Annotated in this window: 49 protein-coding genes and 8 tRNA genes (1 of these 57 running past the window's edge); 35 read left to right on the forward strand and 22 right to left on the reverse strand. The window is 42.4% G+C overall.

The window, feature by feature from the left end; genetic code table 11:
* Window positions 1–208 precede the first annotated feature (208 nt).
* Complete coding sequence (locus FTV14_RS00005) at window positions 209–790, forward strand: cold shock domain-containing protein (RefSeq protein ID WP_159124401.1); 582 nt, start codon at window positions 209–211, stop codon at window positions 788–790.
* Between the two features lie 46 nt (window positions 791–836).
* Here the strand turns inward: FTV14_RS00005 and gigC are convergent, their stop codons facing one another.
* On the reverse strand, window positions 837–1,715 hold the full coding sequence (gene gigC / locus FTV14_RS00010; protein ID WP_159124400.1) for a LysR family transcriptional regulator GigC: 879 nt from the start codon (window positions 1,713–1,715) through the stop codon (window positions 837–839).
* An 85-nt stretch (window positions 1,716–1,800) separates the two neighbouring features.
* Between gigC and FTV14_RS00015 the strand changes: the two genes are divergently transcribed.
* Window positions 1,801–2,562, forward strand: coding sequence for a ferredoxin--NADP reductase (locus FTV14_RS00015; protein ID WP_180053128.1), 762 nt, complete (start codon window positions 1,801–1,803; stop codon window positions 2,560–2,562).
* 312 nt (window positions 2,563–2,874) lie between these two features.
* On the opposite strand, the gene FTV14_RS00020 is transcribed toward FTV14_RS00015, so the two are convergent.
* Window positions 2,875–3,297 (reverse strand): hypothetical protein, encoded by a 423-nt coding sequence (locus FTV14_RS00020; protein ID WP_005237048.1) that lies wholly within the window; start codon window positions 3,295–3,297, stop codon window positions 2,875–2,877.
* A 407-nt stretch (window positions 3,298–3,704) separates the two neighbouring features.
* Here FTV14_RS00020 and FTV14_RS00025 point away from each other — a divergent pair, with 407 nt between their 5' ends.
* From FTV14_RS00025 to FTV14_RS00040, 4 genes are all read left to right on the forward strand, one after another.
* Entirely contained in the window at window positions 3,705–4,058 is a 354-nt protein-coding gene (locus FTV14_RS00025; RefSeq protein ID WP_180053129.1) for a hypothetical protein, read from the forward strand.
* 198 nt (window positions 4,059–4,256) lie between these two features.
* On the forward strand, window positions 4,257–6,092 hold the full coding sequence (locus FTV14_RS00030; protein WP_180012016.1) for a mechanosensitive ion channel: 1,836 nt from the start codon (window positions 4,257–4,259) through the stop codon (window positions 6,090–6,092).
* Window positions 6,093–6,159: 67 nt separating this feature from the next.
* Complete coding sequence (locus FTV14_RS00035) at window positions 6,160–6,327, forward strand: hypothetical protein (protein ID WP_179992650.1); 168 nt, start codon at window positions 6,160–6,162, stop codon at window positions 6,325–6,327.
* Between the two features lie 129 nt (window positions 6,328–6,456).
* Window positions 6,457–6,609 (forward strand): hypothetical protein, encoded by a 153-nt coding sequence (locus FTV14_RS00040; RefSeq protein WP_180053130.1) that lies wholly within the window; start codon window positions 6,457–6,459, stop codon window positions 6,607–6,609.
* A gap of 34 nt (window positions 6,610–6,643) precedes the next feature.
* Here the strand turns inward: FTV14_RS00040 and FTV14_RS00045 are convergent, their stop codons facing one another.
* Complete coding sequence (locus FTV14_RS00045; protein WP_180012010.1) at window positions 6,644–7,843, reverse strand: NAD(P)/FAD-dependent oxidoreductase; 1,200 nt, start codon at window positions 7,841–7,843, stop codon at window positions 6,644–6,646.
* A 188-nt stretch (window positions 7,844–8,031) separates the two neighbouring features.
* On the opposite strand from FTV14_RS00045, the gene FTV14_RS00050 reads away from it, so the two are divergent.
* A complete protein-coding gene (locus FTV14_RS00050; protein WP_004785040.1) occupies window positions 8,032–8,355 on the forward strand; it encodes a hypothetical protein in 324 nt (107 codons plus the stop codon).
* A 24-nt stretch (window positions 8,356–8,379) separates the two neighbouring features.
* Here the strand turns inward: FTV14_RS00050 and FTV14_RS00055 are convergent, their stop codons facing one another.
* Window positions 8,380–9,240, reverse strand: coding sequence for a 1-aminocyclopropane-1-carboxylate deaminase/D-cysteine desulfhydrase (locus FTV14_RS00055; protein ID WP_180012008.1), 861 nt, complete (start codon window positions 9,238–9,240; stop codon window positions 8,380–8,382).
* 178 nt (window positions 9,241–9,418) lie between these two features.
* On the opposite strand from FTV14_RS00055, the gene FTV14_RS00060 reads away from it, so the two are divergent.
* Both FTV14_RS00060 and FTV14_RS00065 read left to right on the forward strand, forming a co-directional pair.
* The gene (locus FTV14_RS00060) at window positions 9,419–9,604 is read left to right on the forward strand and encodes an NF038215 family lipoprotein (RefSeq protein ID WP_180012005.1); all 186 of its coding nucleotides are present in this window, start codon (window positions 9,419–9,421) and stop codon (window positions 9,602–9,604) included.
* Window positions 9,605–9,706: 102 nt separating this feature from the next.
* Complete coding sequence (locus FTV14_RS00065; protein ID WP_004785033.1) at window positions 9,707–10,330, forward strand: LysE family translocator; 624 nt, start codon at window positions 9,707–9,709, stop codon at window positions 10,328–10,330.
* 63 nt (window positions 10,331–10,393) lie between these two features.
* Here the strand turns inward: FTV14_RS00065 and FTV14_RS00070 are convergent, their stop codons facing one another.
* Together FTV14_RS00070 and FTV14_RS00075 are read right to left on the reverse strand one after the other, a co-directional pair.
* The gene (locus FTV14_RS00070) at window positions 10,394–11,581 is read right to left on the reverse strand and encodes an ammonium transporter (protein WP_180012003.1); all 1,188 of its coding nucleotides are present in this window, start codon (window positions 11,579–11,581) and stop codon (window positions 10,394–10,396) included.
* Between the two features lie 449 nt (window positions 11,582–12,030).
* Window positions 12,031–13,011 carry an MBL fold metallo-hydrolase gene (locus FTV14_RS00075; RefSeq protein ID WP_180012001.1) on the reverse strand — a complete coding sequence of 327 codons (981 nt, stop codon included), beginning with the start codon at window positions 13,009–13,011 and terminating at the stop codon, window positions 12,031–12,033.
* Between the two features lie 265 nt (window positions 13,012–13,276).
* On the opposite strand from FTV14_RS00075, the gene FTV14_RS16165 reads away from it, so the two are divergent.
* Window positions 13,277–13,393, forward strand: a complete 117-nt coding sequence (locus tag FTV14_RS16165) for a hypothetical protein (RefSeq protein ID WP_373683639.1) — start codon at window positions 13,277–13,279, stop codon at window positions 13,391–13,393.
* Window positions 13,394–13,458: 65 nt separating this feature from the next.
* On the opposite strand, the gene FTV14_RS00080 is transcribed toward FTV14_RS16165, so the two are convergent.
* Window positions 13,459–13,815 carry a hypothetical protein gene (locus tag FTV14_RS00080; RefSeq protein ID WP_034581100.1) on the reverse strand — a complete coding sequence of 119 codons (357 nt, stop codon included), beginning with the start codon at window positions 13,813–13,815 and terminating at the stop codon, window positions 13,459–13,461.
* 196 nt (window positions 13,816–14,011) lie between these two features.
* On the reverse strand, window positions 14,012–16,072 hold the full coding sequence (metG, locus tag FTV14_RS00085; protein ID WP_166139312.1) for a methionine--tRNA ligase: 2,061 nt from the start codon (window positions 16,070–16,072) through the stop codon (window positions 14,012–14,014).
* 314 nt (window positions 16,073–16,386) lie between these two features.
* Between metG and FTV14_RS00090 the strand changes: the two genes are divergently transcribed.
* Together FTV14_RS00090 and apbC are read left to right on the forward strand one after the other, a co-directional pair.
* Window positions 16,387–17,190, forward strand: coding sequence for a hypothetical protein (locus FTV14_RS00090; protein WP_180011998.1), 804 nt, complete (start codon window positions 16,387–16,389; stop codon window positions 17,188–17,190).
* A gap of 289 nt (window positions 17,191–17,479) precedes the next feature.
* On the forward strand, window positions 17,480–18,739 hold the full coding sequence (gene apbC, locus FTV14_RS00095; RefSeq protein WP_180011996.1) for an iron-sulfur cluster carrier protein ApbC: 1,260 nt from the start codon (window positions 17,480–17,482) through the stop codon (window positions 18,737–18,739).
* Window positions 18,740–18,779: 40 nt separating this feature from the next.
* Here apbC and FTV14_RS00100 read toward each other — a convergent pair whose 3' ends face one another.
* Genes FTV14_RS00100 through FTV14_RS00110 form a run of 3 tightly spaced genes read right to left on the reverse strand, consistent with a single transcriptional unit; the run spans window position 18,780 to window position 22,281 of the window.
* A complete protein-coding gene (locus FTV14_RS00100; RefSeq protein ID WP_166139308.1) occupies window positions 18,780–20,795 on the reverse strand; it encodes a TRAP transporter permease in 2,016 nt (671 codons plus the stop codon).
* Window positions 20,792–21,277, reverse strand: coding sequence for a DUF1850 domain-containing protein (locus FTV14_RS00105; RefSeq protein ID WP_180011994.1), 486 nt, complete (start codon window positions 21,275–21,277; stop codon window positions 20,792–20,794). The genes FTV14_RS00100 and FTV14_RS00105 overlap by 4 nt, the downstream gene beginning before the upstream one ends.
* Complete coding sequence (locus tag FTV14_RS00110) at window positions 21,277–22,281, reverse strand: TAXI family TRAP transporter solute-binding subunit (RefSeq protein WP_159124389.1); 1,005 nt, start codon at window positions 22,279–22,281, stop codon at window positions 21,277–21,279. The genes FTV14_RS00105 and FTV14_RS00110 overlap by 1 nt, the downstream gene beginning before the upstream one ends.
* 648 nt (window positions 22,282–22,929) lie before the next feature.
* On the opposite strand from FTV14_RS00110, the gene FTV14_RS00115 reads away from it, so the two are divergent.
* From FTV14_RS00115 to FTV14_RS00140, 6 genes are all read left to right on the forward strand, one after another.
* Window positions 22,930–23,523, forward strand: a complete 594-nt coding sequence (locus FTV14_RS00115; RefSeq protein WP_034701986.1) for a LysE family translocator — start codon at window positions 22,930–22,932, stop codon at window positions 23,521–23,523.
* Window positions 23,524–23,645: 122 nt separating this feature from the next.
* On the forward strand, window positions 23,646–24,215 hold the full coding sequence (gene dcd, locus FTV14_RS00120) for a dCTP deaminase (protein ID WP_004785008.1): 570 nt from the start codon (window positions 23,646–23,648) through the stop codon (window positions 24,213–24,215).
* Between the two features lie 233 nt (window positions 24,216–24,448).
* Entirely contained in the window at window positions 24,449–26,458 is a 2,010-nt protein-coding gene (locus tag FTV14_RS00125; protein WP_180011992.1) for a hypothetical protein, read from the forward strand.
* A 12-nt stretch (window positions 26,459–26,470) separates the two neighbouring features.
* Window positions 26,471–27,187 carry a hypothetical protein gene (locus FTV14_RS00130; RefSeq protein WP_166139299.1) on the forward strand — a complete coding sequence of 239 codons (717 nt, stop codon included), beginning with the start codon at window positions 26,471–26,473 and terminating at the stop codon, window positions 27,185–27,187.
* A 29-nt stretch (window positions 27,188–27,216) separates the two neighbouring features.
* Window positions 27,217–29,391, forward strand: a complete 2,175-nt coding sequence (locus FTV14_RS00135; protein WP_159123365.1) for a DUF6160 family protein — start codon at window positions 27,217–27,219, stop codon at window positions 29,389–29,391.
* Window positions 29,392–29,407: 16 nt separating this feature from the next.
* A complete protein-coding gene (locus tag FTV14_RS00140; protein WP_166139297.1) occupies window positions 29,408–30,823 on the forward strand; it encodes a hypothetical protein in 1,416 nt (471 codons plus the stop codon).
* A 57-nt stretch (window positions 30,824–30,880) separates the two neighbouring features.
* On the opposite strand, the gene FTV14_RS00145 is transcribed toward FTV14_RS00140, so the two are convergent.
* From FTV14_RS00145 to FTV14_RS00160, 4 genes are all read right to left on the reverse strand, one after another.
* Window positions 30,881–32,599 carry a proline--tRNA ligase gene (locus FTV14_RS00145; RefSeq protein ID WP_180011990.1) on the reverse strand — a complete coding sequence of 573 codons (1,719 nt, stop codon included), beginning with the start codon at window positions 32,597–32,599 and terminating at the stop codon, window positions 30,881–30,883.
* 97 nt (window positions 32,600–32,696) lie between these two features.
* Window positions 32,697–35,804 (reverse strand): efflux RND transporter permease subunit, encoded by a 3,108-nt coding sequence (locus tag FTV14_RS00150; RefSeq protein ID WP_180016892.1) that lies wholly within the window; start codon window positions 35,802–35,804, stop codon window positions 32,697–32,699.
* Window positions 35,805–35,822: 18 nt separating this feature from the next.
* Window positions 35,823–36,950 (reverse strand): efflux RND transporter periplasmic adaptor subunit, encoded by a 1,128-nt coding sequence (locus FTV14_RS00155; RefSeq protein WP_166139290.1) that lies wholly within the window; start codon window positions 36,948–36,950, stop codon window positions 35,823–35,825.
* A gap of 51 nt (window positions 36,951–37,001) precedes the next feature.
* On the reverse strand, window positions 37,002–37,646 hold the full coding sequence (locus tag FTV14_RS00160; protein WP_159123370.1) for a hypothetical protein: 645 nt from the start codon (window positions 37,644–37,646) through the stop codon (window positions 37,002–37,004).
* A gap of 283 nt (window positions 37,647–37,929) precedes the next feature.
* Here FTV14_RS00160 and pilG point away from each other — a divergent pair, with 283 nt between their 5' ends.
* From pilG to FTV14_RS00190, 6 genes are all read left to right on the forward strand, one after another.
* Window positions 37,930–38,313 carry a twitching motility response regulator PilG gene (pilG, locus tag FTV14_RS00165; protein WP_180011986.1) on the forward strand — a complete coding sequence of 128 codons (384 nt, stop codon included), beginning with the start codon at window positions 37,930–37,932 and terminating at the stop codon, window positions 38,311–38,313.
* A gap of 25 nt (window positions 38,314–38,338) precedes the next feature.
* Window positions 38,339–38,707, forward strand: a complete 369-nt coding sequence (locus FTV14_RS00170) for a response regulator (RefSeq protein WP_004784985.1) — start codon at window positions 38,339–38,341, stop codon at window positions 38,705–38,707.
* Between the two features lie 5 nt (window positions 38,708–38,712).
* The gene (locus tag FTV14_RS00175) at window positions 38,713–39,249 is read left to right on the forward strand and encodes a chemotaxis protein CheW (protein ID WP_159123371.1); all 537 of its coding nucleotides are present in this window, start codon (window positions 38,713–38,715) and stop codon (window positions 39,247–39,249) included.
* Between the two features lie 46 nt (window positions 39,250–39,295).
* Window positions 39,296–41,365, forward strand: a complete 2,070-nt coding sequence (locus FTV14_RS00180; protein WP_004784982.1) for a methyl-accepting chemotaxis protein — start codon at window positions 39,296–39,298, stop codon at window positions 41,363–41,365.
* Window positions 41,366–41,533: 168 nt separating this feature from the next.
* Window positions 41,534–46,051 carry an Hpt domain-containing protein gene (locus tag FTV14_RS00185; RefSeq protein ID WP_180011984.1) on the forward strand — a complete coding sequence of 1,506 codons (4,518 nt, stop codon included), beginning with the start codon at window positions 41,534–41,536 and terminating at the stop codon, window positions 46,049–46,051.
* Window positions 46,052–46,510, forward strand: a complete 459-nt coding sequence (locus FTV14_RS00190; protein ID WP_004784978.1) for a hypothetical protein — start codon at window positions 46,052–46,054, stop codon at window positions 46,508–46,510.
* A gap of 60 nt (window positions 46,511–46,570) precedes the next feature.
* On the opposite strand, the gene dapE is transcribed toward FTV14_RS00190, so the two are convergent.
* The 3 genes from dapE to FTV14_RS00205 all read right to left on the reverse strand — a co-directional run bounded on the left by dapE (window position 46,571) and on the right by FTV14_RS00205 (window position 48,971).
* A complete protein-coding gene (dapE, locus tag FTV14_RS00195; RefSeq protein WP_004784977.1) occupies window positions 46,571–47,707 on the reverse strand; it encodes a succinyl-diaminopimelate desuccinylase in 1,137 nt (378 codons plus the stop codon).
* A 123-nt stretch (window positions 47,708–47,830) separates the two neighbouring features.
* Window positions 47,831–47,980: an entericidin A/B family lipoprotein gene (locus FTV14_RS00200; RefSeq protein ID WP_004784975.1), complete on the reverse strand. Its 150-nt coding sequence runs from the start codon at window positions 47,978–47,980 to the stop codon at window positions 47,831–47,833.
* A 115-nt stretch (window positions 47,981–48,095) separates the two neighbouring features.
* Window positions 48,096–48,971 (reverse strand): DUF1853 family protein, encoded by an 876-nt coding sequence (locus FTV14_RS00205; RefSeq protein ID WP_004784973.1) that lies wholly within the window; start codon window positions 48,969–48,971, stop codon window positions 48,096–48,098.
* Between the two features lie 88 nt (window positions 48,972–49,059).
* Here FTV14_RS00205 and FTV14_RS00210 point away from each other — a divergent pair, with 88 nt between their 5' ends.
* The 11 genes from FTV14_RS00210 to FTV14_RS00260 all read left to right on the forward strand — a co-directional run bounded on the left by FTV14_RS00210 (window position 49,060) and on the right by FTV14_RS00260 (window position 51,923).
* On the forward strand, window positions 49,060–49,497 hold the full coding sequence (locus tag FTV14_RS00210; protein ID WP_125278257.1) for a YbaN family protein: 438 nt from the start codon (window positions 49,060–49,062) through the stop codon (window positions 49,495–49,497).
* A complete protein-coding gene (elsL, locus tag FTV14_RS00215; protein WP_159123377.1) occupies window positions 49,494–50,006 on the forward strand; it encodes a cell wall-recycling L,D-carboxypeptidase ElsL in 513 nt (170 codons plus the stop codon). Before FTV14_RS00210 ends, elsL begins: the two co-directional genes overlap by 4 nt.
* A 510-nt stretch (window positions 50,007–50,516) precedes the next feature.
* Window positions 50,517–50,592 (forward strand) — tRNA-Val (locus FTV14_RS00220).
* A 30-nt stretch (window positions 50,593–50,622) separates the two neighbouring features.
* Window positions 50,623–50,699, forward strand: a tRNA-Asp gene (locus FTV14_RS00225).
* Between the two features lie 49 nt (window positions 50,700–50,748).
* Window positions 50,749–50,825, forward strand: a tRNA-Asp gene (locus tag FTV14_RS00230).
* Window positions 50,826–50,846: 21 nt separating this feature from the next.
* Window positions 50,847–50,922 (forward strand) — tRNA-Val (locus tag FTV14_RS00235).
* Window positions 50,923–50,935: 13 nt separating this feature from the next.
* Window positions 50,936–51,012, forward strand: a tRNA-Asp gene (locus FTV14_RS00240).
* A 30-nt stretch (window positions 51,013–51,042) separates the two neighbouring features.
* Window positions 51,043–51,118, forward strand: a tRNA-Val gene (locus FTV14_RS00245).
* Window positions 51,119–51,141: 23 nt separating this feature from the next.
* Window positions 51,142–51,218 (forward strand) — tRNA-Asp (locus tag FTV14_RS00250).
* Window positions 51,219–51,315: 97 nt separating this feature from the next.
* Window positions 51,316–51,391 (forward strand) — tRNA-Val (locus FTV14_RS00255).
* Window positions 51,392–51,461: 70 nt separating this feature from the next.
* Window positions 51,462–51,923, forward strand: coding sequence for a DUF2750 domain-containing protein (locus tag FTV14_RS00260; protein WP_004784968.1), 462 nt, complete (start codon window positions 51,462–51,464; stop codon window positions 51,921–51,923).
* 17 nt (window positions 51,924–51,940) lie between these two features.
* Here FTV14_RS00260 and FTV14_RS00265 read toward each other — a convergent pair whose 3' ends face one another.
* The 4 genes from FTV14_RS00265 to yccS form a co-directional block, all read right to left on the reverse strand.
* Window positions 51,941–52,735, reverse strand: coding sequence for a YdcF family protein (locus FTV14_RS00265; RefSeq protein WP_180012021.1), 795 nt, complete (start codon window positions 52,733–52,735; stop codon window positions 51,941–51,943).
* A gap of 97 nt (window positions 52,736–52,832) precedes the next feature.
* The gene (locus FTV14_RS00270) at window positions 52,833–55,535 is read right to left on the reverse strand and encodes a sulfite reductase flavoprotein subunit alpha (protein ID WP_180011982.1); all 2,703 of its coding nucleotides are present in this window, start codon (window positions 55,533–55,535) and stop codon (window positions 52,833–52,835) included.
* A gap of 184 nt (window positions 55,536–55,719) precedes the next feature.
* Window positions 55,720–56,280 (reverse strand): YcxB family protein, encoded by a 561-nt coding sequence (locus FTV14_RS00275; RefSeq protein ID WP_004784963.1) that lies wholly within the window; start codon window positions 56,278–56,280, stop codon window positions 55,720–55,722.
* Window positions 56,281–56,365: 85 nt separating this feature from the next.
* Window positions 56,366–57,671: the 3' portion of a YccS family putative transporter gene (yccS, locus tag FTV14_RS00280; protein WP_180011980.1), read on the reverse strand. 869 nt of this gene lie beyond the right edge of the window; only the last 1,306 of its 2,175 coding nucleotides appear in the window; the start codon falls outside the window, past its right edge — the gene reads right to left on this strand; the stop codon is at window positions 56,366–56,368.

Consider the following 57,671-nt stretch of genomic DNA (forward strand, 5'->3'; position numbering starts at 1 on the left):
GAATAATTCAAGTGAATTTGTTTGAAAGAAGAACTTTAAAAGCTTTATTTTCACCCGATAAAATACCCATAAAACAAGAGGAAGCTCATTTGAGCTTCCTCTTGTGAAAAATTGTGGGACAGCAATGTCTTACGGTGCTTTTTTATTTTTAGAATTAAAAACGCTTTTTGAATACAATAGTTAAAAATATCAAACAATAGAGTGAATTATGTTTTTAGAGGGGAAGATCAAGACCTATAACGAAGAACGAGGTTTTGGTTTTATTGAGATAGCGGGTGAGTCAAAAGATTTATTCTTCCATATTAAAGACTTTCCAAATAAGAATGTGCCACCAAAAGTTGGGGAAAGGTTAAAGTTTCTCAAAGTACAGGATGCAGGCAAGTTTAAAGCAGACAATATTGTGCGTTTGGATCTCAAAACGGAAACCCCTCGACATACGCCTCAGTCACGAGCATTAGAAAATAAGCCTCGTATTACTCAACGAAAACAATCTCAAGAGAAGAAAAGTAGCTTTAGCACTTACATTGGATTTCTGATTATGATTGGCTTAGCCTATGCGGTTTATAACAAATATCAGGATTGGCAAAGCAGCAGAATACAGCCAGTAGAAGTGCAACGTATAGTTGAAGAACCACAAGTACAGCAGAATTTTAGCTGTGATGGACGACAGCATTGTAGTCAAATGAGTTCATATGAAGAAGCTTTATACTTTTTAAGAAATTGTCCAAATACCAAAATGGATGGTGATGGCGATGGGATCCCATGTGAAAGCCAATTTGGACATCGGTAAATAAAAAAAAGCGCCAAAAGGCGCTTTTTTTTATTGAAAGTGAAATTTATGCTTCACAGAATTTCATAAAGGCTTTAAGACCTGGTCCTTGATATTTTTGGCGGTGTACCAGCATAAATAAAGGACGGGTGAGTGACCAGAATGGAGTATTCAGAATGACCAGTTGACCTTTTTCCTGCAAAGGTTCAATCGCCAGCTTGGAAATACAGGACATCCCTAAACCACCTGCCACAATCTTCAGAATCGCTTCATTATGACCTAGAGTCAGACGAATATTGGCATCAGGTACATCTTTTAAAATGGCATTATCAAAGACTTCACGAGTTCCTGAACCTTCTTCACGTAAAATCCATTCAACCGATTTAAAATCTTCAGCAGTGAGCGGACGGTTTAGCTGAGCTAGAGGATGATCCGGCGCACAGCATACTGCCAGTTCATCATCGCGCCAATGAATACATTGCAGTTGTGGTAAATGGCAAGAACCTTCAATCAGGGCCAAATCTAGCTGGAACTGATTTACGGCTTCGATCATTTGACGGGTATTGCCGACCTGCAGTTGCAAGTGAGCCTGTGGCTGGATTTTCAGGAAATCCGCCATCAGATCTGGCATCAGATAGTCGGAAATGGTCAGCGTCGCACCGAGACGAAGGTCAATGCTTTGCAGTTCACCTTTGGCTGCCTGCTCGAAAGCTTCACAGCGGCCAAGGATTTCAAGAGCTTGCGGGAGAAGAAAACGACCTAAGTCATTGAGCTGTAAACGCTTACCAAGACGGTCGAATAAAGGCGCGCCAAGACCATCTTCTAAATCTGCTAAAGCCATACTCGCCGCACTTTGGGTGAGTTTGACTGCATCACTGGCTTTGGTGACGGTGCCTTCTTGAGCAACTGCTACAAAAACAGCCAACTGGCGTAAAGTCATGCGCATGAATAGAGCCTTAACATTTAAAAAATATTAATAAATTATGCTGTCATGCTACCATGAGCATAGTCTTTGATGCCACGTTTGAATCATGTCTATTGAAAAATTTAGCTTAGAAAAGATTTTATCTGTACACCGTTGGACCAATACGCTGTTTAGTTTCACCATGACCAGACCTGCACATTTCAAGTTTACGGCAGGACAGTTTGCGCGTATTGGCTTGAAAGTGGGGGATGAACTGGTCGTTCGGGCATATTCAGTCGTGTCATCGCCTTTTGATGAAACGCTGGAATTTTTTTCGATTGTGGTTCCGGAAGGGAAATTTACTTCGAATTTACAACATCTTAAAGTAGGCGATGAACTCTACTTAGAGAAAATTCCCTATGGTTATCTGACTTTGGCACGTTATCAATTGCCATTGCCACAAGATTTATGGCTGCTTGGTACCGGTACAGGTCTGGCACCATTTTTATCCATGCTGCAAGACTTTGAAACCTGGAATAAATATAAACATATTAACCTGGTTTATAGCGTCCGTACGCAAGACGAACTGGCTTATGTCGACCGTATTCAGGAAATTGCCGAGAGCTTTGGCGAAGGTTATACTGGCTTTAAATTTATTCCAATCATTACCCGCGATCCTGAAGCAGTGCTTCATCATCGTTTACCTATTTTGATTGAGAATGGGGAACTTGAACGGGCAGCAGGACTTCAGCTTAATCCTGAAACCAGTCACGTGATGCTCTGTGGTAATCCGGAAATGGTTGAAGATACCAAAGAAGCGCTAAAAGCACGTGGCCTGACTATGAACCGTCGTGGTGAAGGAAATATTGCGGTAGAGAATTATTGGTAATTTCTTTAGAGTTTCTCCCTTTCTAAAAGGGAGGTTAGGAGGGATTGAAGTTAGATTATTTGTCAGTTCTTGAATCCTCCCCAACCCCTCCTTTGCAAAGGAGGGGCTTTTACCTCTCCCTTGCGCAGCAGTGCTGCTCATCGCTTAAAAGGAAAGGGAGTTACATCCTTCTTTAAATTAGAAATGGATTAAAACTGAAAATATTTTCAAGTTAAAAAGAATCCCCCTAAATCTCCCTTTGTTAAAGGGGGACTTTTATTTTTTTAGGTACAAAAAAACCTCCGTCATGGAGGTTTTTTTCATACTGTCATATTAGTGAACAAACATATCCATAAAGTCACGGATTTCCTGAATGGCAGTATCTGTATCGGTCGTTAACCAGGTCGGCTCAAAGAAACCGGCATAATGCTCGATCCGATCCGCAGGCACAACTAGACGTACCGGGCAATCTTCTTCCAGTAGGCGCCATGGAATAATCGGAACGTCATTATCTAGCCAGGCCGCAACATTCCGTACATCAATGACCATGGCATTAATGCAGTCCGGAAAAGGCATTACCGACATTTCTTCCGTACGGCGGCGGAAATATTCCAGATCCTGCCAGCGTAGCATAAAGCTCGGTTTGCTAAATTCAATGATTCCAATCAGATGCTGATCACGAGTGTAGTGCAAAGCACATTGATGTGTGACGTCAGTGTCAAGATCAAGCGATACACTCTGTTGACGGTACGCCATAAAACTCGGGTGCATGAAAAATAAGGTGGATAATTATAACGTATTTTGCGCAAAGTAGCAGGTATATTGAAAAACGGTATTTTTACAGCATGTTTTAGCCCACTTAAATTGTGTTTAAAATCTAATAAAATCATACTGGTATATTGTTTATTTTATAGACAATTCAGTTCCTGATAAATCAGCTAAAAACTGCCAGTATCAATTGTCTCGGAAGAGAGTTTCTAACCATAAGACCATAGTATGTTCAGGCTAGAAAATGCCTTTTTTTGAAACTAATACCAAGTTCATCAGACTCATACATATAACTTACATCCATTCACTATCTCACCATCTTTTGTCACAGAAGCTGTGATAACTGCTTGTTATGATAAAAATCTACTTATGAATAAGAAAGAGTGAGAATGGTCATGGTTGATGATTTTAATAAAAAACCACCTTTGCATGATCAGGCAGCAATTACGCAGAAGAAGCGCATTCCTGTCTATATCCTGATTTTGGTCGGTATCTTTTTACTGGCAGTCCTGTTCTATATGTTTGCAGATGTGAAGCCAGATGCGCCTGCGACCCAGCCTAATACACCAGTACCAGCGACTGAAGCCCCTGCCAATAATGGTAGTCCGGCGGCTACTCCAGGCGTTGAAAGCAATGAAGCAATGGCTACTGCAGATGATGCGATGACAGAAGCAACAGCCACTGTAGGCGAAATGTCACAAGATACAGCAGAAGCTACTGCAACTGATGCTCAACAGGCTACCCAATAATTGGAATTATTAAAAAAAGCTCTGGTTCATGACTAGGGCTTTTTTGCAATAGGTGGTGATGTTTTTCAAAGTTCTGTATCTCCAGGCAAGCTAAGCACAGGAAGTTCAAGCTTTATAAGCAATCGGAAAGAGCTGAAGATTTCAAAAATAAGCTCGTGAATTCAGACAAATAGCGTAATAACAAAGAGGGCAGAAAACATGAATGATTATATGAGAGGCCCACGTGGTGGCTATGATGCCATGTACTACTGGGATCAGTTTCATCCAATTCTTAGTGCAATTGCCATATTAGTCCTAGGTTGGATTATTGCATTACTCGTCTCGGCAGGTGTTAAAAAAATCTTGCAAAAACTAGGGACCAATACACACTTAAATGCAGCGACAGGACATCGCTCTAATGTCGAGAGTATTATCGCTCGTGTTGTGTTCTGGATTATTCTGATTATTGCGGTCATCGGTGCGCTTAACGTGTTGAATCTGACAGCAGTGAGCGGACCGTTCAGTAATATGATCCAGCAGTTCTTGCTCTTTATTCCACAATTGCTGGCGGCTGTTGCTGTGGCCTTTGTTGGGTGGATTGTGGCAAATCTGGTCAAAGTCGGCTTGCAAAAAATGCTTGATCGCACCCAGCTGGATGAAAAGCTGAGTGCCGAAGTCGGTGTTAGCCCAATTAGCCAAAATATCAGTGAAATTGTTTACTGGCTGATTTTACTGCTGTTCTTGCCAATCGTCTTGTCGATTCTAGGTCTACACGGTTTACTACTACCTGTGCAGAACATGCTGACTGATGTCGTAAGTTATCTGCCTAATATCTTCATTGCTGCAGTTATTGTATTTGTCGGATACATTCTGGCAAAAATCGTTCGCGGTATAGTTGAAGGTTTGCTCAACAGCCTGAATATTCAACATCAAGCTGAAAAAGTCGGCATTTTCAAAAACTCGAATGTCGCTCAACTGATTGGTTCATTCATCTTCGCAGTTGTAATTATTACGTCATTAATCATTGCATTTGAAGCACTGGGTATCGAAGCAATTTCTCAACCAGCAACTGCAATGCTGTATGAGATCATGAATGCCATTCCAAATATCATTGCAGCCGCACTGATTCTGATTCTGGCTTATGTGGTGTCTAGACTGGTAGCACGTCTGGTGACTGAAGTCGTTGCCGGAACAGGCGTAGATGAGGTTCCAGCTAAACTGGATCTGCAACGCTTCCTAGGCAAAACCAAACTATCAAGTCTGGTGGGTTATCTGATTGTACTGTTCACCATGCTATTTGCAGTTTCCGAAGCTGCGGACCGTTTAGGCTTTGAACAGGTGAGTGGCCTGATCGCGATGTTCATCTACTTCGGTGCAAACATCCTGCTAGGTGCTGTGATCCTGGTGATTGGCTTCTGGCTGGCCAATGTAGTTGCCAATATTGTGCAACGTGGTGAATACAACAGTTCACGCTGGTTAGCGAACCTGGTTCGTGTACTGATCATGGGTCTGGTCATTGCGATGGGTCTACGTGCCATGGGCATTGCTGACTCGATCGTGAATCTGGCCTTCGGTTTAACTCTGGGTGCTGTTGCTGTGGCATTTGCCTTGGCCTTTGGTCTCGGTGGCCGTCAACCAGCAGAACGTGTACTGACTGATTTGATCGATAAAGCTAAACGAGAAGCTAAAGAGCCGAATCCTTTGAAAAATGAAACTAATATCATGACTTCAGGCTTAGGTGCTGATGTCAGTGGTACTACAGGTGCAGGCAGTTCAACTACAGGAGAAAATATTGTGCCGAATCAAGATCAATCACAAGATGACAATGCGCCGATGCGTACCAATTTATCCAATAGTACGCCAGCGACCTTGACCACTGCACCGCAGGATGATGAAGCGTCAGGTGTAGATCAGGTGACACCAGATGTCGATCAGGCTGTACCGGATTCGCTTCAAGTTGATCCAACTCATCCACCAGCCAATAATCCATTTGGTTCTACAGGTGAAGAAGAACCGGATGTCGATAGTCATCCAAAAAAAGATGACCCGAATTAACCTGTTCTATTTAAACAAAATCGGCCACGCTTGAGTGGTCGATTTTTTTAATCCTGAGGAAATCTGAATGAATGCCAAGAAACCGAATAATCTGTTAGCACCCTTAGTGATAGCAGGCATAACCATTGGCTTTTTCACGGCTGCTTATCGATTTGTCTTTGTGAAAAGCAAACAGGATGAGCAGGCTGAAAAAGAGCTGGATAAGAAAATACCTGATCCAGACGAATTTAATTAAGTCGAAATACTGCCTAGTCACTATACATAGAATTTCTTTTTTAAAAAATATAGAATATTCAAGTGAATACTAAAATGATTTTGGTATTTTTCTTGCATTAAAAATATAAAGAAAAAGGAGATCAATAAGATGTGGAAAACATTTCAGCATAAATTCATGGCACCTATGGCAGATCAAGTACCCTTACATCTGCAGGAAGCGGCTCGGAAAATGCAACTGACGATTGACCGTTTAGAAAATACGGCCAATCTCAACCTGTTTAAAACGGATTATCTGGAATAAGCGAAGTATTTTCTCTTCCCAGATCATCTCTGTATTAAACATATTCCGATGCGGCATGTGCTGATGACCATGCCCATTGGAAGTTAAAACCTCCCAAATGACCAGTCACATCCAGTATCTCGCCCACAAAATACAAGCCTTTCTGCTTTTTGCTTTCCATGGTTTTAGATGAAACTTCGGTTGTATCTACGCCGCCCAAAGTCACTTCAGCTGTCCGGTAACCTTCAGTTCCAGAAGGCTTCAGTTCAAAGCCACTTAAACGTTTGGCAATCTGTTCCAGCTTGTCATCACTAATATTGCCGATGAATGTTTCAGCCACTTCAGGCCAGATCAGATTCTGTAATTCTAGTACTACGCTCTTCGGTAAATATTCGGTCAATAGTGTACGTAGCAGAACTTTAGGCTGACTCTGTTTTTTAGATTTAAAGAAATCAAACAGGTCGACACTTGGTAGAAAATCAACCTTAAAGCTTTGGCCAACATCCCAGTAATTTGACAGTTGTAGGGAGCTAGGGCCGCTCAGACCACGATGGGTAAACAGTAAAGCTTCAGTAAAACTGTTTAAATCATTGGACAGCGTGGCTTCAACTGCATTACCGCTCAGACGGGTGGTGACTTCCTTGAAACTATCCGAGAAAGTAAACGGCACCAGACCGGCACGGGTTGGATAGACATGATGTCCAAACTGTTTGGCAATCTCATAGCCGATGCCTGAACCGCCTAAGGTTGGAATTGACAGGCCACCTGAAGCAACCACAACAGATTCCACTTCAAAATATCCTAAAGAAGTGGCTACCTGAAATCCTTGATCGTCCACAGTATTGACAGCTTTCACTTCGCAGTTGGTTTTGATCTCGACCAGACCAGTTTTGTCACATTCGGACAGCAGCATCGCCAGAATTTCTTTGGCACCATTTAAGGTGAATAGCTGTCCGTGTTTACGTTCTTCATACTCGATGCCATATTCACAGACCATGCCAATAAAATCCCAATTGGTATAGCGGGTCAGTGCTGAAATCACGAAATACGGATTGTGCGAGATGAAATTTTCAGGTTCGACATAGAGGTTGGTGAAATTACATTTGCCACCACCGGACATCAGGATTTTCTTACCCACCTTATTGGCTTTTTCAACGACTACGACTTTACGACCACGTTGTGCTGCCATATAGGCCGTCATTAAACCTGATGCACCTGCACCTATGACCAAAACATCGTATTGCTGAACAGACATGACACACTCAAGGGAGAAGAAAGGGGAGCATTATAGACAATTTTATTTCAGCTTTGTCTATTCCTGAAAGGGGCTACCCGAATTACAGCGTGTTAGCGAATATTTATCATAAATAATTTGAAGCAGCTGGCGGATTCATGCATAGTTTTGTCATGCCTAAAAAATAATCACAATGAAAGGAATAATTTATGACGGATACGGCAGCATACAAACAATATAATCTGATCAGCTATATTCTTCATCTACTGGGTTTTTTCCTGGGAATAACCCCATTAATCGCCATTATCATGAATTATATTAAACGTGATGAAATGCGAGGCACCTGGCTAGAAAGTCATGTGGATTGGCAGATTAAAACCTTCTGGTTCAGCTTACTGGGCTATATTCTGGGTGGTCTGCTCACCGTAATTCTAATCGGTTTTGTGATTATTTTTCTTGTCTTTGTCTGGCACGTCTATCGGCTGGTCAAAGGGCTAATTGCACTCAATGAAAATAATCCGATAGGCATTTAAGTTTCGATCAGAACTTTAAGCGATTTAAATATTTCGACCTTGTAGTCCACCAGTATGCAGGATCAGCAGTTTTGTTTCTGGTGGAAAGCAGCCTTTTTCAATCAGATTTGAAATTCCCAACAGCATTTTTCCAGTATAAATTTGCTCTAAGGGAATATCATATTCAGCTTCAAAGTGCTGTATAAACTGGATCAGTTCAGGAGTGGTTTTGGCATAACCACTGCAACAATAATCATCGAGAATGGACCAGTTTCTTTTCTTGGTCAGCTTAGCCACCTCCTCATTCAGGAAGTTGCCTTTTAAGGCAGAAAATCCTAATACCTGTTGATGAGGCTGGCTGGCTTCAATCAAACCTGTAATCGTGCCACCAGTGCCTACAGCACAGCAGATCACGTCAAATTGTGCATCGCCGTCCTTTAGAATCTCCTGACATCCCCGAATCGCTAATGTATTAGTACCGCCTTCAGGAATGATGTAATGTGCAGGAAAATTTTGTGCTAACGCTGTTAGATAATTAGCGTCCTGTTTACGTCGATATTCTTCACGACTCACAAAATGCAGTTGCATGCCGTATTGTTGTGCCAACGCTAAAGTGGGGTTTAAAGGCTGATGAGCCAGTTCTTCACCCCGAATAATGCCGACACTCTCAAAGCCAAACTGCTGTGCTGCAAATGCCGTTGCGGCAATATGATTGGAATAAGCGCCCCCAAAAGTCAGCAGCTTTTTAAAGCCAAGTTGCTGTGCTTCCAGAAAATTGTATTTCAGTTTAAAAAACTTGTTGCCTGATATTTGTGGATGCACCAGATCCAGACGGCGTATGGTTACAAACCTGTTTTTCAGCCAGATGCGCTGGTCTGGAATATGCTGGGCGATTTTTTCAAACATGGTATTTTCATAAGCTAAGAATGAGCAAATTATAGCGAAATAGAATCAGCAGGATGGCAGAATCATGAGCTCCTTAAACTAAGAATAAAATTTCGTAGATTGTCACAATTCATATGCTGAAAATTTAAACAAATTTGCTAATCTGAATCTTATAGGGAACTTAGAGGAGGATAGAATAATGAAAATACTATCCTGTACGATTTTAAGTGTATTGTTCTTAGTAGGCTTATCTGGCTGTGATGATCCGCTGAATAAACCTAAAACTGATACACGAAGCATGATCATTGGCGGAGTTCCGGTGTATGACCATGATTATAAGATGCTTGATTCATCCCTCACCGCTCAAGACCAATTGAAGAAATAGCCGGATTTCGCACAAATATTGCATCATTTGTGTAGAAATATTAAAGCAAAATAAATTATTTTTACTTAAAATAAGCCATTCATTTTAAGTTTGGATGGTCACGTGGAATCATTTTGGATTTTAGGTTCAATTGCCTTTGCCCTCATGTTAGGTGCAATGAGCCCAGGACCGACTTCTATTTATGTAGCGAAAAATTCAATTGCGATCTCACGTAAGCATGGCCTATTTACAGCTTTAGGTACCGGAACAGGGGCGGCGATTTTTGGTCTGCTTGCAGTTTTAGGTTTGCAGGCATTTTTGCTGGCTGTGCCATCTGCCTATCTGGCGCTTAAAATTTGTGGTGGTTTATATCTGCTCTGGTTGGCTTTTAAAATTATCAAGCATGCCAAAGAACCAATCGATGCAGGCGATGACAGTCAAACTCAGATGTCCTTACGTCGTGCTTATATGACAGGTTTGATTACTCAATTATCTAACCCAAAAATTGCCATTGTATTGGCCAGTATTTTTACTGCGCTTTTGCCAAAAGAAATTCCAACTTACTTTTATTTTGTATTACCGGTTTTATGTTTCTTTATTGATGCAGGCTGGTGCTCGCTGGTGGCCGTTGCACTTTCTGCTGAAAAGCCACGTCGAGTATATTTGAAGTTTAAAGCCGGTTTTGACCGTGCAGCAGGGGCGGTCATGACCGTGCTGGGATTAAAGCTGATCTTTGGGATGAAGTAATTTTCCAATTATCGCAGACCATAAAAAAAGCCCCAATGATTCGGGGCTTTTTTAATTTGGTTCTTAAAAAATATTTTCTTCCGAATTTGCCGAGATCCGGTGAATAGATAAATCCGCACCGGTAAATTCTTCTTCCTGACTCAGACGAATACCGATCAACACTTTCAGCAGACCATAAACCAGGAATCCACCTGCCAGAGCCACTACAATCGCCAGTACGGTACCGAATAATTGTGAAATGATAGAAACACCGCCCATACCTCCTAGCCATTGCTGACCGAATACACCGACAGCAATTCCACCGAAAGCACCACATACGCCATGCAAAGGCCAGACCCCTAATACATCATCAACTTTAAGTTTATTTTGGGTATAGGTAAAGAGTTTCACAAAAATTACGCCTGCGCTGATTCCGATAAATAATGCACCCAGTGGATGTACCACATCAGAACCTGCACAGATGGCAACTAGTCCGGCTAATGGACCATTATGCAAGAAGCCCGGGTCATCTTTACCGGCTACTTTTGCCGCAATAGTTCCACCGACCATTGCCATTAAAGAGTTAATTGCAACCAGTCCGGAAATGGCGTCCAGGCGCTGTGCACTCATCACATTAAAGCCAAACCAGCCGACAATCAGAATCCATGAGCCTAAAGCAAGGAAAGGGATAGATGAAGGGGGATGTGCAGTAATCCGGCCATCATTTTTATAGCGTCCATTACGTGCACCAAGTAAAACGACCGCGGCCAGAGCAATCCAGCCTCCCATGCCATGCACGACCACAGAGCCGGCGAAATCGTGGAAGCTGGCACCAAAGGTATCTGCCAACCAGTCCTGAAAACCAAAGTTGCCATTCCAGATCATCCCTTCAAAAAATGGATAAATCAGAGCCACCAGAAATAAAGTCGCTAAAGCCTGCGAACGCATTTTGGCCCGTTCAGCAATGCCTCCCGAGATAATCGCAGGAATAGCTGCGGCAAAGGTTAGCAGGAAGAAACAGCGCATCAGGTTATAACCATGATCGGCTGCTAGAGTAGAAGCATCGTGGAAAAAATGCTGACCATAGGCAATATAGTAGCCCACCAGAAAGTAAGCGATGGCGGAGAGGGAAAAGTCAGTGAGAATTTTACTTAAGGCATTGACCTGATTCTTATGGCGAACTGTCCCTAGTTCTAAAAACGCAAATCCTGCATGCATAGCGAGCACTAGAACTGCACCGAGAAGGAGAAATAATAAGTCTATATTTTGCATTGTGCGTTCCAATTTAGTGCATAGAATCACAAAAGAAATCCAGTATATAGAGGCAAACTGATTCGAAAAGAGTTACTAACAAGGGAAATTTTGATAATGAATTTCTTGAAACTGACAAGACTCGATATAAAGCACAATAGAATTTTATGCACCAAACTAAGACATCATAAGAAAAGATAAAATTTAAATTTATATTTTGTTTTTTAGATATTTAGCTTTATCACGGGAAAATGGCATGTTAAAAATGTGTGTTAAAGGTGCACATGAAAAGTAAAAGGATTTTTAAGAAAAAATTTAAAAAAAATAAGTGAAAGATGATTTTGAATTGCAAAAGTAGATCATGGTTTTAAATTTTAGAAGTCATATAGGCTATTGATTAGCTATATTTCCAATAAATAAAACCCTAACAAATTAGGGTTTCATCCGGAGCTAAAATCTGAAGTATTCAATTAATCTTTAAAATGTACGGGAATCCATTGATAGCTCTTTCCATCTTTTGAGTAAATATGACCGATCCCTGGGAATGGTAAATGTGGTGCTGCAATGGTCTGGCCTTGCTTGGCATATTCAGCAAAATGCTTTAAACGGGTTTGCACCGCAGTTTTAGGATCAACATCGAATTCTATGGCTGTTTCAGGTTTGTCGAATTGCAAGGTATGTGAATGGACGATGTCACCGACAAATACGACTTCTTGACCATCTGCTTTGAGTTTAAAGCTGTAATGCCCTGGGGTATGACCAAAGGATGGCTTAAACTCGATCCCACCAAAGGCTAAAGATTTATCAGAAAAGACTTTCACTTTTTTAGCTTTTTCATAGGGTGCAAGGGCTGCTTTAATTTTCTCTACGGTGCCTAAGAAACCCTCCTGCTGGTCTTTCGGTAGTTTTTTAACGGTATTTGGACTTAGCCAGTAGTCATATTCGGTTTTAGAAATATGTAAGGTGGCATTTGGATAATTTGCTGCGCCGTTATTTGAAATGCCACAAACATGATCAGGGTGGAGATGAGTCAGGAAAATACCACTCACTTGAGCAGGCTGATAACCTGATGCCTTGAGGTTGTTATAAATTGACCCTAAGTGTGCACCAAAGCAGCTTGCAGCACCGCTATCCACCATGAGCAGTTGATTGCCTGTATTAATCAGGAAAGCATTGACTGAAGTCTGTATGCCTTTGGCTTGATCGGCATGATATTTCTTCAAAATCTCAGTTTTTTCTGCATCATTTAGGCCTTTAAACATCGATGGATTTAAGTAGTTTGTGCCATCCAGCAGGGCAGTAATCTGAGTATTACCAATTTGGTGATGATAGTAGCCGGCGACTTGTTTTTGTAAAGCAATTGTTGCAGGTTCAGCAGCCTGACTCACACTTACACCCAAAACAGAAAATGAAAGTAGAGAGGTGAGGAGGGAGGTCTTTAAAATATTCATGGCAATTCTTATGGTTGTGAAGTTTATGCTATGTATTAGCATGTAAAGCATGAAAATAGAATATAAAAATATTTACCTTTTTTAAAAGAGAGAAGAGGAATTGAATATCTGTACTAGGCATTCAGTTTGAATCTGTATATTGATTTTTTAAGAAAATAAAAGTTTTTTTCTAAAAATATTTTTATAAATAAATTACTTAGATAAATTTCACTTTTATAAAAAAGCCCGTTAACATGGGGCATTGCAAACAGCCTTGGGTATCACTATGAGTTTTTGGAAAAAGAAAAATAATGCAGCATTTGTATTTTTCATTATTACCTTATATTCATTGCTGGGCTTCGGCATTGGCTATGTCATCTGGGAATTTTTCCTTGATAAATAAGTGCTATCTGATTTATAGATCGACCTAAAAAAGCCTCTAAAGATAGAGGCTTTTTTAATAAGCAATTATTTACTGCATTCAGGCTGAGAACGGTCAATAATTTGAGTGCCTTCTACGCGATAGCCAATTTGGCCTACAAGAAATGCTTGATTTAGTTGAGTGATGACTACATCAGAAAGTGCTACTGCACAACGATCTTTTTCAATTGCACGATCTACTGCTGTTTTGAAATTAGGAATACCTAAAGGGAATAAAATTACTGGAACTTTATCTTCGCCTTTAACGCGTTCGCCTTTAACGAACTGAGTTGAGTTTAGGTTGAAGTTTTTCGTTGAAGCTACAGTCATATCAGCCATACGAACTGAACATCCTGTGAATACAATTGTTGATGCTGCTAAAGCTGAAACTAGTAATTTTTTCATGTTTACCCCGAATAATTCTAAAAATAAAAAAGCGTTTAAATTCTATAGATATATTTTTTAAAAACAAGAAAATATATTGTATAAATGGTAAAAAAATTAAAGATGAAGAACTTTTATTGGCTGAGTATTATTTTATTAGACTAAGTAAAAAGCCCCTACATCAGTAGAGGCTTTTCTTCTATCTAAGACCTAAATCTTAAGAAACTTTATCACCCGGTTTAGCACCAGATTCAGGTGAAATCACCCAAACGCCTTCGCCATTACCAGCCGCAAGTACCATACCGTTTGAAATACCAAAACGCATTTTACGTGGAGCAAGGTTCGCAACCATCACCACCAGTTTACCTTTCAGGTCTTCCGGTTTATAAAACTCACGGATACCGCTGAAGACATTACGTGGTTCAGCTTCACCGACATTTAACGTGAGTTGTAAAAGCTTGTCAGAACCTTCAACCGTTGCAGCATCCAGAACTTCCGCTACACGCAGGTCAACTTTGATGAAGTCATCAATGGTGATGATTTCAGCTTCACCGACTTTAGGCTCAGCTTTCTTCTCTTTGGCTTTCTCTTTTTTCTTCTCAGCTTTTGCTGGTTCAGCAGCAGGTGCAGCTAAAGAATCTTTAGATGCATCGACCATCGCAGCCACAGCTTTCGGATCAACACGTTGCATCAATGGCTGGAACAATGCAATTTCATGACCTGTTAAGATTTCTGTACGTGAAGCAAAGTCGAAAGAAGCTAGTTTTAGGAAGGCCTGAACCTGAGCAGCCAATGTTGGTAACACTGGAGCTAAATACACAGCCAATTGACGGAATAGGTTAATACCGACAGAACACACATCGTGAACCTGTTGTTCTTCGCCTTCAATTTTCGCTAAAGCCCAAGGTTTTTTCTCATCAATGTATTGGTTGGCTTTATCTGCAAGTGCCATGATTTCACGGATCGCTGCCGAGAATTCACGGGTTTCATAAGCTTTGGCAATTGAATCGCCAGCATCAATAAAGCTTTGAACCAGTTCAGGCTCGGCACAAGTTGCACTTAGCTTGTTGTCAAACTTGGTATTGATGAATTTTGCACAACGGCTGGCGATATTCACTACTTTACCCACTAGGTCCGAATTCACTTTCTGAACGAAGTCATCCAGATTCAGGTCAGAATCTTCAACCTTGTCAGAAAGTTTAGAAGCAAAGTAATAACGCAGGTATTCAGGGTTCAAATGCTGTAAATAAGTTTCAGCTTTAATGAAGGTACCGCGAGATTTAGACATCTTCTGACCATTTACAGTCAGGAAGCCATTCACGAATAAACCGGTTGGTGTACGGTAGTCTGCACCTTCCAGCATTGCAGGCCAGAACAGGGCATGGAAGTAAACGATGTCTTTACCAATGAAGTGATAGACTTCATTTTTAGAATCTTTTTTCCAGAAATCATCGAAGCTTAAATCAGGACGTTTAGTTTTGATGTAATTCTCGAAGCTCGACATATAGCCGATTGGCGCATCCACCCACACATAGAAATATTTGTTTGGCGCATCAGGAATTTCAAAGCCGAAATACGGTGCATCACGTGAGATGTCCCAGTCGTTCAAGCCATTGTCAAACCATTCATCTAATTTGTTGGCGATAGATACGGGTAGACGGCCTTCGTCACGGGTCCATTTTTGCAGGTATTCACCAAAATTTGGCAGTTTAAAGAAGTAATGGTCCGAAGATTTCTCAACAGGAGTCGCGCCGCTTAAAGTCGATTTTGGATTTAATAATTCAGTCGCGTTGTAAGTTGTACCGCAAACTTCACATGAATCGCCGTATTGATCTTCCGCCTTACATTTTGGGCATGTACCCTTAATGAAACGGTCTGACAGGAACATGCCTTTTTCAGGGTCAAATAACTGGGTTACAGGGCGAACTGCAATATTACCGGCTTCACGGTTTTTGATATAGATTTCTGAAGCACGGGCGCGGTTAGTATCACTGTGGGTAGAGTCATAATGATCGAAATGCACACCGAAACCGTCAAAGTCACGAATATGTTCTTTTTGCACATTGGCAATCTGTGCTTCAGGTGAAATGCCATTTGCCTCAGCACGCAGCATGATCGCTGTACCATGAGCATCATCCGCACAGACATACGTCACGTCATGACCCATCGCGCGCATCGCACGTACCCATATATCAGCCTGGATATAGCCGAGTAAGTGACCCATATGAATCGGGCCATTGGCGTAAGGAAGGGCATTGGTGACTAGGATTTTACGCACGGATTCACTCTCTCATTCGTATTCATTATGCAATGGGCCATAATTTTACATGATGCAGAAGGGATTACAAAGAAATGCTTTTACAGAAGCACAAGGAATAAATCAGGCCGAATATTCAGAATACAAAAACAGGCTATAGACAGGTAATTGACCCTTAAAAATTCGATTGAGATAAGTTGATGCTACTTCCTGCAAGCAATAGCAACAACATGTACAGGCTTTGTTGCAGTTTGCTTAATTCACCCACGTCATTGCATGCTTTGTGCTAAAAATTTGGCTGATCATTTTTATTATGACGCCTTAGGAGGGTACTCATGACTCAGAATAACCAGACAAGTACTTCAAAACAGAATCAAGATAAAGAACAACATGCACGAGAACTGCATGACAAGATTGAACAAGAGCAGAAGCAGAACAAGATTGATAAACAGCATAAGCAGAAGCATGAAGAAGTCCTAGAAGCCCAAAAAAATGGTGCTGATGAAAATTCTGATAAACAGCAAGACTCTAAAGCATCAGATAATCAGCAATCAGAGCAAAAAGATGCGTCTAAAAATGACCAATCTAATCATGGTGATGAATCAGATAAAAAAGCTGAAAGTACCAAAATGGATGACTTAAAAGCGAAAGCCATCGCAATTGGTGAAGAGCTGTTGCAAAAAGGCGAAAAGATTCTGAATGAGTTAAAAAATGGCAAATCAGACAGCCAGAAAAACGGCGAGCAAGGTTCAGATGATTCGAAAAAGGCACAGGATCAAAGTTCTGGAGATAAATCAGCAAATCAGGCTGACCAGGATCGCATGGCAAATTTAAAAGATGAAGCGCTACACAAGTTTGAAGATACTAAGGTCAAAATTAGTGAGTTGGTGAATGAAGCTGCTACGAAACTGAATGAGTTGAAACAGATGGCGGCTGAAACCATGACTAAAATGAAAGGCGATGACCAGCCTCAGTCAGGTGATTCTAAAAAGCAGGATCAGGATTCTTCTTCTAAGGATGCTACGGATAAGGATCAAAATTCAGATCAGACCAATAATAAAGATGATGCTAAAAAGGATCAGGATAAGGCTGATCAATCTGGGCAAAACAAGACCGATCAAGATAAAAATCATAAATAATCATTTCATGTTGAAAGCCACTTCATTTAATTTTTGAATGAAGTGGCTTTTTAATGGATACTATCTAGTTAATTTTATTTAAAATTTTAAAATATCAATAATATAAAACAATAAATAAGATGTAATGCTGACTTTATAAATTTTCTTCCCTGTAACTCTTTAAAACCAAGTAAAATAGTTGGAAATTATATTTGTCTTTCAGGCTTCTGAATACAGATTGCTTAACCTGAGACTAAAACCTCGTTAAACTAAGCTATTCAGATGTCTATCTATATTTTTGGAGTAACCTATGTCCTGGCTTTCTTCGCTTAAATCGGTTTTTTCGCCTTCCAAGGAGGTGAACGAAGAAGCTGTGCAGAACGTACTGCAAAACTATATCTTGCCAAATTCTAGCAATGCGCTGAAAGACCGGATTACTCAGGTCAATGTGCAAGGTGAGATACTACAGATCACCATTAATACCTATCCGGAAGAAAAAGAGCAGTTACAGCAGATTCATGATGAACTGGCGGATGCGCTAGAGAAATGCGGTATTAAAGAACTGAACCTGCATGTGATTCAGCAAAAGACGGGTCATAAAAAAGAAGGCGGTTGTGGACATCATCATGCAGAAGGCGAGAGCTGTTCCAGCCAGCCGCAAACTGCTGCTCCAAAATCGAATCTGCCACCTGTGGTTGATGCTTCAGGTCATGCAGCTCAAGCAGAAGCTGACCCAAATAATCCGCCGATCCAGAAAGCTGCTCCACAGCAACGTGATGTGCCGAAGCATCCACGCATTCAGAATGTCATTCTGGTCTCTTCAGGTAAGGGCGGTGTAGGTAAATCAACCACAACTGTGAATCTGGCTTTGGCTTTGCAAAAATTAGGTTTGAAAGTGGGTGTACTGGATGCGGATATTTATGGTCCAAGTATTCCGACGATGCTCGGCAATGCCGGCAAAACCCCGATGATCGAAGCCGAGCAGTTTGTCCCACTCGATGCCTATGGTATGGCAGTGCTGTCGATTGGCCACCTAACGGGTGATAATAATACGCCAGTTGCTTGGCGCGGTCCGAAAGCAACAGGTGCCTTGATGCAGCTATTCAATCAAACTTTATGGCCAGATCTGGATGTATTGATGATTGATATGCCACCAGGTACAGGTGATATCCAGTTAACGCTCGCTCAGCGTATTCCGGTAACGGGTGCAGTGATTGTGACCACACCGCAAAATGTGGCATTGCTGGATGCAACTAAAGGTATTGAACTGTTTAACCGTGTGCAGATTCCAGTGATGGGTGTAGTCGAAAATATGTCGACCCATATCTGCTCGAACTGCGGTCATGAAGAACAGATCTTTGGTACAGGCGGCGGTGATAAACTGTCAGAGCAATACAATATTCCATTGCTCGGCCGCTTGCCTTTGAATGCAGTGATTCGTGAAAATGCCGATGCCGGTAAGCCTTCAGTGATTGCTGGAGATGATGCTGCTGAAAGTTATATGGCCATTGCTCAGAAAATTGCAGCAAAATTGCCAAAAGCAGAAAAAGATAAAACTCGTATTTTCTAAGATTCTATAATAAAAAAAGAGAGCTTAAGCTCTCTTTTTTTTATGAGGTTTTAGTCGTAGCTGTATTTTCTTTTCTTGCCTGAATGATATTAAAGCCAATTGCAATAATCACCATGATGGTGCCGATAATATCGGTCATGGTCTCAGGCACAATCATCATGAGAGCGCCAACCCCTAGGAAGATGCGCCAGAACCAATTCATCGCGGTTTTAAAGTAGCCTTCTACTGCAGCGCCAAGTGCCAGAATGCCGACAATGGATGTTACGGTAATGCTTAAAATGACATTCCATGCCGGTAAGGCAAATTCTTTGGCATTCACGGCAATATCTGTTGTATCAATCATCAGCATCGCCGGGTTATAGACAAACAGGAAGGGCACAATAAATCCGGCTAGGGATAGGCGCAAGGCCAGGAATCCAGTCCGCATTGGGTCACCACCTGCAATCCCGGCACCAGCAAAGGCGGCTAAGGCAACTGGTGGGGTAATATTGGCAAACAGGCCAAAATAAAACACAAACATATGTGCGACTAGGATTGGAATATCAAAGTTGGCCAAAGCAGGTGCTGCCATCGTCGCGGTAATGATATAGGCAGGAATCGATGGTAGACCCATGCCCAGAATCATCGATGCAATCATGGTGAAGAACAGGGTGAGGAACAGACTGCCAGCACCAATACTCATGATTGAAGAAGTCATGACAGAACCAAAGCTAGTCAAACTCACCACACCAATAATGATACCCACGACCGCACAGGCAGCCATCACTGAAAGTGACTGCTTGGCGCCATCAGCTAAAGCCTCCAGAATTTCCTTAGGTCCCATACGGGTAGATTTTCTGAATGCTGCCACCACAATGGTCAACAAAATTGTATAAACAGCGGCATAACTCACTGGAATCGACTGGAATAAAAAGAATACCAAAGCAACGATTGGAAATAATAAATGTCCTCGTTCTTTCAGGACTTCTTTGACTCGTGGTAGGTCAGCTTTGGGAACGCCTTTCAGATGATCCCGACCAGCTCTGAAATGGACTTGTGCCATCACACCGAGATAATACAGCAGGGCAGGTAATACCGCAGCTAAGGCAATCGTGCCATAACTGACACCCGTGGTTTCTGCCATGATGAAGGCACTGGCACCCATTACTGGCGGCAAGATCTGCCCGCCGACAGAAGCACTGGCTTCCACTGCACCGGCAAAGTTTTTGTGATAGCCAATTTTCTTCATTAAAGGAATGGTAAATGAACCTGTTCCTACGACATTGGCAACCGCCGTCCCGTTGATACTGCCCATAAAACCGCTGGAAATCACCGCGACCTTGGCTGGTCCACCTTGCTTATGTCCCGCAAGTGCCATGGCGAGATCATTAAATAATTTTCCCATTCCTGATTTCGCCAGAAAGGCACCAAACAGGATAAACAGGAAAATAAAGGTGACTGAAGCACCAATGGCTGAAGAATATAAACCTTCAGTCTTCAGATACATTTGTCCGAAAATATCACTGAATGTATAGGGGCGAGTGAGCAAGCGATCCGGCATCCATTCAAAATGACTGACAAATGGATAGCTTAAGAAAATCAGTCCTAAGATCGGCAACATCCAGCCCATTACCCTTCGAGCAGCCTCAACCACCAATACTACTGTCATAATCGAGAAGACAATGTCCAGCGTATTGGGAATGCCTCCCCGAGTGGTCATAATCGCTTGATACTCTTTAAATAAATAAAAGAAAGAAGCAAAAGAGGCGATCACCCAAATCCAGTCCGTCCATGCTACCTTTTGCCGGCTACTGGCCTGACGTGCTGGATACAACAAGAAAATCAGCGCCAGACCAATGGATACATGGGCTGCACGTTGAATCAGTTCGGGTAAGGGATTAAAAGTAATATAAAGATGAAATAACGAATAGGATATTGCCAAGGCAGCAATAAACCAGCGAACCGATTTGTTGATCGGATTGCGAGTGACAGATTCACGGTCAAATTTTTCTAATAATTCTTGTTGCTGTTGATCATCCAGTGCTTCGGTCACATTTCTTGTTTCTTGTGGATTCATAGGCAATCATTTAAACCTCTTTTTTTCCATAGGCTGTCTTTTCTTATAGAAAGTTGTACCGTGCTGTAGTCGGGAAAATCCTGATAAATATTCCAGATCCGATCAGCACTCTCAATTTGTCCCTGCATTCTGCGTGAAATGACCCAGTTGAGTTCTTTCATCTCTCGGTTGATTTGCATATGGATGTTGCCATCATCCTGTCGAGTAATAGTACCTTGATCAGGTGTACCCGCACCAAATGAAATGAACTGAGTATCTGTCAGAATGAAATGGTCCTTGTCTAGAAGATAACGTTCTTTCCACTGTGTTCTTTCTACCGAATGCATCCAGCTGAGCTGAAAGGATTTCTGGTCAATTTTGCACTGAAAATTTTGCTCTTTCACTTCCACAAAAATATACGGAAATGTCATCCAAACACAGCTAATAAAAAAAGCAGCCAAACTAAAAAGTGCAGCAATCGCTGCACCTTGTATCCATTTCATCAGTTCGCTTTATTCTCATCATAGAATTTTTGCGCGCCCGGATGCAGTTGAGCAACCAGACCTTTTTGTGCACCTTCTAAAGTGATTTCTTTAGCAGCCTGATGTGAATTGGCGAGTTGATCCAAGCTGGAGAAGAACGTCTTGGTTAGCTTATATACATCATCGGTAGACAAATCTGAGCGAACCACCAGCGCATTCATGATCGCAGCTGTAGGAATATCTTCAGCATTGCCATAGGTCCCTTTAGGAATGGTCATTGGCAGGAAATACGCCTGATCTTTGGCAATCGCTTTCACTTTATCTGGATTAATACTCACCAGTTGTAGATCAAAGCCCTGTTGCAGCTCCATCAGTGAAGAGTTTGGAAGACCACTGGTCAGGAAGGCTGCATCCAGTTTACCGCCTTTCAAGGCATCAGCTGCTTCGGCATAACCTAAGTAATCTACTTTGACATCCTTATAAGTGATACCAAAACCGTTCAATAGAGTACGGGCATTCACTTCTACACCTGAATTCTGGGCGCCCACTGCAATACGTTTGCCTTTGAGATCTTCAATATTTTTGATACCAGAACGTTTTGAAGTGACAATCTGTACATAGTTTGGATAAAGCGCAGCGATCTGCTGCACGTTGTCAATTTTAGAACTAAAACTGCCTTGACCATTAATTGCTTCAGTTAAGCTGTCGCTCATGACAAAGGCCATTTCAACTTTGTTCTGTTTTAATAAATTTAGATTTTCGACAGAAGCCCCTGTGGTCTGGGTTTTGGAACTTACGCCGTAGGTCTTGTTATAGATTTCAGCCAATCCTGTTCCGATGACATTATAAGGGCCTGAGGCACCGCCTGTCGCAATATTGACAAATCGGGTTTGCAGTTTATCTGCAGCTACGCTCTCGCCAGATGCAGCCTGATTATCTGATTTATTTTGTGCATTATCATTCGAGCAAGCAACTACACCTGATAGCGCTAAACTCATGACTGAAAGTTTGATCCATTTATTCATATATGACTCCTGATATTATTCTGTAGTTCTTAAAATATAATTAAAACAACAATATACTAAACCGTCTGGATGTTAAAAAATGTGAATTATCAATTGTTGTCCTTGTACAATTTAACAGCAATTATTTTGTCTGAATACCTTTAATAACATTTTTTTCGAAATTTTGCTTTATCAATATGTTGAACAAATTGAGCAAGATAGACATCTTAAATGGAGAGTGGAAATTTAATCATTAGGAGTTAGGTAAAAGTTGCTCCCATCACCAAATTTTTCTAGAGAGGTGTCCAAAGTTCATACGCAAGAGCAGGGATTTTAGTTAGTTAAAATTCAATCAAAGGTTACCGGAAATAATGATTTCAAAGTTTTGGATAGTTTTCCATTCATGGTATAGAGACTAGTATTTCAGGAATTTTAAGTCCGAATACTCTATTGAAACTTCTACTTTTATAGCAATTTTATGATGAGCTTATAGCTTTATAAATTGACAAAATTGACTGAAAAGAAAATTTCTTGTATTTCTATCTAATTATATGAAATTAATTAAAAAATAAGAAAATATAAAAATTTTTAATATGTTCTCTTACAATTATTTTTTTGCAGATTTGACCGGATTATTTTATGCTTAATACCTAAGAGCGAGGTCAAACTATGATTTCATGGTTATTTATTGGTTTAGTGGCAGCCATTCTATTAACACCGGGCCCAACCAATACTTTATTGGCATCGTCAGGTATTCAAGTTGGATTTAGAAAAACTTTTCGCCTTATTCCCGCAGAAGCTTTCGGCTATCTCATCGCAATTACATTCTGGGGCTTTTTGATTGGTAAAATCTCGGTCTATTTACCGGAATTACCTCATATCCTCAAACTCTGTAGTGCTGCTTACATTCTATTTTTAGCTTTAAAATTATGGCGTACCGCAGAACTTGGTGAAAATTTTCAATGTATTTCGATTCGGGCACGGGAACTATTTTTGGCGACTTTGCTGAATCCTAAGGCATTATTATTTGCTTCGGCTATTTTCCCGGTCATTGTGTGGAAAAGCAGTCAATATTATGTGACTTATATGCTGGCATTCTTGGCATTACTTATTCCTATCGCATTTTTCTGGACTTTTTTAGGTAGCTTATTGGCCAGAAAAAACAATCGCTGGCTGAATCAAAAGAACTTACAAAAGACCGCTTCCATTATTTTAATGAGCTTTTCTGTACCTTTATCCTATTCAGCACTCCTCAGTCTTTAAACCTGAAAAAGCAGCTAAATTTCCTGAAATTTAGCTGTCAGAATTTCGCTTATTTTCATTGGTGTCAATTTCAGTTAAAGTACGTCGCAATTACTTATTTTTAAGATTTTTGGATTATATCAATGGCAATTAAGTCTGATCGTTGGATTCGCGAAATGAGCGAAAAACACGGCATGATTGAACCGTATGCAGAAAACCAGATTCGTCTGGATGAAAATGGTCAAAAGCTGATTTCTTATGGTGTTTCAAGCTATGGCTATGACGTGCGATGTGCGCGTGAGTTTAAAGTATTCACCAATGTTCACTCTGCAATTGTCGATCCGAAAAACTTTGACGAAAAAAGCTTTATCGATATTGAATCGGATGTTTGTATCATTCCACCCAACTCATTTGCTTTAGCGCGTACAGTAGAATACTTCCGTATTCCACGAAATGTACTGACCGTTTGCTTGGGTAAATCGACTTATGCACGTTGCGGCATTATCGTGAATGTGACTCCACTTGAACCTGAGTGGGAAGGTCATGTCACGCTGGAGTTTTCAAATACAACTAACCTGCCTGCACGTATTTATGCGGGTGAGGGTGTGGCTCAAATGCTGTTCTTCGAATCAGACGAAGTTTGTGAAACCTCCTATAAAGATCGTGGTGGTAAATACCAAGGGCAGACAGGCGTTACTTTGCCTAAAGCTTAATAGTTTTAAAGCATTTAATAAGCGAGGCTAATGCCTCGCTTATTTTTTTGCTGTTTCATTCATCGGAAACTCGGGGTTTTTAGTCTTTTGGCTTTGGTAATCCTGCTAAAAATAAGCATAATGAAGAATGAATATATAAAAAAGATGTGCCAAGCATCATAAAAATCAAAAATTGAAGGCTGGGAAGCTGAAGGATAAAGATGCGGAGCATCAGATAAGAAGGATAGGTCGAGATGGCTCAAATAAAAGCTAAATTTCAATTTCGTAAAAGCTATTTGGCAATGATGATCGGTTTAGGATTATTGCCATCTGCACATGCAATGCAGGAATTAACTGATTCTTCTCTTTCTGATACTACCGGTGAAGGTGTTGCCCTGGTACTTGATGACTTTAAAATGGTTTTTCAGGCACCGAATGATGCTTCCAGTGGTTCAAGCTATGCACGAGGTATTGCCAATCCAGGTCAGGCAGACACTGGCTTTATTCGTATTATTCCGACTGGAGAGAACTATGCTCAGTTAGGTGAGCGTGCCTATAACAAAGTCTATGATCGAGTGTATGCAAGTAGCTATTTAAATGGTATCAGTGCAAATGCCAATCTTTATCAAACGACTTATGACAATAGTGTTAGTACCTATAAAACTCAAAACTATAATGCGACTTTAACTGCAATCCGTAATGAAATTGGTGCAAGTGCGCGTAGTGGTATTGTGGAAGAATATCGTAATTCGACATTAATGCAGCAATATTATCAGCAGCGTTATGAGGATTATTATGACGGTACAATTATTACAGGATTAAAAAGTGACGGAACAACATCTCATACTTTAACTGCATGGCAAAAAGATAAATCTGTCGAATATGCATTAAAAAATACCTATGAAATGATCGAATTGTTATATGGAAACAAGGTAACCACTCCATTAAATAATACTTGGACTCAACAAGCGGGTACCCGAACCAATGCTATTGATTCAAGAGTTACTACAGTTGTAGAGAATGCGACACAAGAAAAATTAGCAATTGAAGCTGATAGGTATGCACTGATTCAGGCAAAAAATGCAGTGACTGCTATGGAGCAGGCGGTTAAAGCGAGCGCAACAACAGCGGCCAAAGAAGCTGCAATGGGTGCCTCAGTCAGTACGCTACGTACGAAGGCTGATGTATTTATCTATGGTTTAGCTTTATCAAAAAGTGATAATTCACTCAGTAGCCGCTATAGCAATCAGGGGTTTAATTGGGGAACAGCCAGCAATCCTTGGTTATTTCATGCCGGAGCCGAAACAGTAAAACAGTTTACGGATACGGGAAAAGAAGTGGGCTATCTAGCTTTAGAAGCACCTCTTGCAACAGTTGCTGCAAATGAAGCAGATAATAATATTAAGCTTGGTTTTTGGACTGATATTTTCTCACGTTCTTTAAATTCAAGTAATACCGTAGATTATGCTACTGGAGCACCTACTTCAGGCTTAGATATTTCTGAACGTTTTCGTGCACAGTTTATTGCTAATGGCTTGAGCATGAACGGTTCGCAAGTCCGATTATTTCAAACCCTTACATCGCCTGATCTTGCATATAGTCAAACCTTGGGCCTGGCGAGTCTGATCCGACTCAATACTAATGATGATCCCTCTACTTTGACCAGTGATTCAAACAATTTGAACAGTAAAGGGATTCGTATTAGTAGTGCAGCAAAAGAGAATAATCTTGATGGAGATGGTCCGACTCCTGCTTTAAATGGCTCTGCAGCTCCTATATTTCATGATACCGAGGGATTGTATTTATATAGCCCGAATATCAATTTGGTACTAGGAAGTATGTATCAGCCTTTTGTTGTGGGTTCGGAAGGAAATAATATTATTTTGGAAGTGACACGTATTCCTAAAATTCCAGATATTTACAACCGGATTTATCAGCGTTATCCAGATGGAAAAGGTGGTTTTTTAGGATCAGAAGCACTTTTAGGCTCTACATGTAATGTATATACGTGTGGTACTGAAATTAAAGCTCAAGCTTCAGATAGCATTGCCTTGTATCAAGGACGCGATGCAACTCACAGTAGTATCGCCATTGGTTCTGTTGAACGTATTGCCAATACTAATATGCTGAAGGCAAAAGATGATAATAATGCTACTGGTGTGGTATTTAGGGGGGCTACTGATAACTCAATGAGGAATTTTGGTTCAGCAGTGATTGATGGTGTGTTGATTCAACATCTAAAAATAAAAACTACAGGTCTATAAAGGAATAGGGCAATGTTGAAAAAGTTAATGCTTGCTACAGTTCTTGGGATTTCTTTTGCGACACAAGCCGGCTTGGTCAGTCTTGATCCGCAGCAAATGACAGCGGAAACGGGTCAAGGCGGAGCAGATTTAAGCTGGACCTTGTCACTCAACCATCAATACGCTACTGATTTAACGAAATCTCAAATTTCTGAAACGGTCGCTAATAAGTTAGAGGTGTATTACAAGCCAACAACAGATTGTGGAATTAACACCTTGTTTTGTCGCTTGGCTATTTCTCCGAACAATCATGTTGATGCTCAAGGCAATAAAAAATGGCTGGTATTTAAAGGCATACAAGGCACCCTGCAAATTGATAAGTTTTCTATCGATGGCACTACAATTACTAATGTGGCAGGCGATCCTCAAACAGCCATGAAAATCACTTTTTATGATGATAAACCTTTAAAAATCAGAAACTTGGGTTTTAATACTTTGGCTATTGAAACCGGAACCGGTGAGGGCGATAAAGAAGGCTATGCCAATTCAGAGAGGTATACGACCTTCACCAATCGTGTTTATAAAGCGGACGGTACATATACCACTGCCTCAGCAGATGTTCCGGAATTTGACCGGGGGCGTGAGAAGGGGTTTATGGGTCTCAATATGCACGGCAACATGCACATGTCAGGAAACTTAAAAATATTTGGCTTTAACTGCTCAGCTGGGAGTGCACAAAGCCGTTGCTAACTGCATGGATGCAGTATAGGGATGAAAGAATGAAAAAAATAAAATCACAAATTAAATTATTAACGGCATGTGTCTGTTTAGCACAGCATAGTTATGCACTAGAGCTGATTGAAGAACAAGAATTGGGTCATATCACTGGTCAAGACGGTATTACGATTACACACGAGGTATCAAAAGTAGAAGTTGAACAGCTCAATTGGTATGACCCGAATGCTGATGTAAATACCAAGATGGGACTGGGATTGCATAAAGTAGAAATCTTAGGCAAAGATCAAAATGCGATTTTAAGCCAGCTTAAGTTTGATGTCGGTGCGACCGATGCTGGTGCAGGGATCCGTCTAGAAGCAAGCGTAGCTCCCTTTAGTGCCAATGCAGATTTTAAACTTGTGAGTAAGGATTGTGTTGGAACAAGCTGTGTCGAAAACAATCAAAATTTGGGCAAATTAGGTCTTGCGATTGATAGTCCATTTAAAATGGTGCTTCATACGACAGCAGGTTTATTCAATAAGAATGAAACAGCTACTATCGATTTCAATTTGCAAGATGCCACGATCAAACATACTTTAGGTACAAATAGCTTAGTTCTAGATAACTTTAATTTTAACTTCGCTGGTACGGGCTATATGTATATAGACCCGATACAAGGCGTCGTACTCGCCAGTAAAAGTGGCACACAAGACCATCTAATTAATTTAAAACCAGTGGCTGTAGGAACAACTGGTGCGCAAACAGCTGGATTAAACTTTGATTTACGCTATCAGAATGGAGATGGCGATTTAAAAAATATCATGCGCTATGGTATTTCGGGTGCAGTGAGTAATGCACGTTTGTCGTTAGGTGCTGATCAGTCAAAACTGAACTCTTTTGATATAAGTAATAAAGTTGGTGGTGTGCTGACGCGACAAGATCGCAGTGTTTCAAGCTATAACGCAGGTGAAGGCGGCTTGCATCTTGGTTTATCAGCTGATTTTACCAATCAGGAAGTGGCAGCAGCACAGGGTTTAAAACCAACGACTTTGGAAATTGGTCATACGGGTAAAGGAAGCTATGCAGTTCAGTTTAATGAATTACGTTCATTAACTGGAAAAAATAATGCATATATCGATTTTGGCGATATTTATATCAATACAATTCAGGCGCAGAGCCTAGAATTTTTAGTTAATGACAATATTAAGTCAACACTTAGACAAAGTAATCCGATTTTGCAGCAAACTTTAAGCAGTACGTCTGCTAATCAGGATTTTGCACTAATCGCCATACGGGGTATGGATTTCCAGTCGATTGCAGCCAAAGCAAATTTTATTTCTAATGATACTGGTATTATTTCCGGGAATAGTGGTTCTTGGGGAATTGGTATTCCAATTTACAACCTGAATGCCAATGTTGCTTTGTCGGGTACAAAATATGACGGTGACAAGAATGGTATTGCCTATAACGTGATGGCATCAACTGAAGGTTATGGAAAGGATGCCAAAACTGGAGCACCAAGTACAACTTCAATTCTTTTAATTGATGGTGGTGTAGAGAATGGCCATGCGCGAAACTATTATGCTGGCCTTCGAAATATTGATGCCTTTATTGAATCCAAAGGGGTGATTGGTTATGAAGATGAAGGCATCTATGTAAAAGCTGATAAATTGCTGATCGCAGCTAAAGCTGAAGTGGCAATTGGCCAATTACCGGGATCTAAATATAACTGTGTATCAGGCAATAAATGTGATCAGTTTGTTCCTGATGACAACTTTTCTAAACGCGATGATGTATTAACAACAATTGCCATGATGCTTGATGGTAGTGGTGAGTTAATGATTATTCCGGGACTGGATGTAGCAGGCGAAAATTATTTATCGTTGGATGCAAACTTTAAGTTCCGAACATTAACTTCTACAGAAAAAGGTGATGTTAATAATCTTGGTAGTTATTTTAGTCTGATTAATGAAGATGTAGATAGCACAGGTGCAGTTCATACTTCTGCGATTAACTTTAATCGTATGGAAGGGAATTTAGGATTAATCACCAAAATAGGCGTGAGTGAAGATACTGTTACTTTAGATAATCAAATTAAATTTAATAAAGATCAGAAGATTATCGAGCCGTTTAGAACCAACATGGCCATGACCACAAATGGCAATATGCAGAATATAGCAACAATTGCACTCACAGGCGGAACCATGCGCAGTACGCTTGGCATTACACCGCGCTGAAATAAGGGATGATTTCATGAAAAAAATAATATTGAATAGCTTGATTGTCACTTTAATGGGCCTTAGTCAACAGGCGATGGCAATGACAGCCTTAGACGATGAGGCTTTATCGGCAGTTGATGCACAGGCCTTATTAAATTTGGAAAATGCTTATGATTCATCACAAGGGATTAACTTCCATAAGCTAAGTATTGAAGCTTTAATGGAACTGAACATTAATATCAAAACTTTGCAGCTCGGTTGTGGTGGAACGAATAACAGTATTGGGAATACTAATGGCTGTGATATTGATATTTCTAACTTGGCATTGAGTGGCTTAAATACCAGTCTTGATGATAAGGGTAACCCTGTCTTTTCAGGTGACCGTGCTAATACCAGTGCCAGTGTGAGTAATCCCTTTGTTGAGTTTGCAATTAAAAATGGTGGAAGTGCTTCTACCCGTGAAGTGGTCGGTTTTCGTCTAGGTGCAGATAAAATTGTCGGACTCTTAACCATGGGGACTGACAACATCGAAAATCCGAATGATGGCCTCAAAAGTTTTAGTGGTTATATGAAAATGGCGCAAACCACTGGTGAGTCTGTTACAAAAGCGGGAACCTTTGGTATTGCAAATGATGAAAAAATCTCAGGGAATCTAAAGGCTTTAGGACAAACACGTACTTTTACCAGTAAGCCAGGTGCTGATGGCCATACCGGGATTACAGTGCCTTCCATGCGGGTAGACTTTACTATGCCAGAAACTGTCGTGACTGGGCAACGCTTAAAGTCAGCGACTGTAAGTAATATCCGTTCTACTATTGCTTCGATTCCATTAGCAAAGGCTTTAACGGGTTCAACTTTGCCAAGTGATGTGATTGGTACACCAGATTTTTCAAAAGATAAGCTGTATGTAGAGTTTGATCCATTAATTGGATTTCTTAATTTAGGAACACATTCTTTCTTTCAAATGGGTGCTGGTTCAAGTCTGGATAACCTGAATATGGACATCACCTTTGTCCAAGCTCTGAATATGATCCATAATATTCCATTAAATGGTACAGGCGGTTATTTGTCTTTACAGAGTCAGAATGTGCATTGGCAAGGTGCGGACGCGGCTGATATTGCCAAACCAGGTTGGTGGCTATCTTTTAAAGACCCGATTCAACTGGGTGTATTAAAAACTACAGATGAAGTTGATATTTCATTCGTGTTACCTCAGGTAGCAACTGCTATTTCTGAATTTCTTTTACGTCCTGAAAACTTGATTGATGTCAGTGTGGGCGAGGCTTTAGGGTCTCTGGCGAATGTCGCGGTGGTACGTAAATTGAATATTGATGTAGGTAAATTTACTAACTATGTAGATGGTACTCCTGCAACTTTAACCTTAATGGACAAGCTGCTACAGAACCAGAATGTGACCTCAAACTGCTTTGGCGGGCATAAGTTCTGCTAAGTTAGAGACATAAAAAATCCCGCTCTAGGCGGGATTTTTTGTGTTCGTTAGAAAATATTATTTCGCAATTTTTGCCAGTAGTTCTTCTTTCGAAAGATTTACTGATTCTGCATCACGGCGACCTTTATATTCAAAAGTACCTGCATCCAGACCTTTTTCACCAATCACAATGCGATGTGGAATACCAGTCAATTCAAGATCAGAGAATTTCACACCTGGACGCTCGTTACGGTCATCAAGCAATACGTCAAAACCAGCAGCTTGCAGTTCTGCATATAAGCTTTCAGCTGCTTCTAAAGTGCGAGGTGATTTATGCGCATTCATTGGCACAATTGCCACTTCAAATGGAGCGATCGCAGCCGGCCAGATGATACCTTTTTCATCGTAATTCTGTTCAATTGCAGATGCTACGACACGTGTCACACCGATACCATAACAACCCATGGTTACAGTGAATGGTTTGCCATCTTCACCTAAGACTTTACAGCCTAAAGCTTCAGAGTATTTTTTGCCTAACTGGAAGATATGACCTACTTCGATACCACGTTTGATTTGAAGTGTACCTTTACCATCTGGAGAAGGATCGCCTTCAACCACATTACGCAGGTCATAAACTTCGCTAAACTGCGCATCACGTTCCCAGTTCACGCCAGTTGAGTGCTTGTCTGCTTCGTTTGCACCTGCAACAAAGTCAGAAAGTACAGAAGCAGCACGGTCAACAATCACTGTTAGGCCTTTCTCTACTAAACCTTGCGGACCTACAAAACCAGCAGTCAAACCTAGTTCAGCAAGTTGAGCTTCAGTAGCAAAAGCCAAAGGCGCAGCAATTTTTGGATGCTTTTCGGCTTTAATTTCATTCAGTTCATGATCACCACGAAGGAACAGGGCAACGACAGGAGCTGCTTTACCTTCTTCAGCTGCAACGCCTTGAACCAGTAATGCCTTCACTGAATGTGCAGGGTCAGTGCCAAGGAAGCTTGATACATCAGCAATCGTTTTTTGATTTGGGGTATCAACCACTTTCAGTTCTTGAGTTGGAGCAGCACGATCGCCCACCAGAATCGCTTCAGCCATTTCGATGTTAGCCGCATAATCAGATTCAGTTGAGAAGGCGATATCATCTTCACCACTTGAAGCCAAGACGTGGAATTCGTGTGAACCTGAGCCACCAATTGAACCGGTATCCGCTTGTACTGGACGGAAATCCAGACCTAAACGGGTAAAGATCTTGCAGTACGCTTCGTACATTTTGTCGTAAGTTTCTTGCAGAGATTCCTGATCCGCATGGAAAGAATAGGCATCTTTCATGATGAATTCACGTGAGCGCATTACGCCAAAACGAGGACGAATTTCGTCACGGAACTTGGTTTGAACCTGGTAGAAGTTTGCAGGCAGTTGTTTGTAACTTTTTAGCTCATTACGTGCCAGATCAGTGATCACTTCTTCATGTGTTGGGCCAAGCACAAAGTCATTGGTATGACGATCTTTAAAACGTAATAGTTCAGGACCGTATTGCACATAACGACCAGATTCTTCCCAAAGAGAAGCTGGTTGGGTCACAGGCATCAAGACTTCGAGTGAACCCGCGTTATTCATCTCTTCGCGAACGATCGCTGCAACTTTATTTAATACGCGAACGCCCATCGGCAGCCAGGTGTACAAACCTGAAGCCAACTTACGAATCATACCGGCACGAAGCATCAGCTGATGTGAAATAACTTCAGCATCGTTCGGGGTTTCTCTCAACGTTGCAAATAAAAAGCGACTCGCGCGCATGGAAACTGTCCTAAAAAAATTAAGCGTTAAAGCAGAGATTATACAATAAAAAATGAGGTGAACATTCGTGAATGTCACCTCATTGTGATGGTTTAAATTATGCCATGATTTTACGGGCTTGGCGCAGCATAAAATTCTTAAAGTCATCCAGGTAAGTGAAAATCACTGGAACCACGACCAATGTCAGCAGGGTGGAGGTAATTACCCCGCCGATCACGGCATGTGCCATCGGTGCACTTTGTTCACCACCTTCACCTAAGCCCAGAGCGAGCGGCACCATTCCCATGACCATGGCACTGGTGGTCATCAGAATTGGACGTAAACGGGTTTTGCCGGCATTCAGAATCGCATCATAACGGGCTTCACCCCGATCCATGGCTTTCTTGATGAAGTCGATAAGCAGAATCGCATTTTTGGTCACCAGGCCCATCAGCATAATAATACCGATAATTGAAAACAGGTTCATGGTCGAATTAAACAGGAATAGCGCCAGGAATACACCAATTAATGACAAGGGTAATGAAGCCATAATGGCAGCAGGGTGAATAAAGCTGTTGAACTGTGAACCCAATACGATATAAATAAATACAATCGACAGGGTAATCGCAGTGAGCGCATAACCTGCGGATTCTGCCATGTCTGCATTGGCGCCTTGGGTATCAAAACTATAACCCGGCGGCATGTCGAAACTATCCTGAAGTCTGCTAATGTCAGTACCGATGTCACCTGCAGGGCGTCCAGAGGTATTTGCTTCAACCAGCACCTCACGCGCCAGATCTCGACGATTAATCTGAGAAGCTCCCAGTTTTTCTTCAAAATTCGCGACGCTAGAAAGCGGGATCAAAATCGGCTGATTATTGCCATCCATTTTAGATGAAGTGATATACATATTTTGCAGATCACTTGGCAAGGTACGTCGGTCTTCGGTCAGGCGTAAGTTAACATCATAAGTTTCACCTTTTTCATCCTGCCAGGTGGTGACATCATCGCCGGCAATCAGTGGGCGAACCACATTGGCAATTTGATTGACTGACAAACCAAGATCACTGGCCAGAACGCGATTGATCTGTACACCTAAGGTCGGTTTTGGCTCTTTCAGTGAGGATTCAAGATCGACAATGCCATCAATTTTAGCCATCTCGACCATAAAGCGATCGGAAATCTTCTGTAGTTCATTCAAATCAGGGCCTTTGATTGAAATCATAATCGGCTTTTGGCCACCCGATACGGTTTCATCCGCGGAAGCGACTGAGGTAATGGTAATGCCGCCCACAGATTGTAAACGTTGACGGAATTCATTATTGAGATCATTCAAGCTTTTCTCGCGTTCAGTCCGCGGAGTCACAGTGACACGTAAGCTGACATGGTTTTTACCGCGATCGGTCACACCATTAATTACGCCGTAAGTTGCACGTACATCAGGATGCTGACGTACAATTTTATCGACCTGCTGCAGTTTGGCTTGTGAATATTCCAGTGAAGCATCGACTGGAGTTTCAAACTTGATCCGGATTTCACCCTTATCCGGGACAGGTACGAACTCGGTACCAATCAGTTTCGACAGGGCTAGAGCGCCAAACAAAGACGCCACTGCAATTACAATAGTAATGAATCTAAAGCGTAAAGCTAGTTTCAATAGCTTTTCATAGACATGACTTAAATTGTCTAATTTGCCTGAAATCCAGTTAAAGAAACGTTTAATTCGACCTGGCTTTTTATTGGGATCTTTTTTCTTTTCTGCCCAATGCGCAGATAGCATTGGATCTAGAGTGAAGCTAACAAACATGGAAATCAGAACGGCGGTACTCACCGTTACACCGAACTGATAGAAGAAACGGCCAATGATTCCGCCCATAAAGGCAACAGGCAAGAATACCGCGACAATGGTCAGTGTTGTTGCCAGAACGGCAAGGCCAATTTCTTTGGTGCCGTCCAGCGCGGCAGTGACATGGTCTTTACCCATATCGGTATGCCGTACGATATTTTCCCGTACTACAATTGCATCATCAATCAGCAAACCGATACTTAAAGACAGGGCCAATAAGGTCATCATATTGATGCTGAAACCAAAAGCCCAGATAAAGGTCAAAGTTCCGAGCAATGCAATCGGTAAAGTGAGGCCAGTAATGACCGTTGAGCGGAAAGAACCTAAAAATAATAGAACAATCAGCACAGCAAGAACCGCACCCTCAATAATGGTACGCGCAACATCACCAATGGTGCCGCGGATACTTTTTGAAGAATCCACCACAACTTTTAAGGTGGTTCCTTGTGGCAATTGGGCTTTAATGCTTTCAAGAGTTTTGTAGGTACTGTCTACTACTTCAATAACATTAGAATCAGAGCTACGCAGAATGTCGACAGCCACTGCAGCCTTGCCATCCAGAAATGCACCAGTTTCAAGTTCTGCCTGACTATCTTCAATTTCTGCGACCTGTTTCAGAAAGATCGGTGCACCATTTTTATTGGCAATGACCAGATCGCCAAAGGCGAGGGGATGCAGGACTTTGGAATTGATCTCAATCACCAGTTCCGAGTTGCCAGATTTTAATGTACCGCCCGGAACTTCGATATTTTCAGATTTCAGAGTATTAATGACGCTATCCACGCCAATGCCAAAAGCTTGCAGTTTCTGTGGTTCAACCTGAATACGAATCTGGCGCTGTGCATCACCGAGCAGGTTGACTGTACCTACACCCGGAACAGTCCGTAGTTGTGGAACAATGCGCTGATCCAGATAGGAGCTTAGTGCTTTTAAGCCCATATTGTCAGATTCAAATACGATCGACATGATTGCATTGGCAGTCGGATCATAACGCTCGACGACTGGCTCCTGAATTTCATCACGGAATTCAGCGGTGACTGAAGCAATTTTGTCACGGACATCCTGTGCTGCCGTGGTTGAAGGCACTTCCAGATTGAATTCGGCCGTAATCATCGACAGGCCTTCACTGGATTGTGAAATCACCTGTTTTAAACCGGAAATAGTATTGATCTGGTCTTCGAGTTTTTTGGTAATTTCCGATTCAACAGTTTCTGGAGAAGCACCTGGATAATTCGTATAAATTACGACAAAGGGGAAATCGACATCCGGAAATTCTTCCACACCCATGCGCTGCCAGGAAGCCAGTCCAAGTACCATCAAACAGAACATCATCATAATAGTGAAGACGGGATACTTCACACTAATTCGGGTAAACCACATATTAATGATCCTGTCTGATTAGTTGGAACGCACTGTCACTGGCTTGTTGAGATCTGCCTCGGTAAATGGAATGCGACTGACCTGATCACCTGTTTCCAGACCCTGGATCACTGCAGTATTCTGGTTATAGCGCTGTTCCAGAACCTGAACATTCACTTTAATAATTTTGTTCTGGCGAATAACCCAGACATAAGGTTTATTCTGGATATCCTGAATGGTATCGAGGGGAATAATCTGACCAGAAACTTGTTGAGAACTCAGAATATTGCCTTCAACAAAAGAGCCAATACTTAAAGAGGGAATACTTTCATTTGGTCTGGCGAAGAATTCAATCTGGCGACTAGCCTGATCAGCAATTGGAGATACCCGGCTAATAGCAGCGGTAAATGTGTTTGGATTGCCCTGAATCTGGTATTCAATTTTGCTACCTAAACGCAGACTGGACTGCATCTCACTCGGGACACGGGCCTGAATTTCCAGTTGATTTGGATTTACGATTTCAAACAGGGTTTGTCCGATCGCCACGGTTTGACCGGGCTCAACCTGACGCTGGGTGATCACGCCACTAATCGGGCTGGTGATAATGCCATCACGATCGGCTTTTACGGCAATATCGACATTGGCTTGCTGTGCGCGGACATTTTCAACCTGGGCCTGATAGTCAACCTGACTTTGCTCATATTCAACTTTAGAAATAAAGCCTTGGTCGAGCAGGCGCTTTTTGCGCTGCATCATGTTACGCGCCTGATTGGCCTGTGCCTGGGTAGATGCCAGATTGGCACGGGCCTGAGCCAGACGTGCGGCATTGTCCTGATTATTTAAGCGAACCAGTACCTGACCTTTAGCTACATTGTCACCGACCTGAGCATTAACACTGGTGGCAGTGGCCGAAACCTGCGCTTGAATACTGCTTTGGTTGACTGCGCGAATAGTGCCGGTAAATGCGGATTTCTGGATTGAAGTACCTGTTTTTACAGCTACCAGATCCTGAAGAATTAGTTCAATTGTTTTGGGACTTTCGGCTTGCGGTGTAGATTCATTTTTATTGCAGCCGCTTAGAAAAAGACTTAAGCAAAGTGCACTCACCATCAATACAGAGCGCGAAGAAGGGGTCTTTGAAATATGAAAATGCTGTGCAAATGGCATATTAATCCTTTTCACTTGTGGTCGTTTAAAGCAACAACAAGTTATTTGTGTTTATTCAAGTGCTTTTAAACGGGCAATAATTCTGTCGTATTCCGCTTCCATATTTCGATAGCGAGTTTGTAAAGATTGAATATTTTCTTTTTGAGAAATCAGGTTTTTCTGGTTGTTTTCAAGGTTGGCTTTCAAAGATGCCGGGGGATTATTGCCTTTACGTAAATATTCACGTTCTTGGCGTAAAAACATAACCCGGTCTTGCTGCAACTGTTTCATCTGCTCTTGCTGAAAGGCAATCTGTTTTTTAAGTTGGCTCAGACTTTCATTCTTTTTTTGTAGAGCAACATGGCTATTGGTATAGGCACGTTTCAGTTTCTGGTCTTCTGCAATGCGCTGAGCCTGCTGGGCACGTTGCGGCGCCTGTTTAATATCTTTATCGACATTATAAGGACGTGCACGTTTAATGACCTGCATATTCTGGTCAAGTGCCTCATATCCATAGCGGATATGGTTGGGGGTAACGTTAGTGCTGATATTGGCCACACCTTTATTATCATAATAGCGGTACCAGGTGGCTTTTGGTGGCTGGTTAGTTGAGGCATAAGAAATGGTGACCTGAAGAAAAAGTGTCACTGCAAATATGAATCGGCCAGTCATTTTATTTTTATCAATGAAAGCAAGTTTTTCTGAAAACTGACTCATCATTGGCTCCCCAATTGAAAGTTGACTAAATTACTTATTTTAAAGTAATAATAATGCTATATTAGACTCAAATTCACGAATTAAAAACTACCATCAGTCAAAAAAAAAGCAATGACAAAATAAAAATGTGAAATGGTTAATGAAAATCCGCCATTTATGCACACTTGTGTAGAAAATGTTCATTGATAATACAAGTGGATTTGTGTTAAAAATGTTTATCGATCGTAATAAAATAATCCTATGAGCCTTATGGCGCATCGTTTCTAAAATGGGAAGGGTCAAAATGGACGATAAATTCCAAAATCTAAAAGTTATGGTCATTGATGACTCAAAGACCATTCGTCGTACAGCAGAAACTCTTCTACAGCGCGAAGGATATGAAGTCGTGACTGCGGTAGATGGTTTTGAAGCTTTGTCAAAAATCGCAGAAACCAATCCGGATATCGTATTTGTAGACATCATGATGCCTCGTCTAGATGGTTATCAAACTTGTGCATTGATTAAAAATTCTCAAAATTATCAGAATATTCCTGTGATTATGCTTTCGAGTAAAGATGGCTTATTTGATCAGGCCAAAGGTCGTGTTGTTGGTTCGGACGAATACTTGACTAAACCTTTCAGTAAAGATGAATTGCTTAACGCAATCCGTAACCATATTAGTGCTTAATAATTGATTTTTTAGGGGAATTGGCATGGCGCGTATCTTAATCGTAGATGACTCACCGACAGAAACATTCCGTTTTAGAGAGATTCTTTCTAAACATGGCTTTGAGGTGATTGAAGCATCCAATGGTGCAGATGGGGTAACCATGGCTCAGGCTGAGTTGCCAGATCTGGTATTGATGGATGTGGTCATGCCAGGCGTGAATGGCTTCCAGGCAACACGTCAAATTGCACGTGGTGCAACCACCAAGCATATTCCGATTGTGATTGTAAGTACCAAAGATCAGGCCACTGACCGCGTTTGGGGTAAACGTCAGGGCGCCGCAGATTATCTTACAAAACCGGTAGATGAAAAACAGTTGATTGAAGTGATTAAGCACCACCTCAACGCAGGATAAGCTCTATGGCAGCAAATGGATTTATCGAATTGCTTCGCATTGCGAAACGGGGAAATAAAAACTACGTTTCTAATGAAAATGAAGTCAACCGATGGTCAGGCATTGCTTTTGAGATGATGGGGCAATATTTTGTTGCCCCGCTGGGGGAAGTATCCGAAGTGATCTATCCTCCAAAATATACGCCAGTTCCTAATACTCAATCATGGGTTTTAGGGTTGGCCAATATTCGGGGAAGGTTATTATCAGTTTCTGATTTGACTCAATATGTATCAGGACAGAGTAGCCAGTTTTCACCGACTCAAAAAGTATTATGTATTCACCATAATGACCAATATGTCGGTTTGGTTGTTGATCAAGTTTTGGGTATACAACATTTTAATAAGAAAAGTTTTTTTTCTAAAACAACTGAATTGGATAATAACTTACAAGAATACTGTCAGGGATTTTTCCACCAGCATAACCAGCAATGGCATGTGTTCTTATTCAGTCGTCTGTTGCAAAATCCAAAATTTATGAACGCATCTATAAAATTTATAAATTAAACGTCGCGCACGAAAGTAATAAAGACGTAAATCGGGGAGAGGCTGCATGGGCTTTAAACTTAAAAAGAAAAATACAGGTGAAGGTAGCCGCAAAAGTGGCAATACTTTTTTATCCAAGATTCAATCACAAACAGATCAGTTGTCACGTGTATTTGGTGATAGTGAAAAGTCTAAACCGTTTATTTATGGTGCAGCCGGCTGTCTGTTAGCGGCAACCATCACTTTATTGTATCTTTTCTACAGTGTGCCACGTGCCAACCAGCTGACACAAAGTCTGGGTGATTTACGTCTGCTTTCACAAACCATTTCACGTCAGGCAACTGAAGCAACGGCTTCTGGTACACCTGAGGCGATGAAAAATCTGACAGATTCTCAAAAAGCTTTTGCTGAAAACCTTGAGACTGTAAAAAATATCCATTCCAATAATGAAGCGCTGCAAGCAGTAGATAAACAGTGGACAGAAGTATCTTCTAGTATTGACCTGATTGCATCGCAACAAAAAATCATTAACCAGTTATATGACACCAACATTGCGATTGGTGAAGCGATCCCGGGAATTCAGGCCGAATATAACTTGATGGTCGACCAGATGGCGCGTCAAGACATGCCGTCTAACCAGGTGGTCATTGCGAAAAACCAGGTATTTATTGCGGAACGTATTTTACGTTCGATCAGCTTGGTATTGACCGGTAACGACGGTTCACGTGAATCAGCGGACGACTTCAGTGCCGATACCGAAACTTTCGGTTCATACTTAAATGCACAGTTAAACGGTTCTGCTGAACTGGGTGTACAACGTATTACTGATCCAAACCTGCGCGAGTCTCTTGAAGGCATTAAAGCAGAATATGATGATGTACTTGAATCAGCATCTGCGACAATCCTGAAAAACTCTGCGCAAATCGTAAAAGTACGTCAGGCATCTGCGTCAATTTTCTCGCAATCGGATGCCCTGCTCGATAACCTAAACAAACTGTCTGGTAACTCTGGTCTGAAAACAATCGTTCCAGCGGTACTGTTAATTCTGTTATTGATCGGCTTCCTACTCTGTGTATTCCGCCTGTTAACCCTACGTGGTGCATCGGATAAACAGCGTGTAACCCGTCTTCAAGAAGAATATGACCGTAACCAGAATGCGATTTTACGTTTACTAGACGAGATTGCCGACCTTGCGGATGGTGACTTACGTTCATATGCAACAGTATCGGAAGACTTTACCGGTGCGATCGCCGACTCGATTAACTTCGCGATCGACCAGTTGCGTGACTTGGTATCTCGTATTACCGAAACTTCTCAGGAAGTTGCGCAATATACAGCGACAACTCAAAGCATTACCAACCAGTTAGCTGAAGCATCTGAACACCAGGCACAAGAGATTGCGGGTGCATCTGCTGCGATTAACGAAATGGCAATGTCCATTGACCAGGTATCTGCCAACGCGGAAGAATCTGCAGTCGTTGCGGAACGTTCAGTACAAATTGCTGCAAATGGTGCAGACGTTGTACACCGTTCTATTGAAGGTATGGATACGATTCGTGAACAGATTCAGGAAACCTCTAAACGTATTAAACGTCTGGGTGAATCTTCACAAGAAATTGGTAACATCGTAGCCCTGATTAACGATATTGCCGACCAAACCAACATCTTGGCATTGAACGCAGCGATTCAGGCGTCGATGGCGGGTGAAGCTGGTCGTGGTTTCGCCGTGGTAGCGGATGAGGTCCAGCGTCTTGCGGAACGTTCTGCCTCTGCAACCAAACAGATTGAAGGCTTGGTAAAAACCATTCAAACGGATACCAACGAAGCCGTAATTTCAATGGAACAAACCACAGCCGAAGTTGTACGTGGTGCGAACCTGTCTAAAGACGCTGGTGTGGCACTGGATGAGATTCAAACGGTATCGAATAACCTGGCAAAACTGATTGCGAACATTTCCGATGCTGCGAAACTTCAGTCTGCATCTGCGGGTCATATTGCGACCACGATGAATGTCGTACAGGAAATTACTTCACAAACTACGAGTGCAACCTTCGATACAGCACGTTCGGTATCTGAATTGGCGAACATGGCCGATGCATTACGTGAATCTGTATCTGACTTTAAACTACCAGAATAAAGTCAGAAAGTATGAGGGGAGTGTGCCTTAACCTAGGTTGAGGCACATTCAGAAATACAGATAAAGCCTCGACAAGATGGACTTGACTACATAAGGTTAGGTCTCGCGTGACGGTCACAATTAAGTTTGAGCGCCCTTCTTGGCGGCACAACGTAAGAAGCATTAGCTATGAAAGAAATATTAAAAAATTTAGTTGAAACGACAACGCTTCCTGAAGACAGTTATCTTGATCAAGATGCAGAAATTCTTGAAATTTTTGTCGAGGAAATCGAAGAGATTTTCGTTGAGTTAAATGCTTTATTTCCAGAATGGTTGAGTGATCCGGCTCATCAGGAAAACCTGAAAACCATTCGCCGCCATTTTCATACCCTGAAAGGTTCAGGCCGTATGGTGGGGGCTAAATCTGCGGGTGAAATTGCTTGGGCAGTGGAAGATACCTTAAATCGGGTACTTTCAGGCTCAATCCAGTTAACGCCTACAATTCAACAGTATGCCAAAGCTGTACTGAATATTTACCAGTTTATTTTATATCCAAAATTCAAACAGGTGCAGGAACTCGATGTTGACCTACGCCCAGTCGTGCTTTTAGGTCAGCAATTACAACAACAAATAACACCTGAACCGGCTTTAGAAGAACTCTTGCAACTAGCAGACAGTCTGACTGCCGAGGGTCAGATCACAGGTCTTGAGCTAGGTGATTCGGCTGAAGATCAAGATACAACTGCAGCAATAGAAATAAGCACAACAGAATTTGAGCTTGAAGAAGCTGATAGTGAAGATGCTGCACGTAGTGATGTAGAAGAAACCGTGGCGATCTTTATCGAGGAAGCGGAAGAGCATCTCGAAACGATTGCCAAGTTCCTGCGTAGCGAAAATGAAAAAGTGCAGGATTATAATGCATTGATTCGTGCTATTCATACTTTGCGCGGCAGTTCGTCCATGGCACAGATCGAAGAAATCTTCGAGGCCAGCTCTAAAGTAGAACATCTGTTTAAAACACTGCTTCAGGATGAAATTGCATCCACCTCAAAAGAAACTGCTGTATTAATTCAGTATGCTGAATTTGTCAGCGACTATCTGCATTTGTTACGTCAGGGTGATAGCAGCAAACTGGCAGCAGTGTATGCGACTTTTGAGCGTGTCTGGAATGATTATGGCTTCGCAGCCACTGAAACGGAAACAGTTGAAACCCAAGGTCTGGTGACCAAGCTGGTTGAACTGGAGATTGACCTGTTGCTGGATGCCGAATTTGAATTCGATAAACGGGCTAAAGTCGATTATCCGGAATATATTCAGGCTTTAAGCGAGCAGGCTGCCGAGCTGCTTGCACATACAGATAACCGTGCCGCACTGGGTATTCATGAGTTTACGACAGATTTAAAATCTGCTTATGATGCCTTGCTGGAAAAACCGGTACTGCTGAATAGTGATTATGCTTATGAGCTCTTTGCCCAGGCACATCAGGAATTCATTCATTTATTCGATACCCTGGCAGCAGGCCAGCGTGTCATTCTGAATGATGATACGCAAAAAACCTTGAGTGAACTGGCTGCATTTGTACAGCAGGACCTGGAAATCTTTGCTGAAGACAATGTTCCTGCTGAACAAGTATCAGAAGAAATTTCTATTCCTGAAGCTGCAACCACAGCCAGCATTGACTTCGCTGCTTTAAGCCAGCGTATTGCCTCTGACCGCCAATACATCGACAGCGCAGAAACTCAGCGTGATTTCGATGAGGATCTACTGAATATCTTCCTGGAAGAAGCGGATGAATTACTGGTAGGTATTGATGAAGATCTGAATACCTGGAGTAAAAAGCAGGATGATACGACTTCACTGAATAACCTGATGCGTCACTTGCACACCTTAAAAGGTGGTGCAAACATGATTACCGCTTCTCATATCGGTTCGATTTCGCACGAACTAGAAAGTATTTATGAGCGAATCATCCGTCAGCAGATCGCTGTTACTCCAGCGCTGATTCAAATCATTCGTCTGGTGCAAGATAACGTTTCTGACCGTATCCAGTCGATCCGTGATGAAGGTATCGATTATCCGGCTGTTGAAGCAATTTCGATTCTGCAAAATATTCAGGCATTGGTGGCTGGTCAAGCTGTTGCAGCTCCGGTAGAAACATCGATTCCTGTTGTCGAATTTGAATATGCAGAAGCTAGTGCTGATTCCGAACAAACAGCGGATGAAGCATCGGAAGAGATTGCATTAGAAGATACAAGTTCAGATCTAGAACCGGCCCTAAACTTAGAAGATGAACAAGTTGAGCTGACTGAAACAGAAACTTTGACTGAGCCAGTTGAAATTGTAGCAGAAGAGCGCTCTGAAGAAGATGAACTGAAGTCAATTGTTGAAGAGACTTTCCTTGAAGAGTCAGAAGAGATTCTCGACAATACTGAAAAACTGCTGAACCAATGGTTTGATCAGCGTAGTGACCGTAGCTTATTGCTTCAATTACAACGTGCTGCCCACAGTATCAAGGGTGGTGCGCGCATGGTTGAAAACGAAAAGGTGGCCAGCATTGCGTATGAACTGGAAACCACTTTCGAGCAGTTTGCGGTATATCACTTTAACTCGAATGCTTATGATGGCTTGCTGCAAAAAACACTGGCCTGGTTAAGACAAGCGATCTTCCAGCGTGACTATAGCAATTTTGAACAGATCCAAAGCAGCCTGAAAAAGATTGCGTATGTGGATGTTACTGCGCAGCTGCCAGAACGTCTGGCTAAAACAGAAACGCTGGTCACAGAAAATAGCTTCGAGTTTGTCGAAGGTGATGGTACTGAGCCACCACGTATGATGGGTGAGTGGATCGATACCGGTAATACCGATACCAGCCATGAGATGATCCGTATCTCTGCTGATCTGGTTGAGAAGATGATCGACCTGTCAGGCGAGAATGCAATTAACCGTTCGCGTATCGAGATGGACTTAGGCCAACTTGGCAATACCCTGAACGAAATGGAACTGGCAATCAAACGTCTGGCGGACCAGTTGCGCCGAATGGAAGGTGAGCTGGAATCACAGATTATTGCCAAACACGGTTCAGAAAACTCGCGTTATGCAGACTTTGACCCGCTGGAAATGGACCAATATTCGTCCCTGAACCAGTTGTCCAAGTCGCTAGCGGAATCTGCTTCGGACTTGGTTGACTTCAAGAGCACCTTATCCGACAAGATTCGTGAAACTGAAGGTTTGTTATTGCAACAATCACGGATTCAGGCCGAGATTCAGGAAAGCCTGATGCGTACCCGTCTGGTACCGTTTGACCGGATGTTGCCACGTTTACAGCGTATCGTACGTCAGACTTCTACGACCTTGAACCGTCCAGCCGAACTGATTATTCAGAATAGTGAAGGTGAATTAGACCGTAATATTCTGGAGCGTCTGGTAACGCCATTCGAGCATATGCTGCGTAATGCGATTGACCATGGTTTGGAAGATACAGCAGATCGTATTGCCTTGAACAAACCGGAAGTCGGTTCAATCCTGTTAAATATCAGCCGTCAGGGTACAGATGTCATCGTCTCATTTAGTGATGATGGTAAAGGTATTGATGCTGAGAAGATTCGTGAAAAAGCACTCAGCCAAGGCCTGATCAAAGAAGATCAGACACTGGATTCGGAAGAGCTACTGCAATTCATTTTCCACCCAGGCTTCAGTACTGCTAAATCTGTAACCCAGATTTCAGGTCGTGGTGTGGGTCTGGATGTAGTACAAAGCGAGATCAAGTCTCTGGGTGGTCACGTATCTGTCAGCTCTGAAGTTGGCAAAGGCACAACCTTCACCATTCGCGTACCGACGACTGTAGCGGTCAGCGATGCCTTGATGGTAAAAGTGGGCGATCAGCAATACGCCGTTTCTCTGGCGCAAATCGACCGTATTGTACGTATTGCACCATCTACTCTGGAAACTTACTTCAACAGTAAAGACGATTTCTTCAAGATTGATGGCGTCAATTACAAATTGCGTTACCTGTCTGAGTTCGTATCGAATCAGCCAATTCCTCGTCTGAACAACGTAGCGCATTCACTGCCAGTATTGCTGATTAAAGGCAACAGTGGTCAAACCATTGCCTTACTTGTGGATCAGTTAGTAGGTTCACGTGCACAGATCGTGGTGAAACCAATCGGCCATCAGTTCGCCAATATTGGTGTAGTCACTGGTGCGACGATTCTTGGTGATGGTCAGGTTTGTCTGATTCTGGATGGTCAGAATATTGCCCGTCAGATCCATGGTACGCAGCGTGTGAAACACATGCAGGATCAACGCGATGGTTCACGTTCTGGCAATGCTCGCCGTCTGGTAATGATCGTGGATGACTCGGTGACTGTACGTAAGGTGACCTCGCGTCTACTTGAGCGTCAGGGCTATGATATAGTCACCGCCAAAGATGGTGTAGATGCGATTGAGCAGCTTGAAAATGTCCGTCCGGATCTGATGCTGCTGGATATTGAAATGCCGCGTATGGATGGTTTTGAGGTCACGAACCTGGTTCGTCACCACGATATTCACCGTGAACTGCCAATCATCATGATTACTTCACGTACTGGTGAAAAACACCGTGAACGTGCTTTCAGTCTGGGCGTAACCCACTACATGGGCAAACCGTTCCAGGAAGCTGAATTACTGGCGAATATTCAACAGTTAATTGCTGAAAAACAGGGGTCATAAATGAGTCAGAATACGACTAATGCCAAAATGGCTGATCAGATAAGTCAGCAGGAACTTCAGCATTTAATTACGGTATCTACCGGATTTATTGATGCTTATATTATTGACTGTCACGGCAAAGATCCAATGCTGTTACCACAAAATATTGTCCTGTCTGCACTGGATAGTGATACCCAGGTTAAAGTGGTTGAGTGGCATGATGCGCAATTACCGGTTTATGCAGTTAATGATCCTACACGTAAAAGTGGTGTGGCGCTGGTGATTGAAGGAGATGAGGTGCATCAGCGTTTTGCCCTGATGTGTAATGAAATGCCGAAAACCATTCGTCTGCGTATTTCTGAAGTCGTCGATGCTGATCAGCAAGTGACTGACCCCGCAGTATTCCAGTATGTGCGTATGGGGGATCAGTTATTTCACATCCCGCAAATGGGTTATATTCAGTCTTCAATTGGCTTGTAATTCATTACAAAGCACATAAAAAAAGGAACTCTTCTGAGTTCCTTTTTTTACATCTGGTGATTAATTGGCTAACAGGTTCACCAGAATCTGCTCATAAATTTCAGCCAGTGGTTCAAGGTCTGCAATATCGACATGCTCATTAATTTGATGGATTGTGGCATTCAGTACACCGAGTTCTAGGACTTGTGCACCGGTAGGCGCAATAAAACGACCATCTGAGGTGCCGCCTGAAGTTGATAATTCAGTTTCAGTACCAGTCACAGTTAAAATGGCATCTTTAGCGGCATTCACCAGCTCACCTACTGGTGTCAGGAATGGCAGGCCAGATAAAGTCCATGAAATATCATAGTCCACACCATGACGATCCAGAATTTCAAGCATACGTGCTTTTAGTTCTTCAGCAGTCACTTCAGTTGAATAACGCCAGTTGCAGAGCAGGTTCATCGTACCTGGAACAACGTTGGTTGCACCGGTACCGGCATTGATATTTGAAATCTGGAAAGACGTCGCAGGGAAGTATTCATTGCCATTATCCCAGACTGTTTCGCAGAGTTCGGCAATGGCTTTAGATGCTGTATGAATTGGATTCACTGCAAGATGCGGATAAGCTACATGACCTTGTTTGCCTTTTACAGTCAAGTTGGCATTCAATGAACCACGACGGCCATTTTTGACAATATCACCCAGTTTGTTGGTACTTGATGGTTCACCTACCAGACACCAGGTAATTTTCTCGTTACGGGCTTCCAGAGTTTCAATCACTTTTACCGTACCATTGATCGATGGACCTTCTTCATCTGAAGTGATCAGATAGGCAATTGAACCTTTATGATTCGGATATTTTTCGACAAAACGTTCAGTGGCTACAACCATCGCAGCCAAGGCGGTTTTCATGTCGGCACTACCACGGCCATATAGCTTGCCGTCACGAATTTCTGGCGCAAATGGGTCAGAGTTCCAGGCATCCAGGTTGCCGGTTGGCACAACATCGGTATGGCCAGCAAAACAGAAAACCGGGCCTTCAGTACCTTTACGCGCCCAAATATTATCAACATCTTCAAAGCGCATTGATTCAATATTGAAACCCACCTTCTTCAAACGTTCTGCCATGATATTCTGGCAGTCATGATCAATAGGGGTCACAGAAGGCTGACGTAATAATTGCAGGCTTAAATCAAGAGTCGCGGAAGATGTCATACGATGGATTCATAAGTCGATAAATTTGTCGGCTCTATGATAGGCGAATATGGCCTGTAATGTGAATGTTCTGCATAAAAAAACCCTATCTGAGATAGGGTTTGTGGAGAAGCTAGAAAGAGTTTAGTTTTGACGGATTTCTTCAGAAGTTTTTTCTGCAGTGCCTGTTACAGCTTCGCCTGCTTTAGAAACGTCTTTACCCACACCTTTGACAGTGTTACAGCCAGTTAAAACAAAAGCCATTACCAATGAAGCAGCAAGAATTTTTTTCATCATCATCTCCGTATTATCGATAATAAAATTATTATGATGTGGAACTAAGATTAGAAAATATACGACATAAAAAATATGTGGTTTTCATAGTGCTTCGGTTAATAAATGTAATGTTTTAAAAGGGTTTATGCGCAGGAAAGGGTAGTAGAAGCGGGCTGCGATACATATAAAAATCCTCTTGATCAGCCTTTTTATAAAGTCCATTTGTCCACCAATAGGGACTTGAACTGCTGATCTGCGCATTAGGATAAATCCATTCATGACGTTGTAAACGATAGAAGTTAGCCGCTGGGTCGGGAATCTGCTGACCCCATAAGCCTATGCGACGTTGGGTATTGACCCAGTCAGGTAAGGTCTGATCTGCACGATGTACTGGAAGATAAAGCTGGCCTTTTAACATGCAGAAACGCTGCTCAATCTGCTGATCCAGAGCCTCATCAAACTGAAACTGTTTCTGGGTAAAATGCTTCATTTTACGGATTAAAGTATCGGTGCGGTTTAGGCCATACCAGTTTGGCAGGCTAAAATCGGCTTCTGCGAGGTAGTATTTCAGCGCCACTTCCCAATGTTCAGTCAGACCAGCCTCTGTATTGAATAACAGAAAATCCAGTTCACCCAGTGTTTTAGCGCCGTCAATTTTCTGAATGCTATGACCTAAAAGCTTATAAGGATGATAGGCATCATCCAGCAGCCAGAACCAGACAAGCATTTCAAAGCGCAAACCCAGCCGGGTGCTTTTAAGCTGCTGCACGAATTGCTCCAGCTCTTCTGGATGCCGGTCCAGATATTTCAGACGTGGATGATAATTTTGCAGGTGATGTTGCCAAGTCTCAGAATCATGTAAGTCAAAAGCATGGACGACTTCAAGTTCGTCTGGAATTTGAGACAGAAGGTTTGGACTACCGACAGCAAATGCCAGTTGCCGCACCAAAGGATGCTGATAATATTGCCATGCTTCTACAAGATGATGATTTAGACTGGAAAAGGGCATAGCACATCCTGTGAAAAGTGCACAAATACAACGGACAGATTTTAAAAACACTTTATACTACCCCTAATTTTGTGGGTAGGACCGATTTATGAAAATATTGTTTTGGCGAAGCCTGGTCGTACTATTTGTCGTACTGGGTTTTATCGGCGCAATCTTGCCCGGCATGCCAACTACAGTATTTTTAATTCTGGCGGCTTGGGCGGCATCCAAAGGCTGGCCACAGATGGATGCATGGCTGCTGAATCATCCAAAATATGGTCCGACTTTAAGAGCCTGGCGTGCCAATGGTACTGTGCCACGCAAGGCCAAATGGCTGGCCAGTATCATGATGTTCATCAGTGGCATTATCATGTTATTTACGACAGCACCGCTGGCAGTCAAAATCTTTACTGATGTGACCATGCTGATTGTGGCGATCTGGTTATGGCGTCGACCCGAACCAGTTCAGGACATAATCCATCCAGAACACATGGCCACAAAGAAAGTAGAACTAGAAACTATCAAGACAGAGAAAGAGAAGTCATGAGCCATTTGCAGCTGGATCAGGCAGAAATCCTGATTGATCTCGCCCAACAAAAACTATATTTGCCAAAATATAATAAGCAGTACCTGATTTCTACGGGTAAGAATGGCATAGGTGAAGCAGAAAATAGTGGCAAGACGCCTCGTGGATGGCATAAAGTCGCTGAAAAGTTTGGCCAGCAGACACCTTTAAATAGTGTGTTTATTGCCCGTCAAGCGACAGGTGAAATTTATAATGCAGAACTGGCACAGCAATTCCCGCAGCGAGACTGGATTCTCAGCCGGATCTTATGGCTAAGTGGGCTTGAAGAAGGTTTTAACCAGGGCGAGGGTTGTGATACTTACCAACGTTATATCTATATTCATGGTACGCCTGATTCTGAGCCGATGGGTATTGCAATGTCACATGGCTGTATCCGCATGCGGAATACGGATGTGGCCGAGCTGTTTGAACTGGTGAATGAAGATGCACTGGTCTATATTTCAGAACAGCCTTTGAATCTGACTGTTTAAATGACTTAAATGACATAAGAAAATTTGTGGATGATTTAAAATTAATTGAAATATCTTCTATTTAAATAAGGGAAAGTAGATGAGGTCATCGATCATCTATGTACTCTACTTTTATAGACAAATAGAGTTAGAAACAGGATTTATAGCCCGCCAATAAAAGTCATCGATTTGTTTTTAGAGGGCTGCAAGCTCTTAAAATAAAGATTACAGGATCACAACGTTGCAGTGAGTTGGGCTTTGTATAATCTTTCAGCAATACTGAAGTCTGTTGCATGTTCTGGTCTCAATTTTCATGAGTAAAACCGTAAAAATCCGGCTTTTAGTTTCACAGAGTATCTTTAAAAAATCGGTATAGACTTAAAAAATAAACAAAAAGTGTTGTTTTTTTTAACAATCAACCTATTTTTTAATCACTCACACCGAAAAAGCAGAAAACAGTCAGAAAAGCGTTTGACAGTCTGTGAAGATTCTCTATAATGCACCTCATCAAGCGATGAAGTCGATTTGAAAGGGCGCTTAGCTCAGTTGGTAGAGCGTCTGCCTTACAAGCAGAATGTCGGCGGTTCGATCCCGTCAGCGCCCACCAAGCTTCTTTCAAAGTTGAGACACTTATAGTGCAGCGGTAGTTCAGTTGGTTAGAATACCGGCCTGTCACGCCGGGGGTCGCGGGTTCGAGTCCCGTCCGCTGCGCCACTTTAAGTTCTTGATAAATCGTTTGCCACAATAGCGACATTGTGTAAGTGCAGCGGTAGTTCAGTTGGTTAGAATACCGGCCTGTCACGCCGGGGGTCGCGGGTTCGAGTCCCGTCCGCTGCGCCATTTACATGATAGACCTTTTGAGGGCGCTTAGCTCAGTTGGTAGAGCGTCTGCCTTACAAGCAGAATGTCGGCGGTTCGATCCCGTCAGCGCCCACCAGATTTTTTGTGATGCAGCGGTAGTTCAGTTGGTTAGAATACCGGCCTGTCACGCCGGGGGTCGCGGGTTCGAGTCCCGTCCGCTGCGCCATCCTAAGAATCAAACAGTTTGACCCTTTAAGGGCGCTTAGCTCAGTTGGTAGAGCGTCTGCCTTACAAGCAGAATGTCGGCGGTTCGATCCCGTCAGCGCCCACCATATCTTCTAAAGATATACGCGATGCAGCGGTAGTTCAGTTGGTTAGAATACCGGCCTGTCACGCCGGGGGTCGCGGGTTCGAGTCCCGTCCGCTGCGCCATTTTTCATTCCCTGATGTGGAAAATGTGTTTCAAAATTCAAGACTACGCGCTTCGCTTGTCTTGCATCATAAAATAGCACTGCTATTTTATTCTTCAGGGCGCTTAGCTCAGTTGGTAGAGCGTCTGCCTTACAAGCAGAATGTCGGCGGTTCGATCCCGTCAGCGCCCACCATATCTTTCTTGCCTAAATCCTGAATATTTCATAGAATTCGAAGTCTATAATAATTTGAAGATTTCAGACTATGAGAAATCCATATCAGCGCAAGGCAGCGATCAAATCGCAAAATACCGCCTACGATCCGCTACAAGTTTATAAAAATTTTATTGAAGCTATTGTTGCCCAAGGTGGCATTTTTGCACTTTACCAAGAGGGCTGGGCTTTATGTGCCACGCCGACAGGACAGCGTGCTTTCGCGACCTGGCAAAGCAAAGGTCTGGCCAGACTACTCATTAAAGATAACTGGGCCAATTACCAGATTCAGGAAATTACCCTCAAAGATTTTGTTGAAAAGGTCATTCCTTTCTTACGTCAGGAAAGCACTATTGTGTCATTGGATCTGACACCGGAAGGGCAGAATATTCTGGTCGCGCCTGAAAAACTTTTGCTGGATCTTAAAAATTACCTGTATCAGGTCTATGTACAGAAACCTGAACTATTCAAAAATCCAGCGATTCCTTCGCCAAGGCATATCCGTTTAAATTAATTTAATGCTTAAGTCACTTATTCAGATAGTGAATATTCATTGAGCAACCAGCCACTCAAAAAGGCAAAATATTCTCTTAACCAGGAGTTATAGCGCAGATAAAGAGGAGTGCTGGCACTCAAACTAATCACTTGCGGATAACCTTGGTGTCTGGCAATGGCGCGTGCACGGGGACTATGAAAATCACTGGTTGCAATCGCAATCGGATCATTTTGACTTATATTTTGTTGTTCCAATATTACTTGAGAATACATCAGGTTTTGAGCAGTACTTCTGCTTCGATCTTCAAGTTGAATGGGGTTGATGAGTTCTGGATAGGTAGTGTTAATATAGTGCTGCATGACTTCAGCTTCACTTTGCCTTTCCCGATAATTACGCCCACCTGTCATAATCACTAAAGTATCTGGATAGTGTGCTGCATATTTTGCCGCGGTATCCAGACGGCTTTTTAAGATGGGTGAGGGCTGTCCATTCGTAATCCCGCTGCCTAAAACCAGAATAGCGGCAGGAGGTTGTGTAGATTCATTTGTACGAATAGACATCTGGATATAAGCAAAGAAGATTACGACACTGATCATCCATAGTAGAAATCCGGCCCAGAGGCTATTCCAGAACCAGATTCTAAATCTGGAATGCTGTTTCCAGCGTTGAATGCCTGAAAAGAGCAGAGCATACAGGATCAGTGCTACGCTAATGAAAATTGGCAAAAGAACACCGAAATGTCTTTGTCCCTGACTTATTAACCAGAGGCTGTTTATGCCAAGGATCAAACCAAAGATCAGGCTGAGACTTCGTTTAAGTTGGCTGGATATTTGGATACTCATATTTTTATTAATCTTTTTATCTTTTCTTCTATCTTATTAATAAAAAACCGGGCATGAAGCCCGGTCTTTTATAGATCAGCTGATCTTAATATACATCACGACGATAACGACCATCCAGACGTAATTGATCCACTGTGCTTTCACCGAGAATTTCAATCAGAGCCTGATCGACATCGCTGGCCATGCCATTAATGCTACCACACACATAAATCACGGCGCCTTGAGCGACCCAGAGTTTCAATTCTTCAGCTTGCTCACGCAATTTATGATGCACATAAACTTTTTCCTGCTGGTCACGAGAGAAAGCAAGGTCCAGTCGTTTTAATGTACCCATTTGCAGCCAGGCCTGAATGGTTTCTTCAAAGAAGAAATCATGGGCACGCTGACGTTCACCAAAGATGAGCCAGTTCTGAGTATAGTCCTGACGGTTACGCGCACTCAGCAAGCTCATCAAACCTGCGATCCCCGTACCATTACCAATACAGATAATCGGACGGTTATCTGCAATCAGATGGAAAGATTGATTCTTGCGAATACGCAGGGCAATCGGTGAATTTAGGGCAGTATGCTGTGTTAACCAGCCTGAGCCCAGACCTAACTGGCCTTGTGCATCAGATTGCTGACGCACGACCAGACGTAGCACTTGCTGACTTGGAATACTGGCGATTGAATATTCACGTGTAGCAAGAGTTGGTAATTGCTGTAACAGCTCATCTACTGAATCAAAAGGATCAACCTGAGTCAAATCACGATTCCAAAGTGCCTGTTCGATACTTTGCTTCAGAGAAGGCACTTGTGTACCCGCGGCAATACGGTATTTCTCTATAAATGCACGGATACGTTCAGGGCTGTTTCCTGGCTGGATTTCGGCAATATCACCTGCCTGCCAGACGGCTTCATGCTGTGGAACCAGTTCAATATTGAACGCAGGCGCACCAAGACTGTCTGGATTCAGCAATTCACGTTTGCTCAAAGTCCATTGATCGAAGGTTTTATCGATACCCATATCCTGCAATTCAAACTGGGTCACATGGGCAAGGGCATTGGTCCATTGCTGGATATGCTCATTATTGGCATTATCCACTTCAATGGTCTTGAAGAGCTGCTTGGCACCACTCTGTTGTAACCACTGGTCGATCCGATGACCAAAGCTGCAATAGGTATCAGGATATTCCTGGGAGCCTAGAGCCAAAACTGCATAATTGAGATGATTAAGATCCGCTTTGGCAGACAAAATTTTCTTTTCAAAAGAGGAGGCTAGGTCAGGTGCTTCACCTGTGCCATAAGTACTGGCTACAAATAGAACCTGTTCTGCCTGTTGCAGATCTTCAAGGCTTAGTTGCTGTACTGCTTTAACGCTGACAGGTTGACGTGCTTCCTGTAAGGCAGTAGCTGTGCGCCATGCCAGTTGTTCAGAGACACCCGTTTGTGAAGCATACGCAATCAGCCAAGGCTTGGCATTTGGATCCAGAGGCAGGGCAGTTGCCCCTTGGCGTGCAGCCAGAGTAAGTTTTTTCTGCTTACGACGTTTCAGATAGAGCATCCAGCCGGTCACGAAGAACAATGGCATTAATAATGCAGCAATCATGACCAGGAACTGGTAAATAGGACCAAAAAAGCTGCCACGGTGCACAGGTAACATACTGCTCATGATTTTTTCATTGAGCTTTTTATCTTCATAGAGCTGGACTTCGGTAAATTCAGCACTGCGATAATTATAAGTCGCATTGTTGCGGGCACGTTCATGTTGTGCCACAGGGTCAACAAAACTCAACTGCATTTCACCATCCGGTTTTTTCGGCAGGTTAAATGTCACAGTCGAATATTTACCTGCGAATTGAGTTCTGAAGCCAGTCCAGCTCTGATCCAGCGCACGTAAAATACTTTCTGGACTCATGCCAGCTTCTTCAAGGCTTTCACCACGTTGTCCGCGTTCACCACGAGGTCCACGTTCGCCATCTGGACGACCTTCGGCACGCATTTCACCTTCACCGCGAGGTCCACGTTCACCACCTTGGCGACCTTCACCTCGCATTTCACCATCGCCACGTTGTCCGCGTTCACCACGTGGCCCACCTTCGCCGCGACCGCCATTGGCCTGCATTTCTGGTTGTGGACGTTCTACGCCCAGAACTTTATACATACCATCACGCCACCAGCCATAAGACCAGGTAAGACCGGTACAAGCCAGAATCAGGTAGAAAATTACCACCCAGGTACCCACCACTGCATGCAGATCCCAGATAAAGTTACGGCCTTTCAGTTGCGGCTTCACTGCCAGCCATTGCTTGATCGAATGACGTTTTGGCCAGCGTAAATACAGGCCAGACAAGACGAAAAAGATCAGCATCAGGGTACAGGCACCGGTAATCTGCTTACCGACGGGTCCTACAGTCAAATTACGATGTAGTTGCTGTACAAACTGGAAGAATTCACGGCCTTTAATTTCAGGTAAGACTTCAGCCGTATAGGGGTTGACCATCATGTTATAACCACGACGTGCTCCCTCTTTTACAATATTGACCGTACTGGATGCACTTGGATCCTGTGCCACGGTAATACTGTTAATTTTCATTTCAGGGTTTTGGGTCTGGAAATGTTGATACAGTTGGGCAGGGCTAAGCTTGTCTCGCTCTTGAACCTGTACAGTATAACTGTCGCTATTCATCCATTTTAAGATTTGCGGCTCATAAGAATAAATAGCACCCGTGACTCCCATAATTGAGAGAATCAAACCTGCAGTAATCCCCAGAAACCAGTGGATTTGGAAAAATGTCTTTTTAAACATGATGGTCAGATTTATGGTGGTATGTGTAAAAGTAGGCAAATTATAACTGAAGAATTAGAACAAATTATAGATTATGATGATAATATTTATTCTCATTATCATTTGTGTCGATGAGTTGGATAAAAGGTAGACGTAAAAAAACCTCCATGTCGAAACAGGAGGTCTTTCAAAACCGGGATATATCTTAGATTTCTTTTGGTGCGCCCACTTCTTCTTGCAGATGCTTGCGAATGGTCGCGAAAGAGAAGTTTTTACTGTCTAAACGTTTAGGCAGGATATAAGCACCTTGCTGACCTTTGACTTTAAAATTGATCAGCATGAATTCCGGCGTGTTATACCATTCATAGATGTCTTTCCAGCCAATAGCACCTACACCTTCCTGCATGCCCATTTTTTGGCGCATCACGATACCATGCGGTTGCACGCCCAGACGGATGCCTTTAATTTCCTGTACCGGAAATTCATTCATCTTGCGTTTAACATACCATTCCAGACCGAAAGTACGGATCAGGTAATACAATACTACACAGACAATCGCCACCCAGCAGATGACAGTCGAGTAGTTCTTGATCAGGATAATTCCCAAAATAGATAAGGCAACAATAGCACCCATGATCAGCCAGGCTTTCATGCCAATTTTATTGGTACTACGCCAGATCATCAGCTGAGCATGACGCTGCTCAGCTTCTGAAATTTCATAGTTCACAGGCTGTAAGGTATAAGCGTATAAATTTTTCGCGGTCATAATGAAATTAACAGATTTAAAACTGTAAAAAGTTTAGCATTAATTGTGCTGATTCAGTGAGTATATTGTTCCAAAATCGGCCAAATTATAATGAAGCCAATTCAGTGGCCTGTTCATCACGTTCGTGACTTAAACTTTGCTTTAACTGACTCAATTGCTTCAAGATACTAAACATTAAAGACAGTTGCTGCAAAATGATCAATGGTTTCTGGTCTTCTTCCTGCTGTTGTGACAGACGCTGACGGATATTCTGGATCATATTCTGGGTGCTTAGGTCAGGGACTTCATCATAGAGCAGGGCACCACGAATATTTTCTAGGGCTTGATCCAGCAAGTCCAGCACATCCTGATCCTGAATTTTTTCACGATGCGCACCCAGCGCGGCAATATAACTGATAAAAGTATGATTCAGGCACAGGAACTCGAAAGCCTGTGATTTTTGCACAGGATCAAAATCAGGTTCGGTGGCCAAAGTCGAGATCAGGGAAGCCACTTCAGCATCCGTATTATGGGCTGCACGACGTACTACGCGATAGGTCAGACCATTATTCCGTCCAGATTTATACTGTTCAATCACTTCACTCAAGTAGTCACATTCTGCCTGCAGGCTACGGCTAATGCTGCGCGGCAAGCGACGGAATTTCCAATCCGGGAAGATAAAGCTCACGCCAAACCAGGCAATCGCACAGCCAATCAGGGTATCAATCATACGGGGGATAGCTGCGGCAAAGCCCATACCGTCCAAGTTAAAGTTGATCAGGGCCAGAATGGTAATGAAGGCAGTGGCCTGTGCATACTGTTTACTACGTAATTCAAAGAACAGAATTCCACTCAAAATTAACAGTAATAATTGCCCTTCAACGGAAGGAATGAAGTACAAAATGGCATATCCCAAAAGAATACCTGCCAATGTTCCTACGATGCGTAAACGTAAGCGGCGTTTGGTGGCATTGAAGTTAGGTTGGCTGACAAAAAGCGCAGTTAGTAGAATCCAGTAGCCATATTGAATATCGGTCAGCTGGACAATGATATAACTGATCAGCAGCACAATCGACAGGCGAATAGCATGACGGAACAACACGGATTCAGGCGTCAAATGCTGCTTGACCCGAATCTTGATATCTTCCCAGCCTTTCAGGTCGTCATCTTTGAGCTGGTTTTCAATATGTTTAGCACGATCAAATTTGATATTACGTTCAGTTTCCAGGTTGCGTAACTGCGCATCAATGGATTTCAGATTCTGGAATAAAGCAAATAGGGCATTGATCCAGACCTGATCATACTGCTGTTCTGTACGCAATTTTTCCAGGGACAATCTCAGGTTTTCAAAGGCATGTTTGAAGCGTTTATTATGTTTATAGGTTTTGCGCTGCTGAATGCTTTCACTCAGG

The organism is Acinetobacter sp. YH12236 (genome assembly GCF_013417645.1).
Taxonomy (GTDB): Bacteria; Pseudomonadota; Gammaproteobacteria; order Pseudomonadales; family Moraxellaceae; genus Acinetobacter.

Coding starts and splice junctions, on each gene's coding strand:
- FTV14_RS00180 (WP_004784982.1), top strand. CDS start 39,296: ATGGGCTTTAAACTTAAAAAGAAAAATACAGGTGAAGGTAGCCGCAAA.
- FTV14_RS00025 (WP_180053129.1), top strand. CDS start 3,705: ATGGTTGATGATTTTAATAAAAAACCACCTTTGCATGATCAGGCAGCA.
- FTV14_RS00200 (WP_004784975.1), bottom strand. CDS start 47,980: ATGAAAAAAATTCTTGCTGCTTCATTGGTAATGGCTTTTGTTTTAACT.
- FTV14_RS00005 (WP_159124401.1), top strand. CDS start 209: ATGTTTTTAGAGGGGAAGATCAAGACCTATAACGAAGAACGAGGTTTT.
- FTV14_RS00040 (WP_180053130.1), top strand. CDS start 6,457: ATGTGGAAAACATTTCAGCATAAATTCATGGCACCTATGGCAGATCAA.
- FTV14_RS00060 (WP_180012005.1), top strand. CDS start 9,419: ATGAAAATACTATCCTGTACGATTTTAAGTGTATTGTTCTTAGTAGGC.
- FTV14_RS00135 (WP_159123365.1), top strand. CDS start 27,217: ATGAAAAAAATAAAATCACAAATTAAATTATTAACGGCATGTGTCTGT.
- FTV14_RS00130 (WP_166139299.1), top strand. CDS start 26,471: ATGTTGAAAAAGTTAATGCTTGCTACAGTTCTTGGGATTTCTTTTGCG.
- FTV14_RS00275 (WP_004784963.1), bottom strand. CDS start 56,280: ATGACCGCGAAAAATTTATACGCTTATACCTTACAGCCTGTGAACTAT.
- FTV14_RS00080 (WP_034581100.1), bottom strand. CDS start 13,815: ATGAAAAAATTACTAGTTTCAGCTTTAGCAGCATCAACAATTGTATTC.
- apbC (WP_180011996.1), top strand. CDS start 17,480: ATGTCCTGGCTTTCTTCGCTTAAATCGGTTTTTTCGCCTTCCAAGGAG.
- FTV14_RS16165 (WP_373683639.1), top strand. CDS start 13,277: ATGAGTTTTTGGAAAAAGAAAAATAATGCAGCATTTGTATTTTTCATT.
- FTV14_RS00090 (WP_180011998.1), top strand. CDS start 16,387: ATGACTCAGAATAACCAGACAAGTACTTCAAAACAGAATCAAGATAAA.
- FTV14_RS00125 (WP_180011992.1), top strand. CDS start 24,449: ATGGCTCAAATAAAAGCTAAATTTCAATTTCGTAAAAGCTATTTGGCA.
- FTV14_RS00055 (WP_180012008.1), bottom strand. CDS start 9,240: ATGTTTGAAAAAATCGCCCAGCATATTCCAGACCAGCGCATCTGGCTG.
- FTV14_RS00160 (WP_159123370.1), bottom strand. CDS start 37,646: ATGAGTCAGTTTTCAGAAAAACTTGCTTTCATTGATAAAAATAAAATG.
- FTV14_RS00035 (WP_179992650.1), top strand. CDS start 6,160: ATGAATGCCAAGAAACCGAATAATCTGTTAGCACCCTTAGTGATAGCA.
- FTV14_RS00100 (WP_166139308.1), bottom strand. CDS start 20,795: ATGAATCCACAAGAAACAAGAAATGTGACCGAAGCACTGGATGATCAA.
- FTV14_RS00210 (WP_125278257.1), top strand. CDS start 49,060: ATGAAAATATTGTTTTGGCGAAGCCTGGTCGTACTATTTGTCGTACTG.
- FTV14_RS00075 (WP_180012001.1), bottom strand. CDS start 13,011: ATGAATATTTTAAAGACCTCCCTCCTCACCTCTCTACTTTCATTTTCT.
- FTV14_RS00260 (WP_004784968.1), top strand. CDS start 51,462: ATGAGAAATCCATATCAGCGCAAGGCAGCGATCAAATCGCAAAATACC.
- FTV14_RS00270 (WP_180011982.1), bottom strand. CDS start 55,535: ATGTTTAAAAAGACATTTTTCCAAATCCACTGGTTTCTGGGGATTACT.
- dcd (WP_004785008.1), top strand. CDS start 23,646: ATGGCAATTAAGTCTGATCGTTGGATTCGCGAAATGAGCGAAAAACAC.
- FTV14_RS00050 (WP_004785040.1), top strand. CDS start 8,032: ATGACGGATACGGCAGCATACAAACAATATAATCTGATCAGCTATATT.
- FTV14_RS00015 (WP_180053128.1), top strand. CDS start 1,801: ATGTCTATTGAAAAATTTAGCTTAGAAAAGATTTTATCTGTACACCGT.
- FTV14_RS00190 (WP_004784978.1), top strand. CDS start 46,052: ATGAGTCAGAATACGACTAATGCCAAAATGGCTGATCAGATAAGTCAG.
- pilG (WP_180011986.1), top strand. CDS start 37,930: ATGGACGATAAATTCCAAAATCTAAAAGTTATGGTCATTGATGACTCA.
- gigC (WP_159124400.1), bottom strand. CDS start 1,715: ATGCGCATGACTTTACGCCAGTTGGCTGTTTTTGTAGCAGTTGCTCAA.
- FTV14_RS00020 (WP_005237048.1), bottom strand. CDS start 3,297: ATGGCGTACCGTCAACAGAGTGTATCGCTTGATCTTGACACTGACGTC.
- FTV14_RS00140 (WP_166139297.1), top strand. CDS start 29,408: ATGAAAAAAATAATATTGAATAGCTTGATTGTCACTTTAATGGGCCTT.
- FTV14_RS00155 (WP_166139290.1), bottom strand. CDS start 36,950: ATGCCATTTGCACAGCATTTTCATATTTCAAAGACCCCTTCTTCGCGC.
- FTV14_RS00030 (WP_180012016.1), top strand. CDS start 4,257: ATGAATGATTATATGAGAGGCCCACGTGGTGGCTATGATGCCATGTAC.
- FTV14_RS00070 (WP_180012003.1), bottom strand. CDS start 11,581: ATGCAAAATATAGACTTATTATTTCTCCTTCTCGGTGCAGTTCTAGTG.
- FTV14_RS00115 (WP_034701986.1), top strand. CDS start 22,930: ATGATTTCATGGTTATTTATTGGTTTAGTGGCAGCCATTCTATTAACA.
- FTV14_RS00185 (WP_180011984.1), top strand. CDS start 41,534: ATGAAAGAAATATTAAAAAATTTAGTTGAAACGACAACGCTTCCTGAA.
- FTV14_RS00150 (WP_180016892.1), bottom strand. CDS start 35,804: ATGTGGTTTACCCGAATTAGTGTGAAGTATCCCGTCTTCACTATTATG.
- FTV14_RS00175 (WP_159123371.1), top strand. CDS start 38,713: ATGGCAGCAAATGGATTTATCGAATTGCTTCGCATTGCGAAACGGGGA.
- FTV14_RS00105 (WP_180011994.1), bottom strand. CDS start 21,277: ATGAAATGGATACAAGGTGCAGCGATTGCTGCACTTTTTAGTTTGGCT.
- dapE (WP_004784977.1), bottom strand. CDS start 47,707: ATGACATCTTCCGCGACTCTTGATTTAAGCCTGCAATTATTACGTCAG.
- elsL (WP_159123377.1), top strand. CDS start 49,494: ATGAGCCATTTGCAGCTGGATCAGGCAGAAATCCTGATTGATCTCGCC.
- FTV14_RS00205 (WP_004784973.1), bottom strand. CDS start 48,971: ATGCCCTTTTCCAGTCTAAATCATCATCTTGTAGAAGCATGGCAATAT.
- FTV14_RS00170 (WP_004784985.1), top strand. CDS start 38,339: ATGGCGCGTATCTTAATCGTAGATGACTCACCGACAGAAACATTCCGT.
- FTV14_RS00045 (WP_180012010.1), bottom strand. CDS start 7,843: ATGTCTGTTCAGCAATACGATGTTTTGGTCATAGGTGCAGGTGCATCA.
- FTV14_RS00110 (WP_159124389.1), bottom strand. CDS start 22,281: ATGAATAAATGGATCAAACTTTCAGTCATGAGTTTAGCGCTATCAGGT.
- FTV14_RS00145 (WP_180011990.1), bottom strand. CDS start 32,599: ATGCGCGCGAGTCGCTTTTTATTTGCAACGTTGAGAGAAACCCCGAAC.